61 protein-coding genes (2 of these 61 only partly in view) are annotated in these 57,094 nt (G+C 37.5%); 19 read left to right on the top strand and 42 right to left on the bottom strand.

Translation table 11 applies throughout. The features are described from left to right. Positions 1–313, bottom strand: partial view of a 5'-nucleotidase C-terminal domain-containing protein gene (locus QF004_RS10445; RefSeq protein ID WP_133438606.1) — the beginning only. The gene continues 458 nt to the left of window position 1, outside the view; only the first 313 of its 771 coding nucleotides appear in the window; the start codon lies at positions 311–313; its stop codon lies beyond the left edge, outside the window. Positions 314–423: 110 nt separating this feature from the next. Between QF004_RS10445 and dapA the strand changes: the two genes are divergently transcribed. Then, entirely contained in the window at positions 424–1,296 is an 873-nt protein-coding gene (gene dapA / locus QF004_RS10440) for a 4-hydroxy-tetrahydrodipicolinate synthase (RefSeq protein WP_307425956.1), read from the top strand. A 93-nt stretch (positions 1,297–1,389) separates the two neighbouring features. Here dapA and QF004_RS10435 read toward each other — a convergent pair whose 3' ends face one another. Both QF004_RS10435 and QF004_RS10430 read right to left on the bottom strand, forming a co-directional pair. After that, entirely contained in the window at positions 1,390–2,502 is a 1,113-nt protein-coding gene (locus QF004_RS10435; RefSeq protein WP_307425953.1) for a 5-(carboxyamino)imidazole ribonucleotide synthase, read from the bottom strand. A gap of 3 nt (positions 2,503–2,505) precedes the next feature. Beyond that, complete coding sequence (locus QF004_RS10430; RefSeq protein ID WP_307425950.1) at positions 2,506–3,057, bottom strand: DUF1543 domain-containing protein; 552 nt, start codon at positions 3,055–3,057, stop codon at positions 2,506–2,508. A 107-nt stretch (positions 3,058–3,164) separates the two neighbouring features. Here QF004_RS10430 and QF004_RS10425 point away from each other — a divergent pair, with 107 nt between their 5' ends. Both QF004_RS10425 and QF004_RS10420 read left to right on the top strand, forming a co-directional pair. After that, on the top strand, positions 3,165–3,995 hold the full coding sequence (locus QF004_RS10425) for a sulfite exporter TauE/SafE family protein (protein WP_133438610.1): 831 nt from the start codon (positions 3,165–3,167) through the stop codon (positions 3,993–3,995). After that, positions 3,996–4,373, top strand: a complete 378-nt coding sequence (locus QF004_RS10420) for a DUF1634 domain-containing protein (protein ID WP_133438611.1) — start codon at positions 3,996–3,998, stop codon at positions 4,371–4,373. On the opposite strand, the gene QF004_RS10415 is transcribed toward QF004_RS10420, so the two are convergent. The 8 genes from QF004_RS10415 to QF004_RS10380 form a co-directional block, all read right to left on the bottom strand. Then, positions 4,370–4,747 (bottom strand): VOC family protein, encoded by a 378-nt coding sequence (locus QF004_RS10415; RefSeq protein ID WP_307425947.1) that lies wholly within the window; start codon positions 4,745–4,747, stop codon positions 4,370–4,372. The genes QF004_RS10420 and QF004_RS10415 overlap by 4 nt on opposite strands. 8 nt (positions 4,748–4,755) lie before the next feature. Beyond that, positions 4,756–5,727 carry a chorismate-binding protein gene (locus tag QF004_RS10410; protein ID WP_307425945.1) on the bottom strand — a complete coding sequence of 324 codons (972 nt, stop codon included), beginning with the start codon at positions 5,725–5,727 and terminating at the stop codon, positions 4,756–4,758. Between the two features lie 50 nt (positions 5,728–5,777). After that, on the bottom strand, positions 5,778–6,194 hold the full coding sequence (locus QF004_RS10405) for a PaaI family thioesterase (protein WP_133438614.1): 417 nt from the start codon (positions 6,192–6,194) through the stop codon (positions 5,778–5,780). A gap of 12 nt (positions 6,195–6,206) precedes the next feature. Further along, positions 6,207–6,773, bottom strand: coding sequence for a 1-acyl-sn-glycerol-3-phosphate acyltransferase (locus QF004_RS10400; RefSeq protein ID WP_133438615.1), 567 nt, complete (start codon positions 6,771–6,773; stop codon positions 6,207–6,209). Positions 6,774–7,114: 341 nt separating this feature from the next. Continuing rightward, the gene (locus QF004_RS10395) at positions 7,115–8,812 is read right to left on the bottom strand and encodes a PspC domain-containing protein (RefSeq protein ID WP_133438616.1); all 1,698 of its coding nucleotides are present in this window, start codon (positions 8,810–8,812) and stop codon (positions 7,115–7,117) included. Between the two features lie 4 nt (positions 8,813–8,816). Beyond that, positions 8,817–9,188: a PadR family transcriptional regulator gene (locus tag QF004_RS10390; RefSeq protein WP_133438617.1), complete on the bottom strand. Its 372-nt coding sequence runs from the start codon at positions 9,186–9,188 to the stop codon at positions 8,817–8,819. A 307-nt stretch (positions 9,189–9,495) separates the two neighbouring features. After that, positions 9,496–9,753: a chaperone modulator CbpM gene (locus QF004_RS10385; protein ID WP_133438618.1), complete on the bottom strand. Its 258-nt coding sequence runs from the start codon at positions 9,751–9,753 to the stop codon at positions 9,496–9,498. Beyond that, positions 9,750–10,667: a DnaJ C-terminal domain-containing protein gene (locus QF004_RS10380; RefSeq protein ID WP_133438619.1), complete on the bottom strand. Its 918-nt coding sequence runs from the start codon at positions 10,665–10,667 to the stop codon at positions 9,750–9,752. The genes QF004_RS10385 and QF004_RS10380 overlap by 4 nt, the downstream gene beginning before the upstream one ends. A 466-nt stretch (positions 10,668–11,133) precedes the next feature. Between QF004_RS10380 and QF004_RS10375 the strand changes: the two genes are divergently transcribed. After that, positions 11,134–12,363 carry a dicarboxylate/amino acid:cation symporter gene (locus tag QF004_RS10375; RefSeq protein ID WP_307425935.1) on the top strand — a complete coding sequence of 410 codons (1,230 nt, stop codon included), beginning with the start codon at positions 11,134–11,136 and terminating at the stop codon, positions 12,361–12,363. 64 nt (positions 12,364–12,427) lie between these two features. Here the strand turns inward: QF004_RS10375 and QF004_RS10370 are convergent, their stop codons facing one another. From QF004_RS10370 to QF004_RS10335, 8 genes are all read right to left on the bottom strand, one after another. Then, on the bottom strand, positions 12,428–14,941 hold the full coding sequence (locus tag QF004_RS10370; protein ID WP_307425933.1) for a M1 family metallopeptidase: 2,514 nt from the start codon (positions 14,939–14,941) through the stop codon (positions 12,428–12,430). Between the two features lie 266 nt (positions 14,942–15,207). Beyond that, a complete protein-coding gene (locus tag QF004_RS10365) occupies positions 15,208–16,002 on the bottom strand; it encodes a thymidylate synthase (protein WP_307425930.1) in 795 nt (264 codons plus the stop codon). Between the two features lie 82 nt (positions 16,003–16,084). Next, positions 16,085–16,525, bottom strand: a complete 441-nt coding sequence (locus QF004_RS10360) for a hypothetical protein (RefSeq protein WP_307425927.1) — start codon at positions 16,523–16,525, stop codon at positions 16,085–16,087. 92 nt (positions 16,526–16,617) lie between these two features. Continuing rightward, positions 16,618–17,211: a transposase gene (locus QF004_RS10355; protein ID WP_307425924.1), complete on the bottom strand. Its 594-nt coding sequence runs from the start codon at positions 17,209–17,211 to the stop codon at positions 16,618–16,620. A 192-nt stretch (positions 17,212–17,403) separates the two neighbouring features. Further along, a complete protein-coding gene (locus QF004_RS10350; RefSeq protein ID WP_307425921.1) occupies positions 17,404–18,750 on the bottom strand; it encodes an alpha-amylase family glycosyl hydrolase in 1,347 nt (448 codons plus the stop codon). A 171-nt stretch (positions 18,751–18,921) separates the two neighbouring features. Continuing rightward, positions 18,922–19,503: a hypothetical protein gene (locus tag QF004_RS10345; RefSeq protein ID WP_307425916.1), complete on the bottom strand. Its 582-nt coding sequence runs from the start codon at positions 19,501–19,503 to the stop codon at positions 18,922–18,924. 129 nt (positions 19,504–19,632) lie between these two features. Then, complete coding sequence (locus tag QF004_RS10340; RefSeq protein ID WP_133438627.1) at positions 19,633–20,664, bottom strand: cell wall metabolism sensor histidine kinase WalK; 1,032 nt, start codon at positions 20,662–20,664, stop codon at positions 19,633–19,635. A 43-nt stretch (positions 20,665–20,707) separates the two neighbouring features. After that, positions 20,708–21,385 (bottom strand): response regulator transcription factor, encoded by a 678-nt coding sequence (locus tag QF004_RS10335; RefSeq protein ID WP_133438628.1) that lies wholly within the window; start codon positions 21,383–21,385, stop codon positions 20,708–20,710. A 192-nt stretch (positions 21,386–21,577) separates the two neighbouring features. Between QF004_RS10335 and QF004_RS10330 the strand changes: the two genes are divergently transcribed. Both QF004_RS10330 and QF004_RS10325 read left to right on the top strand, forming a co-directional pair. Continuing rightward, complete coding sequence (locus QF004_RS10330) at positions 21,578–24,172, top strand: TonB-dependent receptor plug domain-containing protein (RefSeq protein WP_307425912.1); 2,595 nt, start codon at positions 21,578–21,580, stop codon at positions 24,170–24,172. A gap of 36 nt (positions 24,173–24,208) precedes the next feature. Then, a complete protein-coding gene (locus QF004_RS10325; protein ID WP_307425909.1) occupies positions 24,209–25,432 on the top strand; it encodes a hypothetical protein in 1,224 nt (407 codons plus the stop codon). A 58-nt stretch (positions 25,433–25,490) separates the two neighbouring features. On the opposite strand, the gene QF004_RS10320 is transcribed toward QF004_RS10325, so the two are convergent. The 4 genes from QF004_RS10320 to QF004_RS10305 form a co-directional block, all read right to left on the bottom strand. Next, positions 25,491–25,790, bottom strand: coding sequence for a barstar family protein (locus tag QF004_RS10320; protein ID WP_133438631.1), 300 nt, complete (start codon positions 25,788–25,790; stop codon positions 25,491–25,493). Between the two features lie 75 nt (positions 25,791–25,865). Beyond that, positions 25,866–26,363, bottom strand: coding sequence for a ribonuclease domain-containing protein (locus QF004_RS10315; protein ID WP_307425904.1), 498 nt, complete (start codon positions 26,361–26,363; stop codon positions 25,866–25,868). A gap of 50 nt (positions 26,364–26,413) precedes the next feature. Next, complete coding sequence (gene nadE / locus QF004_RS10310; RefSeq protein WP_307425903.1) at positions 26,414–27,202, bottom strand: NAD(+) synthase; 789 nt, start codon at positions 27,200–27,202, stop codon at positions 26,414–26,416. Between the two features lie 55 nt (positions 27,203–27,257). Continuing rightward, positions 27,258–27,803 (bottom strand): GNAT family N-acetyltransferase, encoded by a 546-nt coding sequence (locus tag QF004_RS10305; RefSeq protein ID WP_307425900.1) that lies wholly within the window; start codon positions 27,801–27,803, stop codon positions 27,258–27,260. 43 nt (positions 27,804–27,846) lie between these two features. Here QF004_RS10305 and QF004_RS10300 point away from each other — a divergent pair, with 43 nt between their 5' ends. The 6 genes from QF004_RS10300 to QF004_RS10275 all read left to right on the top strand — a co-directional run bounded on the left by QF004_RS10300 (position 27,847) and on the right by QF004_RS10275 (position 31,960). Continuing rightward, entirely contained in the window at positions 27,847–28,827 is a 981-nt protein-coding gene (locus QF004_RS10300) for a gliding motility protein GldB (RefSeq protein WP_133438635.1), read from the top strand. Between the two features lie 128 nt (positions 28,828–28,955). Continuing rightward, positions 28,956–29,282 (top strand): gliding motility protein GldC, encoded by a 327-nt coding sequence (gene gldC / locus QF004_RS10295; protein ID WP_133438636.1) that lies wholly within the window; start codon positions 28,956–28,958, stop codon positions 29,280–29,282. Positions 29,283–29,352: 70 nt separating this feature from the next. Continuing rightward, positions 29,353–30,492 (top strand): cystathionine gamma-synthase, encoded by a 1,140-nt coding sequence (locus tag QF004_RS10290; RefSeq protein WP_307425893.1) that lies wholly within the window; start codon positions 29,353–29,355, stop codon positions 30,490–30,492. Between the two features lie 106 nt (positions 30,493–30,598). Beyond that, positions 30,599–31,102 (top strand): DinB family protein, encoded by a 504-nt coding sequence (locus tag QF004_RS10285; RefSeq protein ID WP_307425890.1) that lies wholly within the window; start codon positions 30,599–30,601, stop codon positions 31,100–31,102. A 3-nt stretch (positions 31,103–31,105) separates the two neighbouring features. After that, positions 31,106–31,555 (top strand): GNAT family N-acetyltransferase, encoded by a 450-nt coding sequence (locus QF004_RS10280; RefSeq protein ID WP_133438639.1) that lies wholly within the window; start codon positions 31,106–31,108, stop codon positions 31,553–31,555. Positions 31,556–31,582: 27 nt separating this feature from the next. After that, the gene (locus QF004_RS10275) at positions 31,583–31,960 is read left to right on the top strand and encodes a YchJ family protein (RefSeq protein ID WP_307425887.1); all 378 of its coding nucleotides are present in this window, start codon (positions 31,583–31,585) and stop codon (positions 31,958–31,960) included. Between the two features lie 7 nt (positions 31,961–31,967). Here QF004_RS10275 and QF004_RS10270 read toward each other — a convergent pair whose 3' ends face one another. Both QF004_RS10270 and QF004_RS10265 read right to left on the bottom strand, forming a co-directional pair. Continuing rightward, on the bottom strand, positions 31,968–32,216 hold the full coding sequence (locus QF004_RS10270) for a VF530 family DNA-binding protein (RefSeq protein WP_133438641.1): 249 nt from the start codon (positions 32,214–32,216) through the stop codon (positions 31,968–31,970). A 180-nt stretch (positions 32,217–32,396) separates the two neighbouring features. After that, entirely contained in the window at positions 32,397–33,416 is a 1,020-nt protein-coding gene (locus tag QF004_RS10265) for an LLM class flavin-dependent oxidoreductase (RefSeq protein WP_307425883.1), read from the bottom strand. A 152-nt stretch (positions 33,417–33,568) separates the two neighbouring features. On the opposite strand from QF004_RS10265, the gene QF004_RS10260 reads away from it, so the two are divergent. Further along, positions 33,569–34,117, top strand: coding sequence for an L-threonylcarbamoyladenylate synthase (locus tag QF004_RS10260; protein WP_307425881.1), 549 nt, complete (start codon positions 33,569–33,571; stop codon positions 34,115–34,117). A 20-nt stretch (positions 34,118–34,137) separates the two neighbouring features. On the opposite strand, the gene QF004_RS10255 is transcribed toward QF004_RS10260, so the two are convergent. The 4 genes from QF004_RS10255 to QF004_RS10240 all read right to left on the bottom strand — a co-directional run bounded on the left by QF004_RS10255 (position 34,138) and on the right by QF004_RS10240 (position 38,469). Then, positions 34,138–34,593 carry a DUF1801 domain-containing protein gene (locus QF004_RS10255; protein ID WP_307425878.1) on the bottom strand — a complete coding sequence of 152 codons (456 nt, stop codon included), beginning with the start codon at positions 34,591–34,593 and terminating at the stop codon, positions 34,138–34,140. 3 nt (positions 34,594–34,596) lie between these two features. After that, entirely contained in the window at positions 34,597–36,738 is a 2,142-nt protein-coding gene (locus QF004_RS10250; RefSeq protein ID WP_307425875.1) for a DPP IV N-terminal domain-containing protein, read from the bottom strand. Between the two features lie 61 nt (positions 36,739–36,799). Then, positions 36,800–37,771, bottom strand: a complete 972-nt coding sequence (locus QF004_RS10245; protein ID WP_307425872.1) for a phosphatase PAP2 family protein — start codon at positions 37,769–37,771, stop codon at positions 36,800–36,802. A gap of 2 nt (positions 37,772–37,773) precedes the next feature. After that, complete coding sequence (locus QF004_RS10240; protein ID WP_307425868.1) at positions 37,774–38,469, bottom strand: phosphatase PAP2 family protein; 696 nt, start codon at positions 38,467–38,469, stop codon at positions 37,774–37,776. 200 nt (positions 38,470–38,669) lie between these two features. Between QF004_RS10240 and QF004_RS10235 the strand changes: the two genes are divergently transcribed. Further along, the gene (locus QF004_RS10235; RefSeq protein WP_133438648.1) at positions 38,670–39,179 is read left to right on the top strand and encodes a YceI family protein; all 510 of its coding nucleotides are present in this window, start codon (positions 38,670–38,672) and stop codon (positions 39,177–39,179) included. An 82-nt stretch (positions 39,180–39,261) separates the two neighbouring features. Next, positions 39,262–40,089, top strand: a complete 828-nt coding sequence (gene ygiD, locus QF004_RS10230; RefSeq protein WP_307425865.1) for a 4,5-DOPA dioxygenase extradiol — start codon at positions 39,262–39,264, stop codon at positions 40,087–40,089. Between the two features lie 78 nt (positions 40,090–40,167). Here ygiD and QF004_RS10225 read toward each other — a convergent pair whose 3' ends face one another. After that, positions 40,168–41,796, bottom strand: a complete 1,629-nt coding sequence (locus tag QF004_RS10225) for an acyl-CoA carboxylase subunit beta (RefSeq protein ID WP_133438650.1) — start codon at positions 41,794–41,796, stop codon at positions 40,168–40,170. Positions 41,797–42,137: 341 nt separating this feature from the next. Here QF004_RS10225 and QF004_RS10220 point away from each other — a divergent pair, with 341 nt between their 5' ends. Beyond that, on the top strand, positions 42,138–42,998 hold the full coding sequence (locus QF004_RS10220; protein WP_307426017.1) for a DMT family transporter: 861 nt from the start codon (positions 42,138–42,140) through the stop codon (positions 42,996–42,998). Then, positions 42,998–44,080 carry a PorV/PorQ family protein gene (locus QF004_RS10215; protein ID WP_307425862.1) on the top strand — a complete coding sequence of 361 codons (1,083 nt, stop codon included), beginning with the start codon at positions 42,998–43,000 and terminating at the stop codon, positions 44,078–44,080. The genes QF004_RS10220 and QF004_RS10215 overlap by 1 nt, the downstream gene beginning before the upstream one ends. Before the next feature lie 295 nt (positions 44,081–44,375). On the opposite strand, the gene QF004_RS10210 is transcribed toward QF004_RS10215, so the two are convergent. The 7 genes from QF004_RS10210 to QF004_RS10180 form a co-directional block, all read right to left on the bottom strand. Further along, the gene (locus QF004_RS10210; protein WP_307425860.1) at positions 44,376–46,769 is read right to left on the bottom strand and encodes an aldehyde dehydrogenase family protein; all 2,394 of its coding nucleotides are present in this window, start codon (positions 46,767–46,769) and stop codon (positions 44,376–44,378) included. A 303-nt stretch (positions 46,770–47,072) separates the two neighbouring features. Then, entirely contained in the window at positions 47,073–48,071 is a 999-nt protein-coding gene (deoC, locus tag QF004_RS10205; RefSeq protein WP_307425857.1) for a deoxyribose-phosphate aldolase, read from the bottom strand. A 167-nt stretch (positions 48,072–48,238) separates the two neighbouring features. After that, entirely contained in the window at positions 48,239–48,709 is a 471-nt protein-coding gene (locus QF004_RS10200) for an Lrp/AsnC ligand binding domain-containing protein (protein ID WP_133438654.1), read from the bottom strand. A 40-nt stretch (positions 48,710–48,749) separates the two neighbouring features. Beyond that, complete coding sequence (locus tag QF004_RS10195; protein ID WP_307425853.1) at positions 48,750–49,706, bottom strand: endonuclease; 957 nt, start codon at positions 49,704–49,706, stop codon at positions 48,750–48,752. Positions 49,707–49,767: 61 nt separating this feature from the next. Next, positions 49,768–50,442 carry a tRNA (guanosine(37)-N1)-methyltransferase TrmD gene (gene trmD / locus QF004_RS10190; protein WP_307425851.1) on the bottom strand — a complete coding sequence of 225 codons (675 nt, stop codon included), beginning with the start codon at positions 50,440–50,442 and terminating at the stop codon, positions 49,768–49,770. After that, entirely contained in the window at positions 50,439–51,701 is a 1,263-nt protein-coding gene (locus QF004_RS10185) for an NAD(P)/FAD-dependent oxidoreductase (protein ID WP_133438657.1), read from the bottom strand. The genes trmD and QF004_RS10185 overlap by 4 nt, the downstream gene beginning before the upstream one ends. A 100-nt stretch (positions 51,702–51,801) precedes the next feature. After that, on the bottom strand, positions 51,802–52,158 hold the full coding sequence (locus QF004_RS10180; protein ID WP_246012413.1) for a T9SS type A sorting domain-containing protein: 357 nt from the start codon (positions 52,156–52,158) through the stop codon (positions 51,802–51,804). A gap of 122 nt (positions 52,159–52,280) precedes the next feature. Between QF004_RS10180 and hemB the strand changes: the two genes are divergently transcribed. Next, on the top strand, positions 52,281–53,273 hold the full coding sequence (hemB, locus tag QF004_RS10175) for a porphobilinogen synthase (protein ID WP_307425845.1): 993 nt from the start codon (positions 52,281–52,283) through the stop codon (positions 53,271–53,273). 52 nt (positions 53,274–53,325) lie between these two features. On the opposite strand, the gene QF004_RS10170 is transcribed toward hemB, so the two are convergent. The 5 genes from QF004_RS10170 to QF004_RS10150 all read right to left on the bottom strand — a co-directional run bounded on the left by QF004_RS10170 (position 53,326) and on the right by QF004_RS10150 (position 56,014). Then, positions 53,326–53,610, bottom strand: a complete 285-nt coding sequence (locus QF004_RS10170; RefSeq protein ID WP_307425842.1) for a TM2 domain-containing protein — start codon at positions 53,608–53,610, stop codon at positions 53,326–53,328. A gap of 59 nt (positions 53,611–53,669) precedes the next feature. Then, positions 53,670–54,179 (bottom strand): nitroreductase, encoded by a 510-nt coding sequence (locus tag QF004_RS10165; RefSeq protein ID WP_133438660.1) that lies wholly within the window; start codon positions 54,177–54,179, stop codon positions 53,670–53,672. A 29-nt stretch (positions 54,180–54,208) separates the two neighbouring features. Beyond that, positions 54,209–54,658, bottom strand: coding sequence for a hypothetical protein (locus tag QF004_RS10160; protein ID WP_307425838.1), 450 nt, complete (start codon positions 54,656–54,658; stop codon positions 54,209–54,211). A gap of 78 nt (positions 54,659–54,736) precedes the next feature. Next, positions 54,737–55,474, bottom strand: coding sequence for a 23S rRNA (guanosine(2251)-2'-O)-methyltransferase RlmB (rlmB, locus tag QF004_RS10155; RefSeq protein ID WP_133438662.1), 738 nt, complete (start codon positions 55,472–55,474; stop codon positions 54,737–54,739). 69 nt (positions 55,475–55,543) lie between these two features. Continuing rightward, a complete protein-coding gene (locus tag QF004_RS10150) occupies positions 55,544–56,014 on the bottom strand; it encodes a DinB family protein (RefSeq protein WP_307425835.1) in 471 nt (156 codons plus the stop codon). A 289-nt stretch (positions 56,015–56,303) separates the two neighbouring features. On the opposite strand from QF004_RS10150, the gene QF004_RS10145 reads away from it, so the two are divergent. Continuing rightward, a protein-coding gene (locus QF004_RS10145; RefSeq protein ID WP_133438664.1) for a MoxR family ATPase crosses the window boundary here: on the top strand, positions 56,304–57,094 show its 5' portion. The gene runs 214 nt beyond the window's last position; only the first 791 of its 1,005 coding nucleotides appear in the window; the start codon lies at positions 56,304–56,306; its stop codon lies off the right edge, out of view.

The following is a 57,094-nucleotide window of genomic DNA, read 5'->3' as shown; positions in this document are numbered from 1 at the left end:
CTCCATTGGTGATTCCATTTTTTTTTGCCCACTCATCAGCTCCTTCAAAAGTATAATCTGCCAGAAGATTTCCTAAAGTACTGTTGTCTCCTTCTTTGGTTAAATCCACCGAAGTATGGGAAATTATTTTATTCATCTTTCCTTCCAGTTCCGCTTTATAAGGCGCTATGGTCTTTGTGAATAAGGCATCTTCCGGTAAATCTGTCGATAGCGCTATATTTTTCCCGGTCTGCACATTGGCTACATTCAGCGGCGTTCTGCACGAAATAACCGATAAAAGCGACACCCCAAAAATGAGATATTTTGTCTTCATGTTCATAAAATCTATTATTGCAAATATAAAGATATGAATATAAACTAATCCTTTTTTTTAATAAATTCTCGTATTAATTTTCGTAATTTTGAAACATTAATTTTATAAAAATGAACAATTTAAAAGGTCTTGGTGTAGCTTTGGTTACGCCTTTTAATGAAGATTTATCTGTAGATTTTGATTCTTTAACCCAATTGGTAGAATACAATATCACCAACGGAACAAACTATTTGGTTGTTTTAGGAACGACCGCCGAAGCAGCTACCCTTTCTGATGAAGAGAAAAAAGCAGTCATTCAACATATTATAAAGGTTAACAATAAACGTCTTCCTTTGGTTTTGGGAATTGGCGGAAATGATACGATGCAGGTGAAAAGACAAATCGAAGAGACCGATTTATCAGATTTCGACGCTATACTTTCGGTATCACCTTATTATAACAGACCGAGCCAGGAAGGACTTTATCAGCATTACAAAGCATTGGCAGGAACGGGCAAACAAATTATCATTTATAATGTACCGTCACGAACCGGACAAAATCTGGAAGCTGCCACCACTTTAAGATTGGCAAAAGATTTCCCGAATTTATTTTTAATTAAAGAAGCAGCACCAAACATTCTGCAATATTTCGATATTCTGCGTCAAAAACCGAAACATTTCAACCTGGTTTCCGGCGATGACGAATATACACTTCCTGTCACTTTAGCTGGTGGACATGGCGTGATTTCGGTGATCGGGCAAGGATATCCGAAAGAATTCTCCACCATGGTTCAACTCGCTTTTGATGGCAAAGTAAAAGAGGCGTATGAAATCCACAACAAATTAGTCGAAATTACAAGATTGATTTTCGCTGAAGGAAATCCGGCCGGAATTAAAACTATTTTAACAGAAATGGGAATTATTAAAAACCATGTAAGATTGCCTTTAGTAATTGCTACTCCAGGATTACAGGATAAGATAAAAGCAGAAATGGCAAAAATATAACTGCGTGATTTCAGATATAATTAAAGGACTCTTTTTCGGAAGAGTCCTTTTTTTTATGGATTAAAGATTGGTTTAATTTAAATATTTCAGCTTTTAAACAGCAACCACTTTCACCAAAGATTTAATATGAATTAACTGTTCTAAAAGTTCATCGCGGGAATCCGATAAAACATTGATGTGCCCCATTTTTCGCCCCGGTTTCGTTTCCGTTTTTCCGTAGAGATGTACGTAGGCATCAGCTAATTTTAATACATTTTCTAAACCTTCGTATTTTACTTTTCCGCTGCAATTTTCTTCACCAACCAAATTGAGCATTCCTGAAAACCCCAAACTGGAAGTATCTGCCAACGGAAGATTTTTCAAGACGCGGTAAAACTGTTCAAACTGTGAATTGGCATTGCCTTCCTGAGACTGATGACCGGAATTATGCAGTCGCGGCGCCGTTTCATTAACCCAAACTTTACCTGATTTATCCAAAAATAATTCGATGGCAAATAAACCATCAGAATCCGCCGCTTTCATAAATTTTGCAGCAATGACATCGATTTGACTTTGAACATCATCAGAAATCTGCGTCGGAGAAATATTAAAATCCAATAAATTTAATTTCGGGTCAGCAACCATTTCAGTTACGGGAAAACTTTTGATTTCGCCCCGTTCATTTTTAGCGATAATTAAAGAAAGTTCTTTGTCAATATCCACCAGATTCTCCAAAATGGAAGGTTGGTCCCATAAATTATTAAAATCGTTTTCATCTTTAATGATCTGAACTCCTTTCCCGTCGTAACCGCCGGTATTTAATTTCTGAACGAAAGGATAATCAATAATAATTTCTTCCTCAGCCGATAAAATAATCTGAAAAGCCGGACTTGGAATTTCGTGCTCTTCGTAGAAAAGCTTCTGCAATATTTTCTGCTGAATCGTCTTAATGATAGCGGAATTAGGAATTACTTTTACGCCTTGTTTTTCAAGTTCCTGCAACGCTTCCACATTCACATGTTCGATTTCGATAGAAACGACGTCTTTGTCTTTTCCAAAATCAATTACTGCCTGCTTTTCATTGAAATCTCCTTTTGTAAAAAAAGAAATATTCGCACAGGAACAGTCTGCATTCGGATCGAGGGTGTAAAATTCATCATCATATTTCAAAGCTTCCTGAATCAACATTCGCCCTAATTGTCCGCCTCCTAAAATTCCTATTTTCATTTTTTACTTTAATTTACTGATTTTTAAATAGCCGATATGCGTAAAGTTTTCCTGATTTTCACAATCTGATTTTTCTAAAATGACCGAATATTCTTCTTTCATTTTCTGGGGTAAAATGTCATTAATTTTAAAGATTTCATCGATATCAACACCGTGCTTGTCATCGATATGACTTACCGCATCTTTGAAACCCCTATTTTTATAAAAATCGGTTTTCTTGACTCTTCTGATGATTTCTGATGTTTTCTTTCCGACCATCAAATGCTGTTCATGCAACTCCTCAAATTTCCCAATCTCATAACCGCCCAGATTAATAAAAAAAAGCTGTTCGTCTGAAACCTGAGTATTTTTCCTGACAATTTTCACTTCAAAACCATCAACAAACTTCACTTCCTGATAACAGTCGATATGAATTTTACCTTTTGCTTCGGGCCAGAATTTCTTCATGTGTGGAATCAGATCTTTCAGAGATTCTGCAATTCCAAAAAAAACGTCGTGTTGCTCAATGTTTCTGCCTTTTGGAGTGGCACCGAGAATGGTATAGAATAATTTCATGTTCAACAAAAAACAAAAATACGGTTTAAATAAATTCTATAAAATATATTAAGGTATTTTTAATCCGAAATATTTTCTAAAAAATTTAAAATACCTAAATTTGTAGCATGTCGGAAATATTAATTCTGTTCTTCGGAGCTGTCGCTGCCGGATTACTGGGATCCTTAACCGGATTGGGCGGCGGCGTTGTCATCATTCCATTGCTTACCCTTGGCTTCGGTGTACCAATGCACTATGCGATTGGCGCTTCATTAATTTCAGTTATCGGGACTTCATCCGGTTCTGCGGTGGCTTTCGTAAAAGAAGGTTTTACCAATGTCCGGATCGGAATGTTCCTGGAAATCGCCACTACAACTGGTGCAATTATCGGAGCATTAATTTCGGGAATTTTGAATCCTAATACGATTGGGATTATTTTTGCCAGTATTTTAATTTTGACCGTAATTTTAAATTTGCGGAAAAAACCCGATCATCAGGAACCTTTAATTAAAGGCAGTTTGGAAGATAAACTACAATTGTACGGAACGTTTCCAGACAAAGGCGTAGTCAAAGAATATGCTGCAAGAAATACCGTTTCCGGATTTTCAATGATGGTATTTGCCGGAATTATGTCGGGACTTTTAGGAATCGGTTCGGGTGCGCTGAAAGTTTTAGCCATGGACAATATGATGAAACTTCCCTTTAAAGTTTCTACAACGACCAGTAATTTTATGATCGGAGTAACCGCTGTTGCGAGTTCCTTGATTTATTTTCAGCGGGGAGAAATCATTCCTGTCATTGTGGCACCGGTTTTAATCGGTGTTGTGGTAGGAAGTTTTATCGGATCAAAAACTTTAATTGTTTCCCAAACCAAAAAACTGAAAGTGGTATTTGCCATTGTGGTGAGTATTCTTTCGATTTATATGATGTACAACGGGATTAACCATAATTTTAAATAAATGAAACGCCACTTTACAGATTTCGACCTTAACCGTTCCGTAGGAAATCTTCTTCGGATAGGTGTTCTTTTATCTGTTATCACTTCGTTTATTGGATTTATAAAACTTTCCTTCGAAGGTTTTGAAATGCCAAGAGATTATGCTTTATTAGAAATTTCGGAAGAAAATATCTGGCAAAGTTTCTGGACTTCTCTGCTGAAACTGGAAGGAATGGCTATTATTCAGCTCGGAATCTTATTGCTGATTCTAACGCCTTTGGTCCGGATACTATTTGCGCTGATTGGCTATCTCAAAGAGAAAGATTACACCTATGTGCTTATTTCGCTAATTGTTCTGGGAATTATGGTGGTAAGTTTTTTAATGGGATTCGCGCATTAATTTTCATAAAATTCTATCGGTAACTTATCCGGATCCTGGGTAAAGAAAAACTTTTTCCCGGTAAATTCGTCGGTACGGATTTCTTCACAATCAAGATTTTTCCTCATTAATTCTTTTCTTTTTTCTTCAATGTTTTCTACAGAAAAAGCCAGATGCCGTAAACCGCAACTTTCGGGATGCGAAGGTCTTTTCGGTGGATGAGGAAATGAAAATAATTCGATAACATACTGATCACCAATTCCTAAATCGAGTTTATAAGATTGTCTTTCTTTGCGGTAAACTTCCCGCAAAATCTTCAATCCTAAAACTTCTGTATAGAATTTCTTCGAGATTTCGTAGTTTGAACAAATGATCGCGATGTGATGAATCTGCATTATTTACATTAATTAAAAGAAAGATTTTTCAAAACAGCACCCGCCTTCAATTCGGTTTCCTGCCACTCTTTTTCAGGAGAACTGTCTGCGGTAATTCCACCGCCAACGTAAAGTAAAACTGCATTCTGAAAAAACTCAGCACATCTTAAATTGACAAAATATTGAATCGTTTCATCGGTTTCCACTTTAATATAACCTGCATAAAAACTTCTTGGATGATCTTCGAATTCTGCAATTGCCTTTTGGCAAAATTCTTTTGGAAAACCGCAAACCGCAGGGGTTGGATGCAATTCCGAAATTATTTTTTCTACATCCTGCCGGTCAATTTTCACCTTGAAATCAGTTCTTAAATGTTTGATATTTCCCGACGGATGATCGTAGGTTTCCGATTGCCCAACCTCATCAGAATAGTCTTTTAAAATGTTTTTAATGTAATCCGTAACCGGCTGCTGCTCTTCAATTTCTTTATGAGTCCAATCTTCATTTACAGGAATTGTGCCGGCTAAACTCATCGTTTCAAATTCCGAAGTTTTTTTATTGAATTTTCCCAAAACTTCTGAAAAAGCTCCCATCCAGCATTTTCCGTCCTTTATAAAGAAATAAACGAAAGCGTTCGGATATGCTTCACAAAGGTGTAAAAAAGTCTGCGTTAAATTGACTTTATCCCTTTCGAGATTCAATAATTTTCTGCGTGAAATAACCAGTTTCGAAAGATTATTTTCTTTAACAAAGTCAATAACCTGTTGAATCTTGGTCAGATAATCGGTTTCTTTTTCTTCTTTAAAGTCAATTAATTCAGACGATAAAGAATCTGAATCTGTTGTATTATCTAAAAACTGATTTAAAGAAATTTCTTTACTATTTCCATTAAAATCAATTATTTCATCAGTATCAAAAGAAACAAAACGAACCGCTTTTTGTGCAGAAGCTTCATCAATGGTTAAAATTTGGTCAGAAAAAGGATATCTGAAGTAAATCATAAAAAATCTTTGTCAGGAATTACTTTAATAAAAGATTCTGCAATAAAAAATCAGCGTGGAATAATATTATTGGTCATCGTGGTATGGTTGATCAACTCTCCTTTTTCGTCTCGGATTTCAATTTCAGAAACATGCATGGTTCTGCCTTTTCTTATAAATCTTGCGGTTCCGGTCACAGTTCCGTGTTTTTTACTCCGCAAATGGTTAGAATTGATATTGGTTCCTACCGGCGCAAATTTTTCGGTATCCACATGAATCACCGACAGACAGGATCCCAAGGTTTCTGCCAGAACGCAACTTGCGCCACCGTGCAAAATCCCGTAAGGCTGATGCACTTTTGGCGTTACAGGCATGGTTGCAGTCAGTGTCTCATCAGTCACATCTGTGAAAACAATATCTAAAGTTTTCCCCAGAGTTTCGCCACCCCAATTATTGAGTTTTTCTAAAATCTGTTCTTTATTTTTCATAAAAGGGTAAGGTTAATAAATTTTCGGATTCCAGTTTTCGGGAACTTTGGGCGTTCGTTTTTTATAGTACTCCTGAAGCTCTGCCATGATATCTTCGTAAGTTCTGGTTTCCAAATCTTCGACAGAGATTTTCTTACCCAAATAAATGATTTTATCTTTGAAATCGCCAGATGCAATTACGAGAGGAACTTTTGCTGCCAATGCCATATGATAGAAACCTTTGCGCCATTTCGGCACCCAACTTCGGGTTCCTTCCGGCGTGATTACCAAAGAAAAATCTTCTTTTTTGAACAAGTCGGCTACAAATTTCACCAGATCATTTTTTTGGGAACGGTCAATTCCTACCCCTCCCATCGCTTTTACCAAAAAGCCGTACCACGCTTTAGTGTGCTGGTCTTTTATAATGACTTTCAATGGTTTTCCCAGAGACCAATACGCGAAGTTGCCCAGCATATATTCGTCGTTTGCCGTATGGGGCGCAACCACCAGAATACAACGGTCGAGGTTATTTACATCGCCTTCCAGGACCACTTTCCAACCCAGGATTTTTAGCATTAATTTACCGAATAGTTTTTTCATAAAGTGGAAAATTTAGGAGTAAAAACGAGTTTTTTTTAGGGTTCTAAACAAAAAAGTATAACCAAACTCTATTGGTTATACTTACAAAGATATTGAATTAATATTCTTACAAAAATAAATTACTTACGAAATCTATTATCTTGATTGCGATTTCTAAAACAAACTGTACCATAATTATACGTTTTTGACTGTTAATTAATTGACCGATAAAATTAACTCTACGAAATTAGGAATTATATTTTACAAAATAAATTTTGTGAGTGTTAATTTTTAATAAAATTTACGAATTTGAAAATATGATTATCCGCAGCATCCAATTTTTCTCAATTTATTTCCGTCGGTTATTTGGTCTTAATGGATATTTCCTTTTTACCGTTTTTGATGGAGATATTGACATCTTCGATATCATGCGTATCCATCTTCATTTTTTTGATGATTAATTCCGCTTCTTGCTTTCCTACTTTTTTACCGTTGATAATAATAGAATCGGCGTTATCAGAAGGAACGACAATCGAATTACTGCCGGAACTTACCGATACCGAATCGCTGTCGTCATCACTGTCATGATTATCGTCACCCTGATCATCGAATACAGAGAAACCACGCTCATCATGCAGCGAAATCACCTTCATGTGTTTCGGAATGATTAACTCATAATCCACTCTATAATCCCGGAAACGATCATTGTAAGGATAAGAAAAGTAATTCGGCAACGTAATTTTATTGTCAATAATTTCCAATGGAACGGTTAAGCGCAATGGCAAATTGTAACCGTCTGCTCTTTTTTTGATTTCAAGATAAGGAGCTTTCACGTCTTTTCTGGTCACATCTATTCTCGGGTAATCCTGCTTGTAGATGGTTTTCCCATCAGAGTAAACATCGTCCCAGAATGATTTGAAATTTTGTGGAATGACCACTTTTTTCACATCGATAAGGATAGAATCAGACGTGGTATTGATGGCAATATTTTCGATATCATCATTGGTCCCACTGTATTGCGTTTTGAATTTAATGGCAGTAAACCCTGTTGCAGCAACCAATCCGATCCATATTAAAGCTAAGGCGCCAATAACGTATCCCGTATTATGAAATTTAGTTTTAGGCGAAAACAACTTTATTGCTAAGTAAGAAAAAATCAGTCCAGGAATAAAGGCCGTAAGAAATGACAATGCGATCACGATAAAACCAAGATTGCTGTCCTGTAAATAAAATCCTAAATTGCTGAAAAAGTTAATATTACTGGCTCCGGAAAAACCAAAACCCAGGATAGCGAATGATCCTATCAGAAGTGAAAGCCCCATCATTGCAAGAATCACGCCTAATACATATCTCACTAAATTCCAAAGTCCGTTTCCTGCTTTGTTGATATAGGGTTTATTTTCATTATAAATCTCGCCAACTCTTTGGCTCGATTCATTGGCAAACTGTACAATCTTGGTCGACTCTTCCTTTAGATTATCAAAATTTAAAGGCTTGCCTTTCATTTTTAAAAAATCGGTAGCCGTTTCTGCTTTAGGTAAAACGATCCACAGGATGACGTAAATTAAAATAATTAATGAAGTAGAGATTGCAGCGGTGAAAATTCCCAAAATGGCAATTCCTACCCAAATCGCACGCATTGCACCAACGTCCATCCCTACATAATGTGCCAATCCAGAGCAGACGCCCCCGATTTTCGCCCTTTCAGGATCACGGAATAATTGTTTTTGACCATTAAAACCGGCAGGAGATTTTTGGGTATTTTTTGAGTTTGTCGTTTTCTCAGAGAAATAGGCTTCTTCTTGTTCTTCGATTTTTTCTGGTGACCCAATTTGAGCAATTACTCTTTCAACATCAGTATCATTTATCACTTCGCGTTTTCCGAGTGCGTCTTTAAATATCTCGACCATTCTGATTTCGATATCGTGCATCACTTCATCAGCTTCGGTAATATCCAAAGAACTTCTGAGGGCGGCAAGATAGTCGCTGAGTTTGATGTATGCGTGTTCCTCTATGGTGAAAGAGAAACCGGCAAGTCCTATTGAGAGTGTCTTATTCATCGTTTTAGTTATTTGGTTGGAACGAGTTTTCAGGAGCGTTCGCAGGGTTATTGTTTTTAGTAATTAGGTTTACAGAGTCTGTCAGTTCATTCCAGGTATTGAGCAGTTCGGCGAGGAATAATTTTCCTTTGTCGGTCAACTGGTAATATTTTCGGGGTGGTCCGCCGGTAGATTCTTCCCAGCGGTAGGAAAGAAATTCTCCGTTTTTCAATCGGGTCAGCAATGGGTAAAGGGTTCCTTCAACCACATCCAGTTTTCCTTTTTTCAATTCATCAATGAGATCAGAAACATACATTTCTTTTTCATTAATTAAACTCAAAATACAGAATTCCAGGATGCCTTTTCGCATTTGCGCTTTGGTGTTTTCTGTGTTCATTATTTATGGGTTATTAATTAAGTCAATTATCGACTGCAAGATTTCATTAAATCAAAAAATATCATTAACCAATCTTACAATGCAAAGATATAATTTTATTTTAGTATTATGCAATACAAAGTAGTAAAAATGTATAAATGTTTTTCATTTATTTCTGATTCCCCGATAAAAAGCCTGCAAAACTATGTTGAATACTGAAAAAAGAATAAAAAAACCGCCTCAAATTGAGGCGGTAATTATTTCAATAATAAATAAATATTATTTTTTGATTGTTTTTAAACGTTTTAAATCACTTATCCCGACTTAATTAATGCAAATTTCTCACCTGAAGCTTTTCAATCTTATTTAACAAATGACTGATCACTTCAAGGCCTGCCAGATTTACTTCCAAATCATAATGCCAATTAATGTATTTTTCAAAAGTCGATAAATCATCATAGGGCAAATATTTGATTTCGTTTTCGGTTTCGATTGTCAGGAGGCCGGCTTCTTCCAGTGAATCAAAAAAAGTGATCTCCACATTGTAGATTCTTACCAGTTCTTCACGTGATATTCTTTCGCTCATGTTGCTAGTTTTTTAAGTTGAAGAAATAACTCTTTTTCTTTATCAGACAGGTTGGTCGGCATTTTCACCACATAAGTCACGTATAAATCACCAAACTCACCTTCTCTTTTGTAAACGGGGAAACCTTTTCCTTTTAATTTAACTTTCGTTCCGTTCTGCGTTTCCGGTTTTACTTTTAAATTAACAGTTCCATCTAATGTTTTCACTAAAGTTTCGCCACCAAGAACTGCAGTATACAGATCGATTTCCAGCTCTGCGCTCAAATCGTTGCCGTTTCTTTTAAAATGATGATCTTCTTCAATATTAAAAGTAATAAACAAATCCCCGTTTGGTCCGCCGTTATGACCGGGATTCCCATGTCCTTTCAATTTTATTTTCTGCCCGTTGGCAACGCCGGCAGGAATGGTAATTCTCACCTTTTTACCGTTGATATCAAAAGTTTGTTGATGGGTTTTTGCAGCGTCACGCAAATGCAAGTTCAAAGTCGCCTCCACATCCTGACCCTTAAATTTCCCGGAAGCACTGCCGCGCGAACTCCTGCCAAAACTACCGGAACTTCCGCCAAACATACTTTGGAAAAAATCAGAAAAATCGGCACCTTCGCCAAAGTCAGCATCTGCAAAATCGCCATACCTTCTCCCCTGTTGGGATTGCCGCTGTTGCTGCTGCGCTTTTTCATACTCTTCACTATGCTTCCAGTGTTCGCCGTATTGGTCATACTTTGTGCGGTTGGCGGCGTTGCTCAGAACCTCGTTCGCTTCATTCAGTTCTTTGAATTTCCGCTCCGCTTCTTTATCACCGGGATTAACGTCAGGATGGTATTTCCGCGCTAATTTTCGGTACGCTTTTTTTATTTCGTCGGCCGTCGCTTTTTTATCAATGCCTAAAACTTTGTAATAATCGATATATGCCATAAAATAATCATTTACTCAAATTTAAAAAAACTAAAACGAATGATGTTCTAAAGTTCTGTTAAATCTTTCCATTTATATTTTCTAAGCAGCGGATATTCGTTTTTAATGAAAATTCCGAATTTGACGTAAAAAATTGATCGCTCCATTTTTTTTAGGATGTAAACGATTTTCATTTGATCAAATATCAGGTCTTAAATCGCCAATATATGCGACTTTCACTGTCATTTTTAAATTATGGCTCTTCAACGATTCTTTTCAACGAAACGGAAATCCCTGCCAACATCCCAGATCATATTGAAATGAAGAGGAAATCCATGCGTTCTGTTTTAAATAATCTTACCAAACTTACTATCTATCCATCACTATCATTGATGAAAGATTAGTTTTGAAAGGTCTGGTAATTTTCATTTAAATTTTAAAATGTAATTTTTAAAATTTACTACTATCTTTGAAAAAATTACAAAATATGAAGGACATTCTGAAAAATTATTCCGGCATTATTTTACTGTTAGGTGGAATTTTGGCCGGAAGTCTTATTGGAATATTTTTCCCGAATGTGGTAACGTATCTGAAACCGCTCGGAGATATCTTTCTAAATTTACTGTTTGTAAGTGTTGTTCCTCTCGTATATTTTGCCGTTGCAAATTCGATTGCAAGCGTAGAACAAGGTGGAAAATTCGGGAAAATAATCATCTCCATGATTTTCACTTTCTTACTTTTTATTATTATTGCTGCCCTTTTCACCATTGCAGTGGTGTACTTATTTCCTACAGAAGCTTTGCCTTCAACGTCCCATCAGCTGATTGAAAATTCTGCGAATGATACCTGGGGCGACCGAATCGTAAGCTTTTTTACCGTGGGCGAATTTGCCGAATTATTTTCCAGAAAAAACATGCTGGCGTTATTAATCTTTGCATTTTTAACCGGAACAGCAGCCAGAAAAGCGGGACAAGCAGGAGCAGTTTTCCGAACCTTTTTAGCGTCCGGCTACGAAGTGATGAAGGAACTTTTACTGCTTGTAATGAAAGCGGCACCGGTTGGTTTAGGCGCTTATTTTGCTTTTCAGGTCGCGACCATCGGGCCTCAACTTTTTGGTTTTTATGCAAAACCGCTCGGTTTATATTATACTTCCGGGATTGTTTATTTCTTCGTATTTTTTACGATCTATGCATTTGTAGCCAAAGGTAAAATCGGTGTCCGACAATTCTGGACCAACAATATCTATCCGAGTTTAACGGCCATTTCGACCTGCAGCAGTTTTGCCACGATGCCCGCAAATTTACAGGCAGCCGCGAGAATAGGAATACCCGATGCTATCGCCAACATCGTGATTCCCATTGGAAGTACGCTTCACAAAAACGGTTCCTCAATGTCTTCTATCATTAAAATTTATGTGGCATTTCTCATTATCGGCAAAGATTTCTTCGATCCGATGAATTTACTTTTAGCATTAGGAATTACAATTTTTGTGAGTATTGTCGCAGGAGGAATTCCGAATGGTGGTTATATCGGCGAAATGCTGATGATTTCGGTGTATCAGCTACCGGTGGAAGCGATTCCGGCGGTGATGATTATCGGCACTTTGGTTGATCCTTTAGCAACCGTTCTAAACTCAACCGGAGATACGGTTGCTGCGATGTTTGTCACGAAAATATCAGGGGAAAAATTTGAGGAGCCGAAAAAATTTGCTCCTTAATTGTCATAAAAAAAAGAACTTCCGAAAATGGAAGTTCTTTTTGGTCATCACTTATTTTTGAAGTTTATTTATACGCTTCAATCGTTTTATTAATCAAATCAATTTGCTGATGAATGGTTGGGCTTGAAGGATTGGCTTTCAAAACCGCCATCTTTTTGGCAAGACCGTCTTTCAGTATCTGTACAATCATCATTTTTGCCTGCGGATTTTGACCGATTTGACTTTTCACTTGCGTTAAAACTTTAGTTACGTTTTCCGTCGCTTTCAGATTATCAGAACTCATAATCCAGTTGAATCCCGCTTCTGCCGCATCGCCCAATTCCGGTTTTTGAAATTTAATGAAAGGATAAAATGCCGCCGTCGATGCAATTGCAGGCATTTGTTTTTCGATTTTATTTTTAACGATAATGGGCAAAAGTTCTGCAATGACTTCATCACTGGCTCCTTCCAAATCGATTTTATCAGCCAGAGACGCAATTCGCGACGGATCAACCGCAGCAATTCCAGCAAGTGAATTCGCCTTTACCGAATTGGAAACCGCATTCATTCCTTTTTCAAAAAGTGGCAGATATTTTTTATCTTTTGTTTTTCCTAAAGCCGAAATTGCGGCCGCCTGAACCAAAGTTTTAGAATCATTCGTAGCCATTTTTTCCACTTCAGAAATCGCCGATTTTGCCTGGTCCGGTTTAGATAAATCTAATCCGGTTAACGCTTTCATTCTAATTCTAAAATTAGAATCTCTCAGGCCGGCAACCAATACCTTCAAAAAAGCGGGATTTTTAGAAACGTTTTCCGCTGCATTTTCAACGGCCTTATATCGGCTCAGGAATTCTTTTGAATTCTGATATTGGGTAAAATACTGATCAGCTGTTTTATTGTCTGTAATCTCGGAAAGCAAAACTCCATCGGCATTAATATTGACCAATTCAGGATTTTTTGAAACCGTAAAAGTGAAATCATTTTTTTCTTTAGCATCTACCCAGACATTTTTTCTGGTAGGTTTTCCGTTTTCGAAAATATCAATCGCCAAAGGAAACTGAAAATTTTTACCAATCTGATCTTGGTTGACGGAAATTGTTACTTGTTTTTTCACCGGTTCAAAAGTAGTGGTATAAGAAATTTTCGGATTTCCACTGTCGAAATACCATTGGTTAAAGAACCAGTTTAAATCTTTCCCCGAAACTTTTTCTAAAGACAATCGGAGTTGATGCGCTTCGCCGGTGCCGTATTCGTTGGTTTTCAAATAATCGTTTAATGCTGCAAAGAAAGCATCGTCGCCTAAATAATTCCGCAACATATGAAGAATTGCGCCTCCTTTATTATAAGAAACTCCATCAAACATATCTTCGCGCGAATGATAATTGAAACGCACCAAATCTTTTGAAATATTCGAAGGATCCATCATATACCCTTTGATCTCTTTCATTAATCCATAATCGGCGATATCTTTTCCGTATTTATGCTCGTTCCAGAGGTATTGCGAGTAGTTGGCGAAAGATTCGTTAACGGTCAGATTGCTCCAACTTTCGGCGGTGACCAGATCACCAAACCAATGGTGAAATAATTCGTGAGCGATGGTGTCTTCCCATCGGTTTTCATCAATTAAATCTCCCGGTTTTTGCTGCGCAGATTCTTGGTGAAGTGTCGCTGTGGTATTTTCCATCGCTCCGGAAACGTAGTCTCGGCCTGTAATCTGGGCATATTTTGACCACGGATAATCGTAGTTTAATCTTTTGGAGAAAAACTCAATCATTTCCGGCGTGTTCCCGAAAATCTGTTTTGCGTAAGGTTCATATTCTTTTTCAACGTAGTAATCAACGTCGATATTTCTCCATTTATCTTTAACAATCGCGTATTCGCCGACTCCCATGAAAAACAGATACGGTGCATGTTTTTTATCCATCACCCAATGGTCGGTTCGCAGTCCGTTTGCTTCTTTGGTGGAAGATTTCATTAAACCGTTCGATAAAGTGACGTATTTATCGGGAACGGTCATGTAAATTTCCTGCGTTGTCTTTTGATTGGTTTTATCAATGGTGGGAAACCAGGCAGAACTCGATTCGGTTTCACCTTGCGTCCAGATCTGAGTCGGCTTATCTTTGTCAGTTCCCTGCGCATTGATGAAATAGAGACCTTTGGCATCAGAAATGGCGGCGCTTCCTTTTTGAGTTACTTCATTCGGACGCGCTGTATATTTGATATAAACCGTATAATCCTGATTTTTATTATAGGTTTTATCGAGATTAATTTTGAGCATATCGTTTTTATACTCGTATTTTAAAGGACTTTTGCTGCCACTTTTATCTAAAGCAACTTCGTGAATCAACATTCCTTTCGCATTCAGGACCAAAGAATCGGTGGGATAAAAGTAAGGAGAAGCGGTGAGCCATTCTTCGCCAGCCATCTGTTCCTTTTGGTAATCGAAATTGACTTTTAATTTGGTGTGTTTCAGTTCCGTCATTTTGGTATGCGACGCTCTGTAGATCCCAGTTCGACCGGAAGTATCGGTTTGTGCGAATGCGGTTTGGGAACTAAAAATCACACCCAATAAAAGGGCAGAAATTAATATTTTTTTCATAATCTATTTTATTGAATTTTTGAAAAGAGAGGTTATCAAAATTGGTCTGTAATTTTCAGAAAAAGTTACAAAAAAAGTGAAGTTGTACTTCACTGGAGTTTTGATTGAATTATTTTTCTAAAAGATTTGTCAGCTTTCTTGGATCTTGTTTACAATGCCAGAAAAGTTTCATAACAACTATATTTTCCTTAATCTCATAAAATAATTTAACATGTTTTTCGCCAACGAAAGCGTATTGAATTTGAGGAAAATTCGCATCAAGTGATTTATACCGCAACCGGCGCTTTAATTCCCGGCTCAGGATTATAATTTTCTAAAGTAAAATCTTCAAAATCGAAATCGAAAATATCTTTAATTTCCGGATTCAGCTTCATCGTGGGTAACTCTTTCGGTGTGCGCGAAAGCTGTTTATGAACCTGTTCGAAATGATTGTTATAAATATGAACATCGCCAAAAGTGTGTACATAATCGCCGACTTCTAAACCGCAAACCTTTGCAACCATCATCAATAACAAAGCGTAACTTGCGATATTGAAAGGAACACCCAGAAAAACATCTGCGCTTCTTTGGTAGAGTTGCAAAGATAATTTTCCATCGGCAACATAGAACTGAAACAAAGCGTGACAAGGCGCTAAAGCCATATTCGGGATTTCAGCAACATTCCAGGCAGAAACGATTAAACGCCGGGAATCCGGATTTTTTTTGATCTGGTCTATAACTTCCGTAATCTGATCGACTACTTTTCCGTTTGCTCCAGTCCAGCTTCGCCATTGCGCGCCGTAAACAGGCCCGAGATCGCCATTTTCATCGGCCCACTCATTCCAGATGGAAACGCCGTTATCATTCAAATATTTAATGTTCGTGTCCCCTTTTAAAAACCAAAGTAATTCATAAATAATGGATTTTAAATGAACTTTTTTCGTAGTCATTAAAGGGAAACCTTTCGACAAATCGTAACGCAACTGGTAACCAAAAACGCTTCTTGTACCGGTGCCAGTTCGGTCGGTTTTATCGGTTCCGTTGTCTAAAATATGCTGAAGAAGATCGAGGTAGTTTTGCATTGATTTGAATGTGTTGAAGTGATAATGTGAACGATGTGTTCATCTGAAAATTAAAATGGACAAATGATAACAGTTTTCAAATTTACCAAATTTTTATAATGTTCTGTTTTATCTTATTTAAATAAAATTCTTCGCCTTCAGACTTTTCTGTCATTGCGCGTGCCAAAGGACTTTCCGGTGATATTAAAAATATTTTTTGATGATGATTTTCAATATTTCCTAAAGAAACTGCGATGTAAAAGAATCCTTTGTCGGTTTCTACCAAACTTCCCAAACCGATTATCTGATGAGGATTGGTATTGATTGATTTTAAAGAATTTTTCGCCCTTACATTTTCATTCAACTGAATCTGCAGATTGTTGATTTCCTGCTGAACCATTTCTCGCGATGTTTCATACTTATCACCCATCGAACTTTTGGTTTCGTTGTTGGAAGCTCGGGTTTCGGCAATTAAATTTTCTAAATTTTTAATTTTTTCGGCGAGTTTTGTTTTGACGATATTTAAAATGTCTTGTTTATTCATTTCTTTGATTTGTGGAGTTACCCTTTCAGCGTTTTTTTCCTTATTTGAAATTCTTTTTCGGGTAGTGAAAACGCTGAAAGGGTTTTGTTATTTTAAAAAATTAAATCTTCATCATTCAAATTTTCAAGGCAAAAAATGAAATTTTCTTTTCCGCCAAATAATTCAATTACTTCTTCCCGCATAATTTTGGTTGAATTCTCGGAAATAATTGCATTGAATGAACTCCATTTATAATCTTTCACCTTTTCACAAAAACCATGATTTATCGGATTTGAATGAATATAAACAACCAATCTTTTCAAATATGCTTCGTCTTCAATTCTTTTGCGCTCGAAAGGTTTTTCAAAAAGACTTCCTGTTCTTTCGTATTTTTTATTTACAGCCTGTGAATAAGCATTAAAAAAATGAGACAATTGCCTAGACGCTGAAATTATTTTGGGTTTAATAACCGTTGTATATTTTAGCTCATGTTCTTTTACAGAACTTTTTTCTTTAATTCTTAACAAAAAATGAAAATGATTTTTCATTAAACAATATGCATAAACATCGGCAATTGGTAAAACATAACGATGCATCAATTTTGTAAAATAGGCATAGTTTTGTTCTTCAATGAAAATATTTTCACTGTTATTTCCTCTGTTATAAATGTGATAGAAAAATCCTTCTTCTAAATTGTCAATTTTCATATTTTGAAATTAAGAAAAATTTTGTTTCCAACTCAAAAAACCCTTTCAGCGTTTTATCATTAGAAAACGAATATATCAAAAGACGAAACGCTGAAAGGGTTTTTTGAGTTGGAAACACATTTATTTCTCGAAAAATATTTATTAAAAACGGGCCAAAGCCCTTTCCTATTGACACTTTAATAAGGATGTCGTCTATTTTTCCATTACGGCATAACCGCCTACAGGCAAGTAAAAACTTTTATCCTGAGCGAAATCCTTTACCGGACCGGAAAAAACATTTTTAAAAATTCCGCCAGCATTCTCATCATCGATGGTAAAAGAAACTGCTTCTTTCGAAAAATTTAAAACTGTCAAAACTTCATTTTTCCCATTTTTTCTAACGTAGGCTAAAACTTTATCATCGGCAGAAGTTTTTAACAAATGCGTTGATGCAGCTGCGTCGCCACCTCTTAATGCGGGATTATTGGTTTTTAAGTTAAATAACGTTTTGTAGAAATCCGCCATTTGATAATTTCCGTTCCAGTCAATGACATCTTTTTCAAAAAACTCTAACCGCTTCATATTCGGCAATTCCTGACCGGAGTACATTAATGGAATCCCGCCCCAGGTGGCAGAAAAGACAGCCAAAGGTTTCGCGATCACGCCATATTTTTCATATTCGGTTCCGTTCCAGGTATTTTCGTCATGGTTGGTCGTAAACCAAGCTCTCATGGATTGGTCGCCAATTGCAGAATACTTTTGAAGTAAATCCTTTAACTCAGCAAGTGGAAGATTTTTTTTGTAATAATCTTCAGTTTTGTGCATCCAGGTCCAGGAATAACTGGCATCGAAAACTTTACCATATTCCGGATTTTCGAGTTCATCAAATTCGCCGATGAAAAATAAGGGTTTTATCTTTTCAACTTCGGGTCTTGCCTGTTCCCAGAAATCGACTTCTACCCAACTGGCCAAATCGCAGCGGAATCCATCGATTTTGGTTTCACGAACCCAAAATTTCATGGCATCGATCATTGCTTTTCTCATGTCGGGATTTGAATAATCAAGTTCGATGATATCGTCCATTCCGGAAGCGATATGGAATTTCCCGTCTGCATCGTGAAGGTAATATTCGGGATGAGAAACCGTCCAGACATGATCCCAACCGGTGTGATTGGCCACCCAGTCGATGATCACTTTGAAACCCATTTTGTGCGCTTCATTCACCAAATGTTTGAAATCTTCTAAATTACCGAATTCGGGATTGATGGAAACGTAATCGTGCGCCGCGTATTGACTTCCCATCGTTCCCTTTTTCACTTTCTGGGAAATGGGGGTAATCGGCATGAACCACAAAGTTTTCACGCCCATTTCTTTCAGGCGCGGCATTTCTTTTTCGAAAGCGCGGAAGGTTCCTTCCTGAGTATATTGTCTGAGGTTAACTTCGTAGATATTCGTCGTATGTTTCCACTCGCTGGGTAAATCCATTTGTTTCTTATTTTTTTGGGTGGTGCAGGAAATCACTCCTATTCCCAGAATTGCTAAAAGAATCAGTCTTTTCATAGGTTAAGATTTAGGGCAAATATATCGTTTATTATTTAATTTCCCTACGTGTGGCAATGGCTAAATTGCCGGCTGGTGATATAAAAAATTGACAAAATGAGTTTCTGAATCTTTATTTTCTTCATTAAAAAAACCCCGAGGTTTTCGAGGTTTTTATTATTTACAAATCATTTAGTTTAAATCGTCTTCGAAGTCGTCGTCATCGAAGTCGTCGTCATCATCAAAATCATCATCGTCTTCGTCGTCATCAACGTCAAAACTGGTGGCTTTAAATTCATCCTCAAAACTTGGGAATTCGTCATCGGATAAAGTAATTACACCATTTCTTTTTGCTTTTGTTCCGTTTTTTGTAGGGGCTTTTAGCGGCATTTTTCCAAATCTGAAAACGGTAATGGGATAATTTACCGCAGGTTTCTCATCGATAATCTCAATGAGTTCACAAAAGAATTCCCACAAGTCCATAAATCCATATTGGAAATGAATTTTGTCTCCTGATTTCTGAAAGGCCTCGTTGATATAAATATCAGACATAATTTCTCCTTCACCGTCGTCACTCATATCTTCCAGTGGCACAGTCTTTACCACCACTCCATCTTCATCCAGGATATTAAAAACAGACAAATCATCACCCATCAATGAAAATGCACTTTTGATTCCCAAATGCAGGTTCCAAAGATTTTGCTTGTCTTTTATTTCAACATCTCTGAAAATATTCTCTTTGGTGTCTAAAATAATTCGGAGTTTGTAAACCATTATTACCTTAAATTTTTACGATTAATTATTAGTTTTATTCTTCGACTGCAAATATAAAACAATTGAAATTTGGCAAAAAAATTATTACAGACTTTTTATTAAAAAGTTTTGCTTAAATTTCTCGCCATCCTAAATCGTTTTGGGCAAAGAAAAACTGAATCGCGTACCTTCTAAGTAAACACTTTCTACGGAGATATTTTCCCCATGTGCTTCTAAAATATGCTTTACAATCGCCAGACCGAGACCCGAGCCGCCATCGTTTCTATTTCTGCTGGATTCAATCCTGTAAAACCTTTCGAAAATCCGATGCAGCATTTCTGGTTTGATGCCCATTCCATTGTCTTTAACTTCGACCAAAACTTTCTGATTTTCGATACTAGTTTTGATGGTTACCGTTGCACTTTCGCGGTTGGAATAATATATGGCATTTGAAATTAAATTGATTAAAACCTGCGAAATTTTTTGTTTATCTGCCATCACCAACATTTGATTTGAAGAGGTCTGCAGAATAATTTTGGTGTTCTTTTTCTGGGCTTCCAGATCCAGTATATCAATCAGTTCACGGATGAGGTGATTGAGATCGAAGCGGCTTTCAGATAAAGTAATCTCGCCACTTTCAAACTGATTCATCATGTCTAAATCCTTTACTATGTTAAGTAATCTTTCCACAGATTTATCAATTCTCTCCAGGTATTTATCCCGGATTGCCAGGTTTTCTACGCCACCTTCCAACAAAGTATCCACGTAACCCTGAATGGTAAAAAGCGGCGTTTTCATCTCATGCGAGATATTACCGATGTATTCTTTGCGGTAGGTTTCCATTCCCTTCATGGTATCGATTTCGGCAGTGTTTTTAAGATTGAGATCAGAAACCCTTTGACCCAGTTCTTTGAAGTTCAAATCATTATCTTCATCGGTTATTTCTTCGGGTAAAATGGTTGATATTTTCCTGATCTGTCTTTTTCCGTAAAAATTAAAAAGAAAATCAACCACCAGATAATTGATAATACCCAAAATGAGAGCGCCCAAAATTAAGGTCTGATAAAACTGCTGCCTGTTTTCCGGAAACGAATGCTTGGCAGAATCGAAAATGTACACCAGCAAAAGCATAACGCCGGTAAGGAATAATGATGCGAGAAAAGTAAGGCGGTAAAATTTCATTATTTTGAAAATTAATTGGGTAGAAGATGCTGATTTACTAAACTTAAACCACTAATTTATACCCGATTCCTTTTAAAGTCTGTATCGTATTGATGCCCAGTTTTTCGCGCAGTCTTCTGATGTGGACATCGATGGTTCTTTCGCCAACAACCACATCATTTCCCCAAACTTTTTCTAAAATCTCTTCCCGTTTAAAAACTTTTTCAGTGTTTGAGGCTAAAAGATAAAGCAAATCGAATTCTTTTTTAGGCAATAAAAAGTGCTGTCCGCTTTTGGTCACTTTCACATTGTCTTTGTCGATAACCAAGTCGCCAATTTTCAGGACTTTGGCGTCGTTGCTTACTTTTGAAGTCAGTTGCAAAAGCGCATTAATTTTAGAAATAAGAATTTTCGGCTTAATGATTTTTACGACGTAATCGTTTGCGCCAGCCTGAAAACCTGCCAATTGAGAAAACTCTTCGCTTCGGGCAGAGAGAAAAACGATGAGCGTATTCTGCAGTTCTTTAATCTGACGAAGTTCCTGGCAGGTTTCAATACCATCTTTTTCCGGCATCATCACATCGAGAAGAATCAGGTCGGGAATTATTTCTTTGGCTTTCAGAATACCATCGTTCCCATTGGTTGCGGTGGTAACCAGATACCCTTCTTTCTCGAGATTATAGGAGATTATTTCTAAAATATCAACCTCATCGTCAATCAAAAGAATCTTTTTCTTGTGCATTGTAAACTTTTTATTCTTTCAAATTTACTCAAATTAAATGTTCCAAATTTCATTAATTCAAATATTCATATTAAATTAATATTACCCCATTTTTGTTAAGGCAATGGTAAACTATAATTAAAACTGACGCAACACAAAATCAACGCATTATTTCTTCCTTTGCCTCGAAAGAAATCTAATTAAAAAGAAGAAATGAATATCAGAAAAGTGGGTCTTGCAGTTGTTTTATTAAATGTCTCTGCAACTTATCTCTACGCACAAGTTTCGGTGAAGGACACTTTACGCAAGGAAAAAAACATTGAGGAAGTTACGATCAAAGCTTCTGGGAATAAAAAATCTGAATCGGCTCTTTTGCTCGATCAGAAAAAAGCCATTATCCAAAAACAATCGATGGGATCTGAAGAGATTTCCCGAAAAGGAATTTCAAATCTTGAACAGGCATTGGTTAAAATGACGGGAATTACCAGTGTGGAGGGTCGCGGAATCTTTGTAAGAGGCTTAGAAGACCGCTACAATACTTTGCTCATTAATGGTTTGGGTTCGCCGTCAAATAATCCGTTTCAAAAAATAATCGCGTTGAAACAGTTCCCAACCGATGTGGTCGGGAAGCTTAATATTTACAAGACTTTCAATTCTAATTTATACGCAGATTTTGCAGGAGCTACTTTCGATATTGAAACTTTAACTTACGAAAAACCATTTTCTAAGATTGAATTTGGAATCGGAATCAATACTTTGAGTACATTTCGAAATAATTTTAAGATTAATCCCAACGCCAATTCCATAGAAGGGTATGTTGGTTTGAATTCGAAAGACCGCCAATTGCCGAATGAAGTAAAAGACTACCGCCCCTCGGGATATAATTTCACCAGCGGGCAGTCAAGGAATTCTTTTGGTGAAGGTTGGAACGTGGATAATGTAAAATCTTTGCCTAACACGAGTATGGGTTTTACCACGGCTCAGAAATTTAAAATAGGAGAAACTTCAAACTTAGGGTTTCTATTCTCCTTGAACCAAGGAAACCACTACGAATACAAAGATGGCGCAAAAAATCAGTTTCGATTAAATGGAAATTCAATCGATTATAACAACAACCTCAACAGAAAAGAATACACGTACGAAACGGAATCTTCTGTTTTGCTGGGCTTGGGTTTTAAAAATAAAGGAACTGCCATTAATTTAAATGGATTCTTCCTCCAAAATTCCGAAAATCTTATACAGGATTATTTAGGATTTAGAAATGGTGAAACCAATAATCAGCAGTTCATCCGGGTAAATCAACAGGATATTTCCAGGTTTACCGATCTGCAGCTAACCGTTTCCCAAACCTTTAGTGAAATACATTCCCTAAAAGCCGGAGCAAGCTGGGTGAACAATTTTTATCAGCAACCAGACCGGAAGATCATGTACGGTCAACCGGGCGAAGGAAATATTGTTAACTTATCTGTTGGCGGAAACAATTTACTCAGACAATATTTGGATGTCAGCGGTAAAAATTACTTTTCAGCCTTTGCCGAATATGCTGTGAATCTGGGACAAAAAGGAGACAGAAAAGATTTCCCATGGCAACTGGCCGTTGGATATAACGGTTTTGCAGATATTAGAAATACGTCTTACCGTTTCATTTATTCTGTTCTGGACAATCCTTCGCAATCCCAGATTACGGTGGATAGGGACCAGCCACAAAGTGTTTTTGATCAGGCAATCCGAGATGGTGCTTATCATTACAGAGAAGGTTCTACATCGGAATATAAAAATAATTTGTACCAGTTTGTCAATGCAGGATATTTAAACCTCACTTATAAACCTTCTGCATTATGGGATCTTTTACTTGGGGGAAGAGTTGAAAACAACATGAATATCACCCGCTACAAGCCAATCAGTGTAGGAATAAATGACGACTTTGTAAATCTCACTAAAAACCAGTATTATTTTTTACCTTCTTTATCGGTTAAGAGAACTTTAAATACGAAATCGAACATTCGTTTTGCTGCGAGTAAAACCATTACGCGACCGATTCTTATTGAGTATATGCCAATCACATACATCAATCCGGACAACGAAAACATCTTCGGAAATAAAGATTTATCAAATAGTGAAAACTACAATTTTGATTTAAAATATGAAGTTTTCCCGACGAATAAAGAAATGTTTGCCGTAAATATTTTTGCGAAGAAAATCGACAAAGCTATTGAGCGTTCTTATATCGCCTCCGGAAACTCTAATGGGCAAACCATTACGTTCTTCAATGCCAAAACCGCAACCTTAGCAGGAGTTGAATTAGAAGGAATTTTATCTTTAAGCAGAATTAGTGAAGCATTTTCCCGCTGGACTGTAGGAGCAAATACGACCGTGATGTACTCTAATGTACAAAGAAGTGCAGACCAATCCGCGGAAACCGACGTGGAAGCCAACAGAAAGAGAGCTTTGCAGGGAGCGGCACCCTGGACCGTAAATGCGGATTTAAAATATGAGTACAAAAATGCGCAGAATTTCGCTAAGACATTCTCGCTCATTTATAATGTTTCGGGAAAGAAAATTTACGGTGTAGGTTTCTCTAAACTGGATAATATTTTTGAAATGCCGTTTCATCAATTAGATTTCGTCTATAACAATCAAATCTCAAAAAACTGGAACATAAAGTTTACGGTTCAAAATTTATTGGATTCTAAGTACCAACTGAAATTGGGCGATAAAAGCTTAGTTCAGGTTCAGGAAAATTCCCTTCTGATGGAAAATTACAAAAAGGGAACTTCATTTAACATGACCGTAGGGTACACTTTCTAAATCAAATTTAAATCTCATAAAAAATTAATAAAAGAAATGAAAAAAAACATCTTAACCTTAGTATCACTTGCCTTGGTCCTGTCGGCAACCTCTTGTACGGTTGACATTCGGGAGGATAATAATACGCCTACTACAAACGGTGGAAATCCGCAAACAACAGGAAATGTAATGGACGGCTCGGGAACTCTATCCGGAGAAATCTCTAAAGACCTTCTTGTTAAAAAAGGGAATTACACCCTGAAAGGCATTGTGAAAGTTAGTTCAGGGGCTACAATCACCATCGAACCTGGTGCAGTTTTCACCGCAACAACCAGTGAAGTAAGTGGTTTGGTTATTTTAAAAGGAGCGAAAATAAATGCGGCAGGTACGGCAGATCAACCAATTGTTTTCACCTCAGACAATAAAACTCCCGGTGATTGGGGAGGTGTAACTTTGTATGGCGACGCCCCGATTAAAGCCTTGAATGGAGCAACAACAGCACTTTCTGAAGATGGCAACAACCAATATTACGGTGGCGCAGATGCCAACTCCAATTCCGGAACCATGAAATTTGTACGCGTGGAATACGGAGGAAGAAAAATCGGTGACGGAACTTCAGAGACCAACTCGATGACATTCTATGCAGTTGGTGCCGGCACAACTTTAGAAAACCTGGTTGCCTATAAAGGAACCGATGATGGTTATGAATTTTTTGGAGGTACGGTGAGTGCGAAAAACTTAATTTCTTACGGAAATTATGATGATGCTTTTGACTGGCAAGATTCCTGGAGCGGCCAAAACAACTCCAACTGGTTCGGTTACCAAACCGGAATCGGTAATTTTGGAATGGAAATCGAAGCATCCTCTAACGCCGACAATACGCCGCCGAAAGTAAATACCATTACTTTAATCAGAGCCGCGGGAACACTTCCAGAAGTTTCGGGCTCGCCGGAAGTTTCAGCAATTCAATTTAAAAAACAGGGAACGGGAATTTTCTCCAATGTATATGTCGACGGGTACAAAAACACCGGTGGAAAAAGTGCATTCGCAGTTTTAATCCAAGATCTGGCTACAGAAACAAGTCAGCTTGCAGCAGGAAAAATCAAAGTAGAACCATTATTCGCTACCGCAAATAATGATAATCTTTTGAAATTCGGCTATGCTTTCACTTCAACAAATCCTCTAAGCTTTACCAATGCTGCCACCGTAACCAAAGTTGTTCTGACTTCAGGTGCGTGGGCCACTGTAAATGGTGTAGATCTTTTGGCGCCACTCAAATAAGTTTTAATTCTTTATATCAAAAAAAAGGCTTTTCAAAATTTTTTGAAAAGCTCTTTTTTTATTCTGCAACCTCATCCTCATCGCCATATTGTTCAAGATAATACGAAAATGAAAAATCATCAAGTTCATCGTCGGCATCTTCCAAAGTGGTCAGCAAATCTTCGAAATCCTCAAGTTGTTCTACACTCATATTCACAAATTCAATATGCAGCGGAAGCTCCACAAATCCGGTTATGGAATCGTACAGCGCATCCAGATTGTCGCCGAACGTTTCAGGAAGTTTTAGTTTTTCTTTTAATTGATCGAAAAAATCTTCCATATCTCCGATTTCCAAGAAATCTATATATACAGTATTCATAATTTTTTAATTTTAAATTTTAAAAGTAATCCCATCCAGCCCACTTGGCTCTTTTTACTTTTTACTTGGCTCTTATTATTGCTTGTCAAAAGTTTTATAATGATCTTTGGTGAGCCAGACTTCGCCGTTTTCGGTAAAGATAATTCGATCGGCATTTCGGTTGGCACAATTGTAATTAACGTCAGCTTCATGATAATTATTTCCGGCAGGAAGTTTTTTTTCTCTGTTGCTGAAATGATCTCCACCAATGGCTTTTCCGGGAAGAACATCGCATAAATTTCCTTTTGAAGCGATCCAGCCTTGTTTTCGAGCTTCGGATTTGGTCAGATAATAATCGGGGAGCCGGTGATTGATTTTCACATAATTAATAACCGTTTTTTCTTCGGTGAGTTCATTGATGTTTCCCGAGACTTTTGCTGATGGTGCACTTTTATTTTCCTGAATAGAAACTTCAGAATTTGCGGTCTCCGTTTTCTTTTCGACTTTATAATAGTTAATCAGATACATGACCAGAAATGCAGTCAATAATCCGATGATAAAGAAGAGGAGAATTTTTATTTTGTCTTTGTTCATTAATTTTTATTTGAAATTATTTTAAATATCCCTTAAAAATGAAGGAAATTTCAACGCCATTCTTCAGGAATATCACACACCGGAATCGGCTGAATTTTATGTTGAGCAGCTTTATTCATCCGGCTGAAAATTTTGAAAACTTCCAGATCTCTTCCCGAATAATCACTTTCTGTTTTCGTTCCCCATTCTTTCTGAATTTTCTCAAGCTCCGGATAAGTCGCCCCGATTTGCTGCTCATCGGTTCTGGCTTCATCCCACAATCCATCTGCAGGAATGGCATTTTGAATTGATTCTACAAGTTCCAATGATTTTGCCAAAGCATAAACTTCTGTTTTATACAAATCGGCAATCGGTGAAACATCTACGCCGCCGTCACCGTATTTGGTAAAAAATCCAATCCCAAAATCTTCTATTTTGTTTCCGGTTCCACAAACCAGAAGATTGTTGATTTGTCCGTAATAATATAAAGTCAGCATTCGCAATCTTGCGCGGGTATTGGCAAAAGCAAGTTTTTCAGCCGGAAAATCTGCATCTTTAACATCGAAAGTTTTGTATAATTCTTCGAACACGGGAGTCAGGTTCACCGACATGATTTCTACGTTTGAGAAACGGTTTTTTAAATCTTCCATGTGTTCCAGGGCACGGTCAACCTCATCGGCATTTTGGCGTATCGGCATTTCGATTAACAAGGTTTTCAACCCTGTCATGGCACACAACGTAGAAACCACTGCAGAATCGACACCGCCGGAAACGCCGATGACGTAGCCTTTTACGTTGGCTTTATCGGCGTAATTCCTCAACCATAACACTATTTTTGCTATTACTTTTTCTGTTTGCATATTTTTTTCGGTTAAAAGGGCTGTTAGAGCTTAAAGCTCTAACAGCCCTCATTTCTTATTTTAAAAAATTTTCTTTTTTCAACTCGTACCAATAACAAGTTGCATGATCTAATTCGTCAATAAAAGTCGCCTTTTCTTCAAAGCCCAATTTATCTTTTAACATTTTGTTTGAATCAATGTTTTGAATCACTGCACAAGCATAAATTACATTCAAATTCATATTTCTAAAACCATATTCTAAAACTCCTTTTGCCGATTCTGTAGCATATCCTTTTCCCCAGTATCCGGGTAAAAAGCGATAACCCAATTCGTAAACATTTTTGAAACCATTAACCGGATCAGTCAACAATTTCAAACCACACCAGCCGATTAAAAGATTAGATTTTTTTTCAATCACTGCCCATCTTGCAATTCCATTTTCGGTATATTGTTTTCTGATTTTCTGAATTGTCTCTTCAGATTCTTCCAATTTTGTTACTGGTTTTACACCGATATATTTCATAACCTCCGGATTGCTGTCAAGTAAAAAAATTCTTTCGATATCCTCTGAAATAATTTCTCTTAAAATAAGTCTTTCGGTATCAACAAATATTTTTGCCATTAATTTTCCTTATTTTTGCCTTTCTAATTTTGATGTAAAAATAATGAAGTTTTTTAGATATCTCTTATTTTCTGCGGTATTCCTAACAGGATTGGCTTCGTGTAAAAAAGACACCACAAATATTTGGAAAGTAGAGGTGAAAAATCCAGTTGAAAAAGTACAGTTGATCGATATTTCCAAAGAATTCTACGATCCCGATATTCCACTGGAAACTTTTACCCAAAAATATCCATGGTTTCAGGGAACTGTTCCTAATGAAGATTTTGCCGAAAGAAGAAAAGATCCCGAGGAAATTAAAGTGTACAAAGAAGCGGTTTCAAAAATCGATATTCAAAAACTGAATAATGACTTGGCTTCTTTATTTTCAAACATTAAAAATTATTTCCCCAATTTTAAAGAACCACAGGTTTTCCTGTACTCTTCAGCATTACAGGGCATTATGGAACCCATCTTTTATGAGCCTGAAAAAGAAATGTTATTTATCGACATTACCGCCTTTATGGGAGAGAATAATCCCAATTACACAGGTTTGGAACTGTATTTTCAGAAAAGCATGAATCCAAAAAACATTATTCCTAAAGTTTCTGAAATTCTGGCGGAACACTTTGTGAAACCCAATTTTGAACATCAAAAATTCATAGACCAAATCGTGTATTACGGAAAACTGATGACTTTGCAGGATGCCTTTTTACCCAACGAATCGGATGCTTTAAAAATGAATTATACGCCCGAGCAATATGAATGGGCCAAAGCCAACGAAGCCAATATCTGGAATTATTTCGTGGAGAACAATTTGGTTTTCAGTGACGACCAAAGATTAGGAGAACGGTTCATCAATCCTGCGCCATTTTCTAAATTCTACACCGAAATCGATAATGAATCTTCACCACAAATCGGAATTTTTACAGGTTGGCAGATCTGCAGAAAATTCTATCAGGAAAAACCAGAAACTAAGTTGGTGGATTTTCTAAAAATGAACGCTCAGGAAATTTTTAATCAAAGTAATTACAAACCGAAAAACTAAAGACAATAGATAGGGATAGCTTCGCTGACTGATAAGAGACACGAGATATGATTACTATTACTTTAAAAACTAAAATAGAAATATTTAAATAATTCAAACTTTCAATTTTAAAAAATAAAAATCTACATATGAAAAAAACTCAAATCACAATAGATATTGAATTAGACGAAAACCACGTTCCCGAACGAATGACGTGGAATGCTGAAGACGGTGGAGTCGAAAAACAGGAAACCAAAGCCACGATGATTTCTGTGTGGGACGACGAAACAAAGGAAGCCTTAAGAATCGATCTCTGGACGAAAGACATGCCTGTTGACCAGATGAAAATGTTTCTGCACCAAATCTTAATTTCTATGGGTAACACCTACGAAAGAGCGACTGGCGAAGAAGATGTTGCATTTTGGCTTGAACAAATGGCAGAAGAATTTGCACAACGTGCTGCGATAAAAATGTAAAAAAATAAATATAGCAATCTAAAAGTCTAAGAAAACTGTTAAATTGATATATTGCTAAATTATAAAAATTATGAATTTCAATACCAAAGTAATCCACGGTGGCCAACACCACGAGTCAGCGACAGGATCTGTGAATGTTCCTGTATTTTTAACGTCTACTTTTGCGCAGAAATCTCCGGGGGTACATTCCGGATACGAATATTCAAGAGCGGCAAACCCGACAAGACAAGCTTTGGAAGACAGTTTGGCTTCCATCGAAAACGGAGCAAGAGGATTGGCTTTTGGTTCCGGTTTGGCTGCGATTGACTGTGTTTTAAAATTATTAAATCCAGGCGATGAAGTTGTTGCCGTTGATGATTTATATGGTGGGACATACAGAATGTTCACGCGATTATTCGAAAAATACCAGTTGAAATTTACGTTTGTGAATTTTGACGATGTTTCAAAAATATCAGACGTAATTACGGATAAAACCAAATTGATCTGGCTCGAAACTCCGACGAATCCATTAATGAAACTGGTCGACATCAAAGCGGTGACGGATCTGGTAAAAGGAAAAGATATTTTGGTTGCGGTCGACAATACTTTTGCGACGCCTTATCTTCAGTTGCCATTGGATTTAGGTGCAGATATCGTCATGCATTCTGCTACGAAATATTTGGGCGGACATTCTGATGTGATTGCAGGAGCACTTATTGCGAAAACTCCCGAACTTGGAGAAAAATTACATTTCATTCAGTTTGCAAGTGGTGGAATTCTCGGACCGCACGATTCTTATTTGGTTTTAAGAGGAATAAAAACATTGGCTTTAAGAGTTCAGAGGCATTCTGAAAACGGAATGGTAGTCGCGAAATATTTGGAAAATCATCCAGCCGTAGATCAGGTTTTTTATCCAGGATTAGAATCTCATCCGCAATTTGATTTGGCCAAAAAACAGATGAAAGATTTTGGCGGAATGGTTTCTTTCACCTTTAAATCAGGAAAAAAAGAAGATTCAATTAAGTTTTTAGAAAAGGTAAAAGTATTTACTCTGGCTGAATCTCTAGGCGGTGTAGAATCTTTGGCCAATCATCCGGCTTTGATGACCCACGCTTCTATTCCCGCAGAAAAACGCGCAGAATTAGGAATCACCGATGATTTGGTGAGATTAAGCGTTGGAATTGAAGATAAAGAAGATTTGATCGCAGATTTAGAAAGAGCTTTCGGTTAAAATCCTTTTGATTTTTTTTAAAATTCATAACCATAAAAGTCACAAAAGTTTTATTTAAAGAAATATAAAACTTTTGTGCCTTTTGTGGTTTAAAATAAAATTTCCAATGAACGAATTTCAAAAATACATTCAAAGATATTTAGATTTAATTCCCTCTGAAAATTGGCTGGAAGAGCTGAAAAAATCGGGCGAAAAAACCGTATCCTTATATTCCTATTTAACCGAAGAACAGTCCAATTTCGCTTATTCAGAAGGAAAATGGACGTTGAAGGAATTGCTTTTACATTTATCGGATACCGAAAGAATTTTCCAATACCGAATTTTGGCTTTTGCAAGAGGTGAAAAATCTGGGTTGCCAGGTTTCGATGAAGAAAATTATGCCGCGAATTCGTTTGCGAATGAAAGAAGTTTAGATTCTTTATTACGGGAATATCAATTCGTGAGGCAATCTTCTCAAATTTTATTGGAAACATTGAATCCATCTGTTTTAAAAAATACCGGAAAAGCCAATGGCCACATAATTTCGGTCGAAACGATAGGGAAATTAATTGTTGGGCATAACATTCATCATTTGAATATTATTGAAGAAAGGTATTTAACAGAATTGTAAAAAATGCAGAAGACAAGAAAAGCGACAATTGATGATTGCTCAGATTTATCCGTTTTGTTTGATGAATACAGGATTTTTTATCATAAAGAAAGCGATGTAAAAAGTGCAGAAACTTTCCTCAAGGAAAGATTACAAAATAAGGATTCCGAAATTTATGTGGCTGAATTGGACGGAACACTGGTTGGATTTGTTCAGCTGTATCCCCTTTTTTCTTCCACAAGAATGAAAAAATATTGGCTTTTGAATGATTTATATGTGAATGAAAATTTTCGCGGGAAAGGTTTTTCAAAGCAATTAATTGAAGAAGCAAAAAATTTGTGTCGCGAAACTTCGGCTTGTGGAATGCTTTTGGAAACCGGAAAAAATAATGAAATCGGAAACCAACTCTACCCCAATTGTGGTTTTGAATTATATGATAACGTAAATTTTTACGAATGGTCGAACATGAAATAATGGGTGAATTGTAATAAATATTTGAAAATGAACTGTCCCTGTTGCTCCGGAAAATCGTACGACGAATGTTGCAAACCGTATCACCACGGCGAAAAACATGCACCAACTGCTGAAGCTTTGATGCGTTCACGGTTTTCAGCCTTCGCGATTCCGAATGGAGAATATCTGATGGAAACGACTTTTCCTGCCAAACGTAAATTGCACAACAAAGAAGATTTACAGGAATGGGGAGAAATCAATGAATGGACAAAACTGGAGATTATCCGCAAACCGAATTCAAATCAGGTCGAGTTTAAAGCGTTTTATACCGATGATAAAGGAAAACCACAGATTCATCACGAACTGTCAGATTTTAAACAAAAAAACGATCGCTGGTATTATGTGAAAGGAAAATTCTTAAGCTAATAGAAAACTAGTCTTGCGATCTTTCCTGTTTCTTCTTTTGCCTTAAAACATACAAATACAGACTTTCGACTTTGGTTCTTGCCCAATCTGTTTTCCGCAAAAACTTCAGAGAAGATTTAATACTCGGATTATCGGTAAAACATTTGATATTGATCTGTTCGCCGAGTTTTTCAAAACCGTCGTAATATTCCACCAATTCTTCTAAAATAGCATCGAGGCGTTTTCCGTGCAGAGGATCTTTTGATTTTTGTTCCATAAGGTGTAAAAATAGGTAAATTAGTTTTCAGGAAATAAAAAAAGATGAAATCTGACCAAATTTAGAACAAAATGAATTCTCCAGTTTAAAATATTGGCAAACAAATTAGAAATAAGTCTGATCTTTTTTCAAAAAAACGGACTAAAGCCCGTTCCCCTTTAAAACTGATTTCTGTAAAAATCATCTCACTATTGGCGCAACTTTCCCGCCAAATAACTCAATAGATTTCACCATGATGTCATTTTCCGGTGCGCCCACATCCATGTGTCCGATAAATCTTGTGATGCCGAAAAGCTCTTTCATATAGGCGATTTTATCCGCAACTTCATTTGTATTTCCGATAAACAATGCGCCCTCTTTTGCTCTTCCACCGTCGTACTGCATTTTGGTGTAAGGCGCCCAACCTCTTGTCGCGCCAATTCTGTCCATTTGCGATTTATAATTTTGGAAATATCCGTCGATCACTTTCTGATCTTCACTCACGAAAGTGTGCGAATGAATCGCGATTTGCATTTCAGACTCTTTGTGTCCGGCGGCAAGATATTCCTGTTTGTAAAAATCAATTAAATTTTTAAACTGAACGGGCATTCCTCCTATAATTGCGACGATTAAAGGCATTCCTGATTTCGCGGCGCTTAAAACCGATTGTGGCGTTCCACCGACCGCTCTCCAGATGGGAAGTTTTCCGTTATTTTTAGCTCTTGGATAAACGGTTTGGTTTTTCATCGGTGCACGGAGTTTTCCTGTCCAGGTAATGTTTTCTTCGGAATTTATCTTTAATAATAAATCTAATTTTTCATCGAAAAGCTGTTCGTAATCATTCAGAGAATAGCCATATAAAGGAAACGACTCGATGAAACTTCCGCGACCGACAAATATTTCAGCTCTTCCGTCTGAAATTAAATCTAAGGTGGCAAAATCTTCATAGACTTTTACAGGTTCGGAGGAACTCAAAACCGTTACTCCACTTGCTAATTTTATATTTTTCGTGATGCTCGCAGCGGCAGCTAAAACCATTTCGGGAGACGAAACCGCGTAATCAGCACGATGGTGTTCGCCCATGGCAAAAACGTCGATTCCGACGTCATCCATTAATTTTATCTGTCCTAAAATTTCACGGATTTTAATTCCTGCATCTTTATATTTTCCGGTATTTTGGTCGACGGCTAAGTCACCAAACATTCCAATTCCTACTTCCATATTTTTATGATTTTTGATGGTACAAAATTACCACAATTGAAATTTAAAAGCATTGATGAATGATAAGAACAGATCATGAAAAATAATCTTCTACTTTTTTTAATTACTTTTGCAATTATTAAAATTTTTCTGAAAATCTACCAAAATAATTCATGGAAAAAATCATCGAAACTTTAAAAGCCGGCGGCACAATTCTTTACCCAACCGACACTATTTGGGGAATCGGGTGCGACGCTACAAACCCAGAAGCCATCAACAAAATTTTTGAAATTAAAAAGCGGGAGAAGAACAAATCAATGATTATTCTGGTGGAATCTGCAAAGCGTTTGGAGGATTTGGTAGATGTTCCCGAAATGGCCTGGGAAATTATGGATTTGTCGGAAAAACCGGTAACTTTAATTTACGACAATCCGAAAGGTTTGCCGAAAGAAATCCTGGCGGAAGACGGAAGTATCGGAATTCGTCTGGTGAACGATTTATTTTTAAAAAAAATCATCACGAAATTAAACAAACCTTTGGTTTCTACTTCTGCCAATTTTAGCGGGCAAAAATCGCCGATGAAATTTTCCGATATTTCGCAGGAAATTATTGATTCTGTCGATTTTGTAGCCGAAGAAAATCATGATAAAGTTTCAGAATATTCAGGTTCGTCTGTTATCAGAATATGGAATGACGGCAGAATTAAAGTTTTGAGAGAATAATTTTCAGAAAAGATCAGTTTTTATTTTTTATAAAGTTTTTCATAGGTTGAAATCCAATCCTGTGGCGATATTTTCCGACACAGTTCCGCAATCAGTTCAAAAGGAATATCATCTGTTTTTTTGAAACGGATGCACGACTTGCCCATATCTAATTTTCTTGCAGAATATTTCGAATATTCCTCCGTAAACCATTTCAGCAAATCTTTATTGGCGTAAATCCCCATGTGATACAACGCGATAAAATTTTTCTGAGAAGCCAAATTAATAAATGGAAGCGGCGTATTTGGAGTACAGTGATAACTGGCGGGATACGTTTCCAAAGAAATATTCCATCCGATCATGCCGTAACTCAGTTCTTCCTGAAAACCCTGAGGCAAATTCTGCGACACCGTTTCATACAGTTTCCTGAACGAAGATTTTCTTTCTTCGGGAACGTTATTTAAATAGTCTTCAATAGAATTTGCCTCGATTTTCATTGTTTATTTTTTTAAATATTCATCAAAATAATCGGTTACTTTTTGCATCAGATGCACCCTGTCTTTTCCTACCACATTATGTTCATGTCCGGGATAAACGAAATAATCCATTTGTACCCCATGATCGACGGCTGCTTTTAGAAAATTTATGGAATGCTGCCAAACAACCACATTATCCTGCGCTCCGTGAATCATCAGTAAATGTCCTTTTAAATTCTGCACTTTATCCAAAAGATTGGCTTGCCTGTACCCTTCAGGATTACTTTGTGGGGTATCCATATATCTTTCGGTGTACATAATTTCGTACATATTCCAGTCGATGACTGGACCGCCGGCCACTCCTGCTTTGAAAACGTCTGGATGCTTCAGCATGAAACTCGTGGTCATAAATCCGCCATAACTCCAGCCATGAATTCCCAACCGATCGGCATCCACATAAGGCAGCGATTTCAGATAAGCGACTCCCTGCAACTGGTCTTTCATTTCAGTTTCTCCGGCATTTCTGAAAATAGCCTGTTCGAATTTCAATCCGCGGTTAGAAGAACCCCGCCCGTCCATAGTGAAAACGATGTATCCTTTCTGCGCCATGAATTCATACCACAAATTCCCGGAGGCAGGGAAACTATCCGTTATCAACTGAGCATGCGGCCCATTGTATAAATAAACAATTACCGGATATTTTTTGTTTGCATCGAAATCGGTCGGTAAAATAATTTTACCATATAAAGGCGTTCCGTCATCAGCTTTTAAAGTTACATTTTTGATTTCGGGTCTTTGATAATTTTTTAAAGTATTTTCTGCGGACAGTATGTTTTTAATTTTTAAAGTATTGGTATTGATTAAATTAGCAATTCGCGGTGTATTCGCATTGCTGTAGGTATCATACAAATGATTCCCATCCTTGCTCAAAATACCGGAATGCATACCGGCTCCCTGATCTAATCTCTGGTTTTTAAAATTCGTCCAGTCGAGTTTATAAAGATGTCTTTCCAACGGAGAAACCTGGGTAGAAACGTAGAAGATTTCTTTCTTTTTTTCATGAAAACCGAGAATATCGGTGACGACCCAATCTCCCTTCGTCAACTGTGCAACCAGACCTTTCTCTACATTATAATGGAATAAATGATTAAATCCGGTACGCTGACTTTGCCAAATAAAATCGGTCGTTGAGTTCGGGAAAAACAACAACTGCTGTTGTGGCTCGACATATTTATCAGACTTTTCCTCAAATATATTTTTAATAAAACTTCCGGTAGAAGCGCTGTACTGATTCATTTTCAAATCATTCTGATCGCGGTTCAGGACTCCTACGAAAACCGATTTCGAATCTGGATTCCAGGTAAACAAGGTCAGATACTGTTCTGGATCGCCTGCAGTATTTAAGAAAGTCGTTTTATTGGTTTTCAGGTCATAAATTCCTAAAGTAACGTGATGAGAAGGAGTTCCTGCCATTGGATATTTAATATTTTTATTCACCGCGGGAACTACACTCCAATCGATAACCGGATAATCGGCAACCATCGACTGATCCATTCTGTAAAATGCAATTTTCGAATTGTCGGGAGAAATAAAAATACCTTTGCTGATGCCAAACTCTCTTTGATGAACCGCCTGTCCGTTCAGGATATCTTTATTTTCATCATTGGTAATGGCAGTGACTTTTCCGTTTTTATTGAGGTATAAATTATTTTTCACGGTATAAACGTAGCCTTGATTATCTCCCAACATTTGGGTATTCTCAGCTTCCTTATCGAGTTCGGTTCCTGCTTTAATTTTCCATTCTTTGCCGGAACGTTCGATCCAAAAACTTTGTGATCTCTGGTTAAAATATCCTTTATCCTTATTGATAAAAGTTATTCTGGGAAATGATTTTAATTTTTTGTCTGAAGACAAAGTATTATTCAGCTGATACAGGGAAACCAAAGTATCCTGTTTCTGAGTAGAAACATCTGTCACTAAATAAGCGTTTTTGGTTGATTGATAATAGGTTTTGCCGTCATCAGCCCAGGTAAACTGCGAAATATTTTTCACCGCAAGGTTGCTTCTCAAACCGTTTACTGATTCAGCAATCGTAAATTTTTGATTTTGTGCAAAGAGAAAACTTCCTGTAACAAGGAATAATAAAGAGAATTTTGAAAACTTCATTTCTTAATAATTAGATGGCTAAAAATAAGAAATAAATTCGAAACTGTTAAGAAATGTTAAATCAAAAATCAACGTTAATTCCCATCAGCTGAATTCCATAAAAATTGGATGATGAGATCTTGAGTTTATATTTTTTCTGCTGAATTGCAACAGTACCGTTGGTCTTTTTTACCATTGCATTTTTGGCGACGTTTTTGCCAATCAGATAACCCAGAAGAATCGCAATAGGGTAATCTGATGCCCAATGCACTTTACTTTGGACCATTTCAAAACTCATCAATCCCATCAAACTAAAACCGAGTGGTTTGATCCATTTTTTTTCAGGGTAATTTTCAGATAAAACAATCCAGGCAGCAATTCCGGTAGTTAAATGACCTGAAGGCATTGCATCGTACTTCGAGGTGTTTTTCTGGTAAGCCGGAAATGAAGGCATAGGATTCCAGTTACTGTGATTCCTACCAGACTTTGCAGTCTCAAAAGGACTTTCTCTTCCGCTAAGCCGCTTTAACGGTTGAGAAAAAAGTCCAGATAGCAAAACACTTTGCACCAGTTGCATCGACGTACTCTGAGCACGGTAATCATCGGTAATCAAGCCGTAGGTGGCCAAACCTGCTCCGATGAGAATAAAGGTGCTTCCGTTTCCCATAAAGTAAACAAAAGAACCGATGTCACCCGGGATTATTTTCAAAGGGCCCAAATTATAATAGGTATGATCTTCACTGAATCCTACACTTTCGCCCAATCTTCTACCCATATTCAAAATTGCGGGATCTACGGCCACCAATGCAATAGTAGAACCCAATGCAAGTAAAGAGTAACCATAGATGTTTGTAGAAACTACATTCTCACCGACTCCTACAAAATTTTTAGGAATCTTTCTGTAGATATCTGATATCCTTGGTTTCTGATAAATCAAAGTCGTACATTCCGAAAGCTGAAACTCCTGTGTCCTTATTTGAACCGCCGAATCATGTTTCTGCGAAAAAAAGAATACAGAAAACAACAGAGCCAATATGGGTACACTTTTTCTCATTTTTAATAAACCGTTCCTGCGAAAGGATCTGTGGTACTTTTTGTTTGATTCCACTTATATTGATGCGTCCAGTAAGCTACTTTCATTGAGAGAATTCCCAAACCAGCGCCGAAAAGAACATCTGAAACATAATGCTTATTGTTTGCGATTCTCATCACGCCCACTGCTGTTGCGGTACCGTAAGCGGCATAAGGAACCCATTTATATCTATCCCCATATTCGATGGAAAGCATGGTAGCTCCAGCAAAAACATTTGCGGTATGACCGGAAGGAAACGAGTAAGCAGTCCCATCTGGTCGCGTGTGTTTTAAAGTTGTTTTCAAAATATAAACCGCGCCCAGATTTAGCAGCTGCCCTTTTATTAAAATTGCAGTTCGGTTTTGCCAGTCGGTTCTGGGTTTCATGCCGGCGAGTTCAAAACCGTAAATCGCAACGAAAGGAGCAAATTGTAAATAATCATCTGCATGATTTTGGAAACCGAACAGATGTTCGTTTCGCTCTTCCACCAATTCATTTTTTAACGATTCCGAACCGCTTCCATCTGAAATGATTCCCGAAAGCATCAAACCTGCGGGGACGTACAACTTTTTATATCGAAAGTCAAACCGCTTATTCTGCGTTTTTAATGTATCCCTAACTTGAGCGAAATTAAAGCAGTGCAAATTCAAAATCATCAGGAATAGAAAGATTTTTTTCATGTTATAATTTTAAGTAAAATTATAAAAATTGATGCTACTCTACATTAAATATCATATAAATATAACGAAATCATTTGCTTAGTGATTTTAGTTGAAGAAAATTTACTATTTATTCATTTCTTAACTTACATCAATGCCAAAGACCGCAATCGGAATTATCTTTGCACTACAAAATATTAATAATAAATAAAAAAAACATTATGGCGACAAAATGGAATTTAGATCCAACTCACAGTGAAATTACTTTTAAAGTAAGACACATGATGATTTCTAACGTTAAAGGTGGCTTCACCAATTTCAATGTAGAAATGGAAGCGGAAGACGATACTTTCAAAAACGTACATGTAAAAGTGACAATTCATACAGATTCTATCAACACGAACAATACCGACCGCGATAACCATTTGAAAAGTGAAGATTTCTTCAATGTTGCCGCAAACCCCGTAATTACTTTTGAATCTGATTCTTTGACCAGTGATGTTACAGGAAATCTGACAATCAACGGTATTACAAAACCAGTAAAATTAGATGTAGATTTCGGTGGAATCAATGTAGATCCTTGGGGACAAACCAAAGCCGGTTTCTCTTTTGAAGGTAAAATCAGCAGAAAAGATTTTGGTTTAAACTGGAACGCAGCTTTGGAAACAGGGGGCGTAATGGTTTCTGACGAGGTGAAAATTGCAGGCGACCTACAATTTGTAAAAGCATAAAATAAAATTTCATAGTTGATTTTTCAAGGTTCACTCTGATTTTTTGTCGGGTGAACTTTGTTTTTTTTAAAGCATATTTAAAATGAATATCCAAGATTTATCGAGCATTTCCGACCGTTTTCAGGAAACCGAAAAAATGCCGGTTCTTTTTCTCGGTCACGGTTCGCCGATGAATGCGATAGAAGAAAACCAGTTTGTACAGGGTTTCCGAAAAATCTCGAAAGAAATTCCGAAACCTAATGCTATTCTCTGTATTTCTGCGCACTGGTTTACCAAGGGAACTTTTGTTACCGCCATGGAAATGCCGAAAACCATTCATGATTTTTATGGTTTTCCGAAAGAACTTTTTCAGGTTCAGTATCCGGCAAAAGGAAGTCCCGAACTGGCAAAAGAAACGGCAGCGTTACTGGCTCCTACTTTTGTAGGCGAAGACCACAACTGGGGACTGGATCATGGTGCGTGGAGTGTCATCAGGCATCTTTATCCCAACGCAGACATTCCGGTCATTCAGCTGAGTATTGATTATACCAAACCACCGCAATTTCATTTTGATCTGGCAAGTCAACTTCAAAAGTTACGAAAAAAAGGAATTTTGATAATCGGCAGCGGGAATATCGTTCATAATTTACGCCTGGTAGATTTCCGAAATATCGATACGGTAGGTTACGGCTACGACTGGGCTTTGGAAGCCCGCGAAAAAACAAACAACTGGATCCTGGACGGTAATTTTAAAAATCTTATTGATTATCAGAAACAGGGAACATTTCTACAAACTGCTGTTCCCACGCCCGATCATTTTCTGCCGCTCATTTATTCTTTGGGTTTAAAGGAAAAATCGGAAGAACTCTCACTATTCAATGATGAATTAATTGCCGGAAGCCTGAGTATGACCAGCGTAAGGATTGGTTAAATTAAAAATAAAAAAAAGATTCAGAAAATTTCTGAATCTTTTTTTTATGCTGTTTATAGAATCCAGTTCCTTAAATTTTCAAACCTGAATCACTCCTAAATTAAATTTCTCCGTAATTGGTGCATGGTTAGCGGCTTCAATTCCCATAGAAATCCATTTTCTGGTATCTACAGGATTAATGATGGCATCGGTCCATAATCTAGCTGCGGCATAAGTGGGCTCCGTCTGTTTTTGGTATTTTTTGGAAATGGAATCCAGAATTTCCTGATGTTCTTTTTCTCCGATTTCTATGCCTTGCTTTTTTAAAGTTGAAGTCTGAATTTGCGCCAGAACTTTCGCAGCCTGGCTTCCGCCCATTACCGCTAGTTCCGCCCATGGCCAAGCAACAATTAATCTTGGATCATACGCTTTTCCACACATCGCGTAATTTCCGGCACCGTAGGAATTCCCTGTAATTACTGTAAATTTCGGCACTACGGAATTAGAAACAGCATTTACCATTTTTGCACCGTCTTTGATGATTCCACCTTGTTCAGATTTGGAACCTACCATAAATCCGGTAACGTCCTGTAAGAATAATAATGGGATTTTTCGCTGGTTGCAATTGGCAATAAAACGCGTCGCTTTATCAGCAGAATCCGAATAAATAACGCCGCCAAACTGCATTTCTCCTTTTCCGTTTTTTACTAATTTCCGTTGATTGGCGACAATTCCTACGCTCCAACCGTCGATTCTTGCGGTCGCACAAATAATTGATTTGCCATAGTCCGGTTTGTACTCTTCGTATTCGGAATTATCAACCAGACATTTAATAATATTAAAAGTATCGTATTGATCTGATCGTGAAACCGGCATGTGTCCGAAAATATTTTCGATATTTTCTTTTGGCGGGAAACTTTCGATTCTGTCGAAACCTGCTTTTTCGAAATCGCCGATGGACTTCATGATATTTTTAATTCTATCTAAAGCATCTTTATCGTCTTTCGCCTTATAATCGGTCACACCGGAAATTTCGCAATGGGTAGTAGCTCCTCCTAAAGTTTCATTATCAATGGTTTCACCAATCGCCGCTTTCACCAGATAACTTCCGGCTAAAAATATAGAACCCGTTTTATCTACAATCATCGCTTCATCGCTCATAATCGGAAGATAGGCGCCACCTGCCACACAGCTTCCCATTACCGCAGAAATCTGGATAATTCCCATAGAGCTCATTTTTGCATTGTTCCTGAATATTCTTCCAAAATGTTCTTTGTCGGGAAAAATCTCATCCTGCATTGGCAAGAAAACCCCTGCAGAATCTACCAGATAAATAATGGGCAATTTATTTTCCATGGAAATTTCCTGAGCGCGAAGATTTTTTTTTGCCGTTATCGGAAACCAGGCACCCGCTTTTACGGAGGCGTCATTGGCCACCACCAGGCATTGCCGGCCGGAAACATAACCCATAACTACCACTACTCCGGCACTCGGGCAACCGCCATGTTCCTCATACATTTCATAACCGGCAAAAGCACCGATTTCAATAGAATCTGCGTTTTTATCAAGAAGATAGTCGATTCGTTCGCGCGCCGTTAACTTGCCTTCATCTCTTTGTTTTTGCAACCGTTTTTCTCCACCACCTTTCTTTATTTCAGAAAGCAAAGTGGTAATAGCGCCGAGTTTTAATTTATTTTGATCTTCTCTTTTGTTAAATTCTAAATCCATACGTGAAAAAAATTTTCTTAAAGATAAGTTTTTTTAAGATAATTCCGGAAGAAACATGCATTACAACTAATGATTTGAAACACAGAAAATTATTTTGCATAATTTTGGAGGATCAAACAAAATAAAAGAACCAAAATCCCGTTACAATTGCTTGGAATTATTCCTAATTTATTTTTTTAGTAGTTTATTATTTGAAGAACCCTGAAAGTTGTGAAATTTTCAGGGTTTTTTTTCAGTAAATGAACAGGTTATTGTTCTTATAATCTAAATTGGATTTGTAGATTTGCAAAAGTTAAAATTTAAAAATAGTGGTTAAAAATTCTGCCCTTTTTCGCCTTCACATGATTGTATTTCTTTGGGGATTTACTGCCATTTTAGGAAAACTCATTTCCGCCAATGCCCAGGTGCTTACTTTTTACCGCATGCTTTTCGCAGCGCTGTTTTTATTTATTTTCATCCGCTTTTTCAAAAAAGAAAGCATCAAAATTTCCAAAAAACTTTTCATTCAGCTTTCGGTAATTGGAGGATTCATGGCTTTTCACTGGCTCTGTTTTTTCCACTCGATCAAGGTTTCGAATGTTTCCATTGCACTGAGCTGTTTATCGCTTTCCACCTTGTTTGCTTCTATTTTGGAACCTGTTATTTTTAAAAGGAAGATCGACATTTCAGAGGTGATCATGGGAGTGGTGATCGTGATCTGTATGGGACTCATTTTCAAGACCGAATTTCAGTATAAAGAAGGAATTTTCTATGGAATTCTTACCGCTCTTTTCGGAACCATATTTTCTGTTTTTAATGGAAAAATCTTTGGCAAAACCAGTTCCGGTAACATTATTTTCTATGAAATATTTTCGGGATTCCTTATTCTAACCGCATTTTTTCTATTGACGGGGCAGATTTTTCACCTTAATGAAATAAGCACCCATGATTTGACGTTAGTTATCATATTAGCAAGTATTTTCACCGCTTTCCCGATGTTGGAATCTGTGAATTTAATGAAATACATTTCGCCGTTTACCTTAATTTTAACGGTAAATCTGGAGCCGGTTTACGGGATTATCCTGGCTTTTTTTATCTTTGGTGAATCTGAGGAAATGAGCCCCATATTTTACGGTGCTTCTTTAATTATGATTTTGGCAATTATTGTTAATGGAGTTTTAAAATCAAGAAAAAATACAGCTGCAAAAAAAGTACAGAATTGATGAGAAAATTATTCTTTGCCGCTTTGGTTACTTCAGGGGTTTTTTCTGAAGCACAAATTGTGCGAAAATATTCAAACGAATTTCTCAATATCGGAGCTGGTGCGAGAGGTCTGGCAATGGGCGGTGCGGTAATTTCTAATCAAAACGATGTCTATTCGCCAATGTGGAATCCGGCAGGATTAATCGGCGTTGACCGTGATTGGCAGGGAGCAGCAATGCATGCTGAATATTTTGAATCGATCGCCAAATACGACTATATCGCTTATGCAAAACCTTTGGATAACAAAGGAGGAGTTTTTGCAATTTCCATCGTCCGACTCGGAGTTGACAACATCCTGAATACTACACAACTTATTGATCCTGAAGGAAATATCGACTACGATAAAATCACCAGTTTTTCACAGTCCGATTATGCGGCGTTACTTTCTTATGCCTTTCATCCTGGCGGAAATCAAAAAATAGATGTCGGTGTTAATGCAAAATTAGTCTACAGAAATGTCGGAAAATTTGCAAGTGGCTATGGTTTTGGTTTTGATTTGGGAGCGGTTTATCATTCCGACAACGGCTGGAATTATGGCGCTGTAATGAAAGATATTACAACTACGGTAAACTTCTGGACCATCAATCAGAAAGAACTTTCGGCCGTGGTGAACGGTGAGGAATTTAATCCCGCTCCAAAAGATAAAATGGAATTAACCATGCCTAAATTAAATTTAGGAATGAGCAGAAATTTCGAAATCAACCGGGATTTGGAACTCATGCCGGAAGCGGGAATCAATGTTGATTTCGCCAAAACGGCAGCGGTTATTTCGACCGATTTTGCAAGTATTACGCCTTATGCGGGCGCCGAACTTAAATTTCAGGATATGATTTTTGTGAGAGTTGGTTTAAACAGATTTCAAACTATAACCGATATCGAAAATCTAAAAAGAAAAGTTTCCTTTCAGCCCAGTGCTGGGATTGGAATTAAATACCACGGTTTAACTTTAGATTATGCAATTACCAATTCGGGAATCGGTGGCTCTAACTTCTATTCTAATTTCTTTTCTCTGAAATTGGATATGGGAGATTTCAGAAATTAATACTGATTTAAAAACTTCCGATTTAACGTCAAGCTTAATTTTTCGCAAATTTTCTTAAACCCCAAAAATCACATAAAGGAACGGGTTACTTTCCACAAAACAATTTCCGGAAGAAATTTTAATGAACTTAATTCCTTCACTTTTCTTAATGGTTAAAATTTTAATTTTAATTTGAGAAGTAACATTTTCAGATTGCACAGATTTCTTTCAAATAAAAAAAACCACGAAAAACTTCGTGGTTTCGTGGCTTTTTGTGAGCGCTGTTAGAGCTCTAAGCTGTAACAGCGCTTAAGCTTTATGCTCCATAAGGAATCCAGATGTTTTTAATTTCTGTCGCGTGTCTTAAAAACTCCTGACCTTCACCATGTTTTGGATTCAGCCAGTTTCTGTGTTTTCCAAAATTCACCCACGAACGTTTCATGGAATCGGTGGAAAGTAATTCGACATTTTTGCTTCCTTCCTGAGTTCCGAAATACCAAATTCCTTCCACATTATAATGTTTCGCGAGTTCATTGGCTAATTCCTCTTTTGGACCGGTTACAATATTCACCGTTCCGGCAGGAACATCAGAGGTTTCTAAAATCTGATAAAAATCGGTGGCTGAAAATGGCTGCTTTTCAGATGGAATGACCACTACCCTGTTTCCCATCGCAATTGCCGGAATTACCGTTGAAATAAATCCTAACAACGGATTTTCTTCCGGACAAACAATTGCCATTACACCGATTGCTTCGGGCATTGCTAAAGTAACCATTCTTTGAACGGTAGAATGCGCTGCGCCATCATATTTATCGGCATAAGCGGCGTAAGTATAAATTCTTTCAATTGATTTTTCCACCTCATCCTGAGCAGATTCTAAAGATTGATTCGTCATCTCCACAATTCTTTCTGCAAATTCTTCTGAACGAATTGCTAAATTTTCGGCGATATAATAAAGAACCTGCGCTCTGGCATGACCGGTCATTCCACCCCAAGATTTTTCGGCGTGCGCTGCTTCAACGGCATTTCTGATATCTTTTCTGTTCCCTTCAGAAACTTCTCCGATATATTCACCGAAAGCATTTTTGATTTCTGTGCTGTAACCACCATCTGGGCGGGCTTGTTTTCCCCCGATATACATTTTCGTCGTACGGTCGATTTCTGCCAAAGTATTTTTTGCTTTTTTACCCTCTTTCGGTTTTTCAGTTTTGGGCAAAATTGGTTTTGCGGTAAATTCGGCTTCAACTCTTGGTTTCATATATTCATACAAACCTTCTTTTCCGCCTTCTCTACCGAAACCGGATTCTCGGTACCCACCAAATCCAGCAGCGGCATCAAACTGATTGGTACAGTTGATCCAAACGCTTCCTGCTTTTATTTTCGGTGCAATATCTAAAGCCAAATTAATATTTTCTGTCCAAACACTTGATGCCAAACCATATCTCGTATTATTTGCCAAAGCCACTGCTTCTGAATGTGAACGGAAAGTCATCGCGACCAAAACCGGTCCGAAGATTTCTTCCTGAGCAATCACAGCGCTTGTTGGAACATCGGTAAATAAAGTCGGCGGATAAAACCAGCCGTTTTCTGGAATTCCATTTTTTGGCTGATAAATCGTACAGCCTTCATCGATGCCGATTTGAACCATGTCTTTAATGGTTTTCAGCTGAATTGGATCTACGATAGAACCCATATCAACCGCTTTGTCCATTGGATCGCCGATACGCAACGTTTCCATTCTTGCACGAAGTTTTTTGTAGAAAACCTCAGAAACTGATTCCTGAATTAACAGTCTGGAACCGGCACAACAAACCTGTCCCTGATTGAACCAGATCGCATCTACAATTCCTTCCACCGCAGAATCCAAATCTGCATCTTCAAAAACGATGAATGGTGATTTCCCACCCAACTCAAGAGATATTTTCTTACCTGTTCCGGCGATATTTGTTCTTAATATTTTACCTACTTTGGTTGAACCTGTGAAAGCCACTTTCTGAATGTCTTTATGATTGACCAAAGCATTTCCGGCAACAGTTCCTTTTCCTGTAACGACATTTACAACACCTTTTGGAAGTCCGACTTTCTCACAGATTTCGGCAAAAAGCAAAGCGGTTAACGAGGTATATTCTGCAGGCTTCAAAACGATGGTATTTCCCATGGCTAAGGCCGGAGCAACTTTCCAGGAAAGCATCATTAAAGGGAAATTCCACGGAATAATCTGTCCGACAACTCCGACTTCTTGGTAATCACTGAATTCGGTATCCATCAATTTTGCCCAACCTGCATGATGGTAAAAATGTCTGGCTACGATTGGAATATCGATATCACGGGTTTCACGAATTGGTTTTCCGTTGTCTAATGTTTCAAGAACCGCAAACAATCTTGAGTGCTTCTGGATTTGTCTTGCGATGGCATACAGATATTTTGCACGTTCGAACCCACCGATTGCTACCCAGTCTGCAAGTGCACTGTTGGCTGCCATCACGGCTTTGTGGACATCGGTTTCGTCGGCTTCGGCAATCTTGGCTAAAAATTCTTTATTAGAAGGATTGTTGGAATCCATGTGTTTTTTGGAATGCGGTTTTACCCATTCTCCGCCAATAAATAAGTCGAAATTTCTGTTATGATTTTCTAAAAATTCCACAGCAGAAGCTGCGCTTTCTGGAGCTGGACCGTAAACCATGGTGTCGTATATTTCTTTGATTTCCATTATGTTGATTTGATAATGTGTTGATTTAGTGATGTGACGGTGCAGTAATTTCAACTACAAAGACACAATCGTTCAGTTTTTTTCGGTAGATTAAAAGAGCAATGTTGGATTTCTACTCTGTTGAAAGTCTAAGTATTTTGTTTTTATAATCGTTCTTTATATCAGGTTCCCACCTGCGCCCCGACCTGAGTGGAGCTCTTTTTGTGCAACGAAGTGGAGCAAGAAAGCGGGAACGGAGGGCGGAAAAAGGCGCCCTACTTGGACTTCGCTCTGTAACCATTTTGACTTCGCTCAGTATGACAATTACGCCATCGGATGTCTGAATCCTGCGCTGTATCTGCCGGTTACGTAATGTTCTAACTGCCGCTCGATGTCGCCCAAAAGGGAACTTGCGCCGAATCTGAACAAATGGGGCGTTAACCAGTCGTTGCCCAATTCTTCTTTGATCAAAATTAAATAATCGAGTGCCTGTTTTGCTTTTTGAATTCCGCCGGCAGGTTTGTAACCGACTTTCACGCCGGTTAATTCGTAATAATCGCGGATGCACCGGATCATCACCAAACTCACTGCTAAAGTTGCATTTACGGATTCTTTTCCGGTAGAGGTTTTTATAAAATCTGATCCTGCCATCATGGCGACCCAAGATGCTTTAGCCACTTTGGTGTAGGTAGGAATTTCGCCGGTTGCCAAAATGGTTTTCATATGTGCATCGTCACAAGCTTGTCGGCAAAGTTTGATTTCGTCGTAAAGTTCTTTCCACTTTGATTCCAGAACCAAATCTCTGGAAATAACGATATCGATTTCTGTTGCTCCGGCGGCGACCGATTTTTTGATTTCTGTAATTTTATCTTCAAGGGAAATTTTACCTGCAGGAAATCCGGTAGAAACGACTGCGATTGGAATCGAAGTTCCTTTCAACGCTTCTTTTGCGTAAGGAATTAAGTTGTGATACACACAAACTGCTCCTGTCGTCAGGTTTGCATCCTGCATTCCTAATTTCACCAGCAAATCTTCGCGAACGGGATTTTTGGCTTTTTCGCAGAGCCGCATTACGTTTCCGCGGGTATCGTCTCCGGCAAGCGTGGTTAAATCAATCATGGAGATTGCCTTTAAAAGCCAGGCTGCCTGAAATTCTTTTTTCACACTTCTTCTTCCGCCCAGAGTTGCAACGCGTCTTTCGATGGCGCTCCTGTTAATATTGATGGTATCGAAATATTTGGTGTTGAAAGATAAGCCTTGATTTCGCACTTCACTGCTATTTTGCATAGAAACGGTCTGTTTTTTTTCTAATGTCTTTTGCATAAATGATGATGTTATACTAGAAAATAAAATTGCATTAATTATAGATTGTAAAATTAGCCAATTATCTGCAAATGGGTGTTATGGTTTTTGAAAAAAGAGCTAACAAAAAAGCACACTTCCTATGAAGTGTACTTTTTATAAATGACCTGTTATCAACAAACTGTTTACTATACCTTAAGCTGTCTGCCAATACTTTGCTCTAAAGAGATAAAAGTTTCTGTTCTGGTAACCCCTTTTAATTTTTGAATTTTATTAAGAATTTCCATCAAGTGATCATTGTCTCTGCATAAAACTTTAAGAAATATCGTGTAATTCCCTGTGGTATAATGCGCTTCTACGACTTCATTAATTTCATTGAGTGCTTTGATTGCGTCATGATAATGGCTGGGTTGCTCTAAAAAGACTCCAATAAAAGACACCACCTTGAATCCAATTTTTCGGGGATTAAGAAAAGAGATAGAATTCTCTATCACTCCCGCCTGTTCTAGTTTTTTTATCCGTTGGTGGACTGCTGTAGTAGAGATCCCCACGTTTTTTGAAATATGAGCAAGAGATGTTTTCGCATTATCCATCAACATATAGATAATATCTTTATCGATCTTATCTAAATGATATTCGGCATTAATTGCATTTTTCATTTTAAAGAATTTTTCGGTTTAAATTTTATTCAATAGACTTTTACTGGTTTTTCACTAATACAGTCAAGACAGGAAAATGATCGCTATATCCTCCTAAGTATCTTGAACCAGCGAATGTTCTAAAAGGCCGGCCTGCTAATTTTTTATCCCAATTGCTTAATTTGTCATGATTGAAAACTTTTGCATCTTTAAACAGAAGCGGATAATTGGAATTAAAAAAATCAGCGGACAAAATCATTTGGTCAAAAAGTAAGCCATTTTTGTAATGAAATGTAGAAAATTTTTCATTTTTGAACAGTTCGGCTGACGGATTCACTAAAATTTTATTGAAGTCTTTGTCATAAATAAAATTATTTATCATTTCCTCATCGGGATTTTCGTTGAAATCACCGCAGATGATTACCGCTTCCTCAGTGCCTGAAATTAATTTTGAAATCTTTTCGTTCAGATCTTTAATGATATATTCCCGCTTGGGTTTATTGATATCTTTTTCTCTTTTCGACGGGAGGTGAAGGACAAAGACATTCATCAGAACATTCAAATATTTCACTTTACAAAACAGAACATCTCTGGTCGTATCGTAATATTCTGATTCTTTATTTTCGACTGCAAAGAGATAGGAAATAGGTTCGGAAGAAATAATTTCGATTTTACTTTTGTCATATAAAAGCGCCACATCTACTCCTCTTTCATCCATTGATTCGTAATGCACGATTCCGTAATTGGAATTAAACGGGTCTAATTTCACCAATTCTTCTAACGGCTTTTTCCCCTGAACTTCGGATATGCCAATCAACATGGGCAAAGAATGTTCACTTTCCGATATTAACTGAAAAACCTGTGCAATTTTAGAAAGTTTGTTCCGGTATTTTCTTTCGTCCCAGTTCTGCAGTCCCGACGCTGTAGGGTCTAACTTATGAATGCGCGGAAGATCCGGACGAAACAAATTTTCGACATTGTAGAAAGCAATAAGTTCCTTTTCATCTTTACTGTCCATCCTAAAAATCAACTGCTTTTTTTATCATTATAAATAGCACAGAATATTGATTGTGTTTAATTTAATCTAAAATATCCGGTCTCCTTTCAATCGTTATTCTCAATGCTTCTTCATGCTGCCAGTCTTCGATTTTTTTTGAGTTTCCGCTCAGTAAAATATCGGGAACCTTCAATCCTTTGTATTCCGAAGGTCTTGTGTAGATCGGCGGGGAGAGTAAGTTGTCCTGAAAACTGTCGGTTAATGCAGACTGTTCATCATTTAAAACGCCGGGTAATAACCGAATAACCGCATCTGCTAAAACGCATGCTGCCAACTCGCCGCCGGTAAGAACATAGTCACCGATAGAAATCTCTTTTGTAATATGCAGATCGCGGACCCGCTGATCAATCCCTTTATAATGACCACACAGCAAAATGAGATTATTTTTGATGGAAAGCGTATTGGCAATTTTTTGAGTTAAAGTCTCACCATCAGGGGTAAGATAGATAATTTCATCGTAATTTCTCTGGGTTTTTAATTCCGAGATACATTTATCGATAGGCTCAATCATCATCACCATTCCGGCTCCCCCGCCATAAGGTTCGTCATCGATCTGTCTGTGTTTTCCGGTGCTCCAGTCTCTTAACTGATGAAAGTGCACTTCTGCCAAACCTTTCTGCATTGCTCTTTTCAGAATTGAAGCCTGAAAAGGACTTTCCATTAATTCCGGTAAAACACTTATAATATCTATTCTCATTGTTCCGTATTGTTCTTTTTATTAGGAATAATTATCAACCTTAATGATGAATCTCTGTTAATATAACTCCACATCCAGTTGAAGAAAACCGCCAGTTTATTCCGGACACTTAAAATAAGCATCAAGTGTAAAAACATCCAAAAATACCAGGCAAAAAAACCTTGGAATTTGAAATGTGGTAAGTCGACCACAGCCCGGTGTTTCCCTATCGTTGCTAAACTTCCCTGATCTTTATACTCATATTGTTGCCAATCTTTTTCAGAAGTTTTAAGGAAGTTTTTAGCCAAGTTCTTCCCCTGATTAATCGCAACATTGGCTACCTGCGGGTGACCTGCCGGATACAGCGGTGTTTCCATGTAAGCGATATCTCCAATAGCGAAGATATTGCCGTAACCTACAATTCTGTTGTAGCGGTCTGTTTTGAATCTGTTTCTGACTATAATTCCGGGATTCAAACCATCGATAATATTTCCGGTAACTCCGGCGGCCCAAATTACATTATTTGATGGAATTGTTTTTCCACTTTTCATGAAAACTTTGTCACCGTCATAATCTGTGACCATTTCCCCTTTCAGGAAAACGACTCCGAGCTCTTTTAGATATTGGGCAGATTTTTCCTGGGCTTCTTCACTCATCACCCCCAGTGGCATTTCTGTAGAACTTATTAAAATGATTTTCAGATCATCAAAATTCATATGAGGATAATCGCGGGGAAGAATATCTTTCTTCATTTCTGCAAAAGCACCTGCCAACTCTACTCCTGTGGGCCCGCTTCCTACGATAACGATATTCCAGTTTCCGTCATCGCTGCGTTTTCTTTCGATAATTAATTTCTCAAACGTCAATAAAACGTGATTTCTAATCGCAATTGCTTCCTGGGTATTTTTCATTCCGAAAGTCAAATGCTCCATTTTATCATTGCCAAAGAAATTGGTTTTGCAACCTGAAGCAATCACCAGTTTATCATAGGTGAATTCTCCCTCTTGGGTCACAATTTTATTTTGTTCAGGAATAATCCGCTGAACTTCGGTGAGCCGGAACTGAATATTGCGGGAGCGTTGAAAAATCTTCCTGAAAGGAAAAGAAATATTACTGGGTTCAATCCGCCCGCAAGCTACCTGGTAGAAAAGCGGCTGAAACATGTGATGATTCACCTTGTCGATGACCATCACTTTTTTTCTTTTATTATTAAGGGATTTCGCCAATTGAAGTCCGGCAAAACCACCACCAATAATTACTATTTTTTCGCGTGCTTCCATTGGTACAAAATTAAGTAATTTTTTATCAAAGCCTATAGATTGGCTTCATATATAAGATCTGCGAAAAAAAAATCCTTGAAGAAATTCCAAGGATGATATTTTATTGTTTTACGATTTGCGTGACTTGCTGAGTATTGTCACTTAAGACATATCTCATCAGGTATTTACCCGGTCTGAGCTTATCTAAACGAATCTCTTCAGAATTTTTATTAATCTGATATTCTGCCACCTGCATTCCTAATATAGAATAAAAAGTAACAGATTTTATTTTCAAAAAGGCATCTTTTGATTTTACGAAAATAAAATCCCGGGCAGGATTAGGGTACGCGACAATAACACCATCATCTGATTTCTGACTGGTTACCATCGAAACCCGATCAACAGACTGAGCGGAAATTTTTCCCGAAAAAACTGTTAAACTGCCGACCAATATTACTAAAAACAATAAATTTTTCACCTATAATAATTTTATTTTAACGATATCATTACAAAACTAAGGAATTCTATTTGAAATACAATAGCTTTTATGCAAAACTATATTTAAATTTGCAGTCTATAAATCAAATACTATTCCAAAATATGATCATCTATTCCAGAAACCGAAGATTAAGAACAAACGCCGCTATCAGAGCGTTAGTTCAGGAAACTACCCTTACGACCAGTGATTTTGTAATGCCGATTTTTGTGATGGAAGGCATCAACAGACAAGAACCGATATCCTCCATGCCAGGAATTTTCAGGCGGACTTTAGATCTTACCGTGAAGGAATGTCAGGAACTATTTTCCCTCGGTGTTAAAGCGGTGAATCTGTACATGAAAGTTTCTGAAGATTTGAAAGACAACACCGGAAAAGAGTCATGGAATCCAAACGGTTTAATGCAAAATACCATTAAAGCAATTAAAGATGCCGTTCCCGGAATGGTCATCATGCCTGATGTTGCTTTGGATCCCTATTCAATCTACGGTCACGACGGAATTGTCACCAACGGTAAAATCGATAACGATGCCACCAACGAATCTCTGGTGAAAATGTCAGTTTCCTGTGCGGAAGCGGGAGCAGATATTATTGCACCGAGCGACATGATGGACGGCAGAGTTGCAGCAATCAGAACAGGTCTCGAAGAAAACGGTTTTACCGATGTGGGAATTTTAAGCTACGCTGCGAAATATGCAAGTTCATTTTACGGCCCATTCAGAAGTGCTTTAGATTCAGCACCCGTAGATAATCAGGATGTTCCGAAAGATAAAAAAACGTATCAGATGGATTTTCATAATTCCAGAGAAGCCATTGATGAAGTTTTAAAAGATGTTGCGGAAGGTGCAGATATTATCATGATCAAACCGGGAATGCCCTATCTTGATATCGTTGCCAAAGTTCGCGAAGCAATCGATTTACCAATTGCAGTATACAATGTGAGCGGAGAATACGCGATGTTAAAAGCGGCCGCACAAAATGGCTGGTTGGATAATGACAAAGCCATTATCGAAAGTTTAACCTGCATCAAACGCGCCGGAGCAGACATGATATTTACGTATGCTGCAAAAGAAGCCGCGATTTTATTGAATCAGTAAAAGAATTTAAATACAAACAGAAAGAACTTCAATACCGGAAGTTCTTTCTGTTTTAAAACCAGGGCTTTTTATTTTGAACATAAGTTCGATCGAACTGTTCATCACTCATGGTAAGATAAATAATCCCTTCGATAAAAGGAATGACTGTTGCTACTCCACAAGTGCAGATATTTAAAATAACCTGAATAATTCCCTCCTTTATATATCCCAGGTAAAATTTATTCGCTGCAAATGGACTAAGCAATAAGCCTAAAAGTCCGGCAGCCAATTTTTTCTCTGAACGATAATTGCTCTGATTTTGCGACGATTGAGGATGATTATAACCGTAAGTTTCCATATAATTAATTTCTTAGTTTAACTATAAGTCACTCAAAAACTCCCAAAGTTACAATCTAATTATATTTTCCCCAGATAAAATAAACCGATACATTTCTGATTTTCATCTAAGCCCAGAAAACCGTTCAGGTGATTAATCATTCCCGGCGTACTCCAGTAACAACCAACTTCATGAGCAGTTGCAGTAAGATACATATTCTGAACAGCCATCGCCGTTGCAGCTATTTCTTCCCATTCCGGAACTAAACCACTGAAATTAACACAAATAGTAACGATCGCAGCAGACTTTGCCACTTTGTCAGAAATATCCAGATACTTCTTTTCCAGAAAAGCTTCAGGATTAGCTGTCTGTTTGTAGATTTCTGCCAATTTTTCTCCTAACTGATTTTTTTCCTCACCACGAAAAACTTTTAACCTCCACGGTTTCGTCCGCTTGTGACTTGGCGCAAAATTCGCAGAATTCACAATTTCAGCAAGAACCTCTTCCTCAATTTCCTCTGTGGAATAGGATTTAGGGAAAATGCTTCTTCTTTTTTCTATAATGTTTTTTAATATTTCTGCGTTGTCCATTGATTTGTTAAATTAATTTTAATTAAAAATTACCAGACCTGTTCGATAACCTGGCTGATATTATTGAGGGTAAAAGAATCTCCAACCTGTTTTCCGAACATCATTTTCGCCATCGGGCTTTCTTCAGAAATCGCATAAAACCGGTCTCCTTCAAAGAAAAACTCTCCAAGGGAAATAGAAATATAAAATCGCGCTTTGTTGGTAAAAACAATAGATCCCAGCTGAATTCTCTCCGAAGGATAATCTGAAATTTTAGATAAATTCCTTTGCAAATCCTTTAATGAAGCCATTTGCTTTTGCATCTGATAAATTTCTTCCTGCATTTCTTCCCGAATAGAATCATACTTAGAAGTTTTTTTTACCTCCCGGCTTGCCTCCAGAGTGAATTCCATAAAATTCTCAAGCTTGTGAATTTTTTGCGAAATAATTTCTTTTACATAAGTGCGAACTTCACTTTTCACGATGATATTCTTCTGCATATCACTTCTATTTTTTTTAAAGGTAAAAAATATTCTCAAATAGAATCGTCAAAAATCAATTACCAACTCAAAGCAAGATTACATTTTCATTCGCTGGCGGGTCGCCTCATAAAGAATAGCCCCACAGGCTACAGAGACATTCAAAGACTGGGTTTTACCTTCCATCGGAAGTTTTATTTTTTCATCGGAATGATGCAGAACCTCTTTAGAAATTCCGGTTTCTTCATTTCCCATAACGATGGCACACGGCTGGGTAAAATCCACATCGTAGTATAATTTCTGTGCTTTTTCTGTCGCAGAAAAAACCTGAACGCCGGATTGCTGAAGGAAATCAACGGTATGACTTAAATTTTTTTCTTTACAGATTTTAATATTATACATCGCGCCGGCAGAAGTTTTAATCGCATCTGAATTCATTGGCGCTCCTCCTTTTTCCGGAATAATCACAGCGTCAACTCCTGCGCATTCTGCGGTTCTGCAGATTGCTCCAAAATTTCTAACATCCGTTAACCGATCTAAAATTAAAAGAAACGGCGTTTTTCCGGATTCAAAAATTTCGGGCAATATATTTTCAATCGAATGAAAAGGAACATCTGAAATAAAAGCAACAACACCTTGATGATTCTTTCTGGTAAAGCGATTCAGTTTTTCAATCGGAACATAATTCGGTCTGATTTTGTGTTTCGCCAAAAGATTTTTCAGTTCATAATAAATATCTCCCTGCAAAGCATTCTGCAAAAATACTTTATCAACGGTTTTTCCGGCTTCAATTGCTTCAATTACTGGGCGTAACCCAAATATAAAATCTTCTTTCATAAGTTCTTTAAAAGTTAAAATTCAAGGTTTTCTTTGCGTTCCTTTCCTTGAAATCGGAACCGTTTTATTTTAAAACTGCTCACCCAGAATCGCTCTCTTTTGAGCCATCGCATATCCCAGATGCAAGCTTTCGTGCATATTGTTGAAAATAATAGCGTCCTGAATATTCTTTAAATCCAACCCAAAACTGGTCGTATAAGAAGTATAATCGGGAAAAAAATCATCATCATAATCTTTCATTAAAACTTTGGAAGTTTCCGTCAGCAGATAAGCCAGATCATCAATTTCTGACTGCTTCACATCCAAATTAGGAAGGGTGCCTTTTTTGTAGGTTTCTATCCAGTATTTATCAATCCGAAAAGGATTCCCGCTCAGATAATAATGCAATAATTGCTGCGTCGCCACCGTGTGTGCGATGTTCCAATAAATATTATTGTTGAAACCATCAGGAATCAGCAACAAATCTTTATTAGAGGTATTTTGCAGGATTCCTAAAAGATTTCGGCGAACTTGACGGTGTGCCTGAAAATGATAATTCATTTTGCGATTATTTTAATGGCCAAAAATAGGTTAATTAACTGAAAATGACAAGAATTTCGTCGAGTTTCATGAATAGACATTCAGGGTTCTTCCTTGGAAAACAAAGAATTAAAAATCCATTTTGAACTGTAGCTGTTTGCCATTTCTTCCTTACTATAAAACAGCCTCTCTTTTGCGAGTGAAATTTCACATTCTCATGTTTAACAAACTTTAACGCACAGTTGGCATTAATTGTGTTGACTGGTCTGCGTATTTATTGGAAATTTACACTTTAAATTCTACAAACACTATGTCAGAACTCAACCAAGCTGAAGATATCAGACAGCTAACCGAAAAAGTAAGAGAACAGAATTACTTTTTCACTCTTTTAAAACAGGAAATCAACAAAGCAATTATCGGACAGGAATATATGGTAGACCGTTTATTAATCGGTCTTCTGGGAAATGGTCACGTTCTGTTGGAAGGTGTTCCCGGTTTGGCAAAAACTTTAGCGATAAAGACGTTGGCAGATGCCGTGCACGGCGCTTTTTCCCGCATACAGTTTACTCCTGATCTATTACCTGCAGATGTAGTGGGAACAATGATTTACAGTATTAAAGACAATGATTTTTCTATAAAAAAAGGACCAATTTTCGCCAACTTTGTTTTGGCAGATGAGATCAACCGTGCTCCTTCAAAAGTTCAGTCGGCGCTCTTGGAAGCGATGCAGGAAAAGCAGGTAACCATCGGCGATGAAACAATGCCACTCCCAAAACCCTTTCTCGTTTTGGCCACCCAAAACCCGATTGATCAGGAAGGAACTTATCTTTTGCCGGAGGCGCAAAGCGACCGTTTTATGCTGAAATGCACCATTACTTATCCGAATTTTGAAGACGAGAGAACAATCATGAAAATGATTGCCAGTGGACATTCCCCGGAAATCCGCCCGGTCATTACCTTAGAAAATGTAACCGAAGCCAAGAAATTAATCAATCAGATTTATCTGGATGAGAAAATTGAAAAATATATTCTGGATATGGTTTTTGCGACCCGTTTCCCAGATCAATACGGACTTTCTGACTTAAAAAGCTATATCAGTTT

Origin of the sequence: Chryseobacterium sp. MDT2-18, from assembly GCF_030815285.1 — a bacterium.
Lineage (GTDB): Bacteria > Bacteroidota > Bacteroidia > Flavobacteriales > Weeksellaceae > Kaistella > Kaistella salivictor.
This window is presented reverse-complemented; position numbering and strand designations above follow the sequence as displayed.

Bases quoted from the DNA above. Each gene is read 5' to 3' on its own strand.
- deoC (WP_307425857.1), bottom strand. From the start codon at position 48,071: ATGCAAAAGACATTAGAAAAAAAACAGACCGTTTCTATGCAAAATAGC.
- QF004_RS10320 (WP_133438631.1), bottom strand. From the start codon at position 25,790: ATGAATACTGTATATATAGATTTCTTGGAAATCGGAGATATGGAAGAT.
- QF004_RS10265 (WP_307425883.1), bottom strand. From the start codon at position 33,416: ATGGAAGTAGGAATTGGAATGTTTGGTGACTTAGCCGTCGACCAAAAT.
- QF004_RS10165 (WP_133438660.1), bottom strand. From the start codon at position 54,179: ATGGACAACGCAGAAATATTAAAAAACATTATAGAAAAAAGAAGAAGC.
- QF004_RS10275 (WP_307425887.1), top strand. From the start codon at position 31,583: ATGAACTGTCCCTGTTGCTCCGGAAAATCGTACGACGAATGTTGCAAA.
- dapA (WP_307425956.1), top strand. From the start codon at position 424: ATGAACAATTTAAAAGGTCTTGGTGTAGCTTTGGTTACGCCTTTTAAT.
- QF004_RS10345 (WP_307425916.1), bottom strand. From the start codon at position 19,503: ATGGTTTACAAACTCCGAATTATTTTAGACACCAAAGAGAATATTTTC.
- QF004_RS10200 (WP_133438654.1), bottom strand. From the start codon at position 48,709: ATGAAAAATGCAATTAATGCCGAATATCATTTAGATAAGATCGATAAA.
- QF004_RS10395 (WP_133438616.1), bottom strand. From the start codon at position 8,812: ATGAATAAGACACTCTCAATAGGACTTGCCGGTTTCTCTTTCACCATA.
- QF004_RS10305 (WP_307425900.1), bottom strand. From the start codon at position 27,803: ATGGCAAAAATATTTGTTGATACCGAAAGACTTATTTTAAGAGAAATT.
- QF004_RS10370 (WP_307425933.1), bottom strand. From the start codon at position 14,941: ATGAAAAAAATATTAATTTCTGCCCTTTTATTGGGTGTGATTTTTAGT.
- QF004_RS10420 (WP_133438611.1), top strand. From the start codon at position 3,996: ATGAAACGCCACTTTACAGATTTCGACCTTAACCGTTCCGTAGGAAAT.
- QF004_RS10225 (WP_133438650.1), bottom strand. From the start codon at position 41,796: ATGGATTTAGAATTTAACAAAAGAGAAGATCAAAATAAATTAAAACTC.
- QF004_RS10270 (WP_133438641.1), bottom strand. From the start codon at position 32,216: ATGGAACAAAAATCAAAAGATCCTCTGCACGGAAAACGCCTCGATGCT.
- QF004_RS10380 (WP_133438619.1), bottom strand. From the start codon at position 10,667: ATGGCATATATCGATTATTACAAAGTTTTAGGCATTGATAAAAAAGCG.
- QF004_RS10365 (WP_307425930.1), bottom strand. From the start codon at position 16,002: ATGCAAAACTACCTCGATCTTCTTCAGCATATTTTAGACAACGGAACC.
- QF004_RS10350 (WP_307425921.1), bottom strand. From the start codon at position 18,750: ATGAAAAGACTGATTCTTTTAGCAATTCTGGGAATAGGAGTGATTTCC.
- QF004_RS10300 (WP_133438635.1), top strand. From the start codon at position 27,847: ATGAAGTTTTTTAGATATCTCTTATTTTCTGCGGTATTCCTAACAGGA.
- QF004_RS10355 (WP_307425924.1), bottom strand. From the start codon at position 17,211: ATGAAAATTGACAATTTAGAAGAAGGATTTTTCTATCACATTTATAAC.
- QF004_RS10410 (WP_307425945.1), bottom strand. From the start codon at position 5,727: ATGATTTACTTCAGATATCCTTTTTCTGACCAAATTTTAACCATTGAT.
- QF004_RS10185 (WP_133438657.1), bottom strand. From the start codon at position 51,701: ATGGAAGCACGCGAAAAAATAGTAATTATTGGTGGTGGTTTTGCCGGA.
- QF004_RS10315 (WP_307425904.1), bottom strand. From the start codon at position 26,363: ATGAACAAAGACAAAATAAAAATTCTCCTCTTCTTTATCATCGGATTA.
- QF004_RS10245 (WP_307425872.1), bottom strand. From the start codon at position 37,771: ATGAGAAAAAGTGTACCCATATTGGCTCTGTTGTTTTCTGTATTCTTT.
- QF004_RS10255 (WP_307425878.1), bottom strand. From the start codon at position 34,593: ATGAAAATCGAGGCAAATTCTATTGAAGACTATTTAAATAACGTTCCC.
- QF004_RS10250 (WP_307425875.1), bottom strand. From the start codon at position 36,738: ATGAAGTTTTCAAAATTCTCTTTATTATTCCTTGTTACAGGAAGTTTT.
- QF004_RS10215 (WP_307425862.1), top strand. From the start codon at position 42,998: ATGAGAAAATTATTCTTTGCCGCTTTGGTTACTTCAGGGGTTTTTTCT.
- QF004_RS10385 (WP_133438618.1), bottom strand. From the start codon at position 9,753: ATGAGCGAAAGAATATCACGTGAAGAACTGGTAAGAATCTACAATGTG.
- QF004_RS10405 (WP_133438614.1), bottom strand. From the start codon at position 6,194: ATGAAAAATAAAGAACAGATTTTAGAAAAACTCAATAATTGGGGTGGC.
- QF004_RS10390 (WP_133438617.1), bottom strand. From the start codon at position 9,188: ATGAACACAGAAAACACCAAAGCGCAAATGCGAAAAGGCATCCTGGAA.
- gldC (WP_133438636.1), top strand. From the start codon at position 28,956: ATGAAAAAAACTCAAATCACAATAGATATTGAATTAGACGAAAACCAC.
- QF004_RS10160 (WP_307425838.1), bottom strand. From the start codon at position 54,658: ATGCAGAAGAATATCATCGTGAAAAGTGAAGTTCGCACTTATGTAAAA.
- QF004_RS10240 (WP_307425868.1), bottom strand. From the start codon at position 38,469: ATGAAAAAAATCTTTCTATTCCTGATGATTTTGAATTTGCACTGCTTT.
- ygiD (WP_307425865.1), top strand. From the start codon at position 39,262: ATGAATATCCAAGATTTATCGAGCATTTCCGACCGTTTTCAGGAAACC.
- QF004_RS10325 (WP_307425909.1), top strand. From the start codon at position 24,209: ATGAAAAAAAACATCTTAACCTTAGTATCACTTGCCTTGGTCCTGTCG.
- QF004_RS10415 (WP_307425947.1), bottom strand. From the start codon at position 4,747: ATGCAGATTCATCACATCGCGATCATTTGTTCAAACTACGAAATCTCG.
- QF004_RS10235 (WP_133438648.1), top strand. From the start codon at position 38,670: ATGGCGACAAAATGGAATTTAGATCCAACTCACAGTGAAATTACTTTT.
- QF004_RS10260 (WP_307425881.1), top strand. From the start codon at position 33,569: ATGGAAAAAATCATCGAAACTTTAAAAGCCGGCGGCACAATTCTTTAC.
- QF004_RS10335 (WP_133438628.1), bottom strand. From the start codon at position 21,385: ATGCACAAGAAAAAGATTCTTTTGATTGACGATGAGGTTGATATTTTA.
- QF004_RS10220 (WP_307426017.1), top strand. From the start codon at position 42,138: ATGATTGTATTTCTTTGGGGATTTACTGCCATTTTAGGAAAACTCATT.
- nadE (WP_307425903.1), bottom strand. From the start codon at position 27,202: ATGCAAACAGAAAAAGTAATAGCAAAAATAGTGTTATGGTTGAGGAAT.
- QF004_RS10280 (WP_133438639.1), top strand. From the start codon at position 31,106: ATGCAGAAGACAAGAAAAGCGACAATTGATGATTGCTCAGATTTATCC.
- QF004_RS10435 (WP_307425953.1), bottom strand. From the start codon at position 2,502: ATGAAAATAGGAATTTTAGGAGGCGGACAATTAGGGCGAATGTTGATT.
- QF004_RS10425 (WP_133438610.1), top strand. From the start codon at position 3,165: ATGTCGGAAATATTAATTCTGTTCTTCGGAGCTGTCGCTGCCGGATTA.
- QF004_RS10430 (WP_307425950.1), bottom strand. From the start codon at position 3,057: ATGAAATTATTCTATACCATTCTCGGTGCCACTCCAAAAGGCAGAAAC.
- QF004_RS10150 (WP_307425835.1), bottom strand. From the start codon at position 56,014: ATGAATTATCATTTTCAGGCACACCGTCAAGTTCGCCGAAATCTTTTA.
- QF004_RS10375 (WP_307425935.1), top strand. From the start codon at position 11,134: ATGAAGGACATTCTGAAAAATTATTCCGGCATTATTTTACTGTTAGGT.
- hemB (WP_307425845.1), top strand. From the start codon at position 52,281: ATGATCATCTATTCCAGAAACCGAAGATTAAGAACAAACGCCGCTATC.
- QF004_RS10290 (WP_307425893.1), top strand. From the start codon at position 29,353: ATGAATTTCAATACCAAAGTAATCCACGGTGGCCAACACCACGAGTCA.
- QF004_RS10210 (WP_307425860.1), bottom strand. From the start codon at position 46,769: ATGGAAATCAAAGAAATATACGACACCATGGTTTACGGTCCAGCTCCA.
- trmD (WP_307425851.1), bottom strand. From the start codon at position 50,442: ATGAGAATAGATATTATAAGTGTTTTACCGGAATTAATGGAAAGTCCT.
- QF004_RS10340 (WP_133438627.1), bottom strand. From the start codon at position 20,664: ATGAAATTTTACCGCCTTACTTTTCTCGCATCATTATTCCTTACCGGC.
- QF004_RS10195 (WP_307425853.1), bottom strand. From the start codon at position 49,706: ATGGACAGTAAAGATGAAAAGGAACTTATTGCTTTCTACAATGTCGAA.
- QF004_RS10330 (WP_307425912.1), top strand. From the start codon at position 21,578: ATGAATATCAGAAAAGTGGGTCTTGCAGTTGTTTTATTAAATGTCTCT.
- QF004_RS10285 (WP_307425890.1), top strand. From the start codon at position 30,599: ATGAACGAATTTCAAAAATACATTCAAAGATATTTAGATTTAATTCCC.
- QF004_RS10400 (WP_133438615.1), bottom strand. From the start codon at position 6,773: ATGAAAAAACTATTCGGTAAATTAATGCTAAAAATCCTGGGTTGGAAA.
- QF004_RS10170 (WP_307425842.1), bottom strand. From the start codon at position 53,610: ATGGAAACTTACGGTTATAATCATCCTCAATCGTCGCAAAATCAGAGC.
- QF004_RS10360 (WP_307425927.1), bottom strand. From the start codon at position 16,525: ATGAATAAACAAGACATTTTAAATATCGTCAAAACAAAACTCGCCGAA.
- rlmB (WP_133438662.1), bottom strand. From the start codon at position 55,474: ATGAAAGAAGATTTTATATTTGGGTTACGCCCAGTAATTGAAGCAATT.